This window comes from Salegentibacter sp. T436, assembly GCF_001932675.1.
GTDB lineage: Bacteria > Bacteroidota > Bacteroidia > Flavobacteriales > Flavobacteriaceae > Salegentibacter > Salegentibacter agarivorans.
The window spans coordinates 2,823,088-2,880,758 of the sequence record NZ_CP012872.1 but is presented as its reverse complement, the minus strand read 5'-3'; the positions used below and the strand labels follow the sequence as shown (position 1 = coordinate 2,880,758).

The 57,671-nt window shown below is 36.2% G+C and carries 53 protein-coding genes (2 of these 53 only partly in view); 34 read left to right on the top strand and 19 right to left on the bottom strand.

Going from position 1 to position 57,671, the window contains the following annotated elements; all coding sequences use genetic code 11:
* The 4 genes in view from AO058_RS12625 to AO058_RS12610 are tightly spaced (each overlapping or abutting the next) and all read left to right on the top strand, a layout consistent with a single transcriptional unit that may run on beyond the window.
* Positions 1-201, top strand: partial view of a DUF2062 domain-containing protein gene (locus tag AO058_RS12625; protein WP_075326906.1) — the 3' portion only. The gene continues 999 nt to the left of window position 1, outside the view; the window shows 201 of its 1,200 coding nt (coding positions 1,000-1,200); its start codon lies beyond the left edge, outside the window; its stop codon occupies positions 199-201.
* A complete protein-coding gene (locus tag AO058_RS18390; protein ID WP_075326905.1) occupies positions 202-3,177 on the top strand; it encodes an MMPL family transporter in 2,976 nt (991 codons plus the stop codon).
* The gene (locus tag AO058_RS18385; RefSeq protein WP_075326904.1) at positions 3,178-4,848 is read left to right on the top strand and encodes a C45 family autoproteolytic acyltransferase/hydolase; all 1,671 of its coding nucleotides are present in this window, start codon (positions 3,178-3,180) and stop codon (positions 4,846-4,848) included.
* The gene (locus tag AO058_RS12610; RefSeq protein WP_075326903.1) at positions 4,849-6,105 is read left to right on the top strand and encodes a phenylacetate--CoA ligase family protein; all 1,257 of its coding nucleotides are present in this window, start codon (positions 4,849-4,851) and stop codon (positions 6,103-6,105) included.
* Between the two features lie 3 nt (positions 6,106-6,108).
* On the opposite strand, the gene AO058_RS12605 is transcribed toward AO058_RS12610, so the two are convergent.
* Both AO058_RS12605 and AO058_RS12600 read right to left on the bottom strand, forming a co-directional pair.
* A complete protein-coding gene (locus AO058_RS12605) occupies positions 6,109-6,858 on the bottom strand; it encodes a C40 family peptidase (protein ID WP_075326902.1) in 750 nt (249 codons plus the stop codon).
* 18 nt (positions 6,859-6,876) lie between these two features.
* On the bottom strand, positions 6,877-8,058 hold the full coding sequence (locus AO058_RS12600; RefSeq protein WP_075326901.1) for an acetyl-CoA C-acyltransferase: 1,182 nt from the start codon (positions 8,056-8,058) through the stop codon (positions 6,877-6,879).
* A gap of 115 nt (positions 8,059-8,173) precedes the next feature.
* On the opposite strand from AO058_RS12600, the gene AO058_RS12595 reads away from it, so the two are divergent.
* Positions 8,174-10,219 (top strand): HD family phosphohydrolase, encoded by a 2,046-nt coding sequence (locus tag AO058_RS12595; RefSeq protein WP_075326900.1) that lies wholly within the window; start codon positions 8,174-8,176, stop codon positions 10,217-10,219.
* A 4-nt stretch (positions 10,220-10,223) separates the two neighbouring features.
* On the opposite strand, the gene AO058_RS12590 is transcribed toward AO058_RS12595, so the two are convergent.
* On the bottom strand, positions 10,224-10,673 hold the full coding sequence (locus AO058_RS12590; RefSeq protein WP_075326899.1) for a transcription elongation factor: 450 nt from the start codon (positions 10,671-10,673) through the stop codon (positions 10,224-10,226).
* Between the two features lie 189 nt (positions 10,674-10,862).
* On the opposite strand from AO058_RS12590, the gene AO058_RS12585 reads away from it, so the two are divergent.
* A complete protein-coding gene (locus AO058_RS12585) occupies positions 10,863-11,516 on the top strand; it encodes a hypothetical protein (protein WP_075326898.1) in 654 nt (217 codons plus the stop codon).
* Positions 11,517-11,518: 2 nt separating this feature from the next.
* Positions 11,519-12,250: a DUF3307 domain-containing protein gene (locus AO058_RS12580; RefSeq protein ID WP_075326897.1), complete on the top strand. Its 732-nt coding sequence runs from the start codon at positions 11,519-11,521 to the stop codon at positions 12,248-12,250.
* On the opposite strand, the gene AO058_RS12575 is transcribed toward AO058_RS12580, so the two are convergent.
* Positions 12,227-12,634, bottom strand: a complete 408-nt coding sequence (locus tag AO058_RS12575; protein ID WP_057483138.1) for a hypothetical protein — start codon at positions 12,632-12,634, stop codon at positions 12,227-12,229. The two genes, AO058_RS12580 and AO058_RS12575, sit on opposite strands and share 24 nt — an antisense overlap.
* A 190-nt stretch (positions 12,635-12,824) precedes the next feature.
* Here AO058_RS12575 and AO058_RS12570 point away from each other — a divergent pair, with 190 nt between their 5' ends.
* From AO058_RS12570 to AO058_RS12555, 4 genes are all read left to right on the top strand, one after another.
* On the top strand, positions 12,825-14,183 hold the full coding sequence (locus AO058_RS12570; RefSeq protein WP_075326896.1) for an NAD-dependent succinate-semialdehyde dehydrogenase: 1,359 nt from the start codon (positions 12,825-12,827) through the stop codon (positions 14,181-14,183).
* A 6-nt stretch (positions 14,184-14,189) separates the two neighbouring features.
* Positions 14,190-15,065: a DUF72 domain-containing protein gene (locus tag AO058_RS12565; protein WP_075326895.1), complete on the top strand. Its 876-nt coding sequence runs from the start codon at positions 14,190-14,192 to the stop codon at positions 15,063-15,065.
* 7 nt (positions 15,066-15,072) lie between these two features.
* Positions 15,073-15,486, top strand: coding sequence for an NUDIX domain-containing protein (locus tag AO058_RS12560; RefSeq protein WP_075326894.1), 414 nt, complete (start codon positions 15,073-15,075; stop codon positions 15,484-15,486).
* 125 nt (positions 15,487-15,611) lie between these two features.
* Positions 15,612-16,007, top strand: coding sequence for an acyl-CoA thioesterase (locus tag AO058_RS12555; RefSeq protein ID WP_075326893.1), 396 nt, complete (start codon positions 15,612-15,614; stop codon positions 16,005-16,007).
* Here AO058_RS12555 and AO058_RS12550 read toward each other — a convergent pair.
* From AO058_RS12550 to tsaD, 6 genes are all read right to left on the bottom strand, one after another.
* A complete protein-coding gene (locus AO058_RS12550) occupies positions 16,004-17,182 on the bottom strand; it encodes a THUMP-like domain-containing protein (RefSeq protein ID WP_075326892.1) in 1,179 nt (392 codons plus the stop codon). The two genes, AO058_RS12555 and AO058_RS12550, sit on opposite strands and share 4 nt — an antisense overlap.
* A 10-nt stretch (positions 17,183-17,192) precedes the next feature.
* Entirely contained in the window at positions 17,193-18,233 is a 1,041-nt protein-coding gene (locus tag AO058_RS12545) for an AI-2E family transporter (protein ID WP_243870488.1), read from the bottom strand.
* 60 nt (positions 18,234-18,293) lie between these two features.
* Positions 18,294-18,815, bottom strand: a complete 522-nt coding sequence (locus tag AO058_RS12540) for a TrmH family RNA methyltransferase (RefSeq protein WP_075326890.1) — start codon at positions 18,813-18,815, stop codon at positions 18,294-18,296.
* Positions 18,815-19,468, bottom strand: a complete 654-nt coding sequence (locus AO058_RS12535; RefSeq protein WP_075326889.1) for a DUF4159 domain-containing protein — start codon at positions 19,466-19,468, stop codon at positions 18,815-18,817. Before AO058_RS12535 ends, AO058_RS12540 begins: the two co-directional genes overlap by 1 nt.
* Before the next feature lie 89 nt (positions 19,469-19,557).
* The gene (locus AO058_RS12530) at positions 19,558-20,268 is read right to left on the bottom strand and encodes a 16S rRNA (uracil(1498)-N(3))-methyltransferase (protein WP_075326888.1); all 711 of its coding nucleotides are present in this window, start codon (positions 20,266-20,268) and stop codon (positions 19,558-19,560) included.
* 3 nt (positions 20,269-20,271) lie between these two features.
* Positions 20,272-21,294, bottom strand: coding sequence for a tRNA (adenosine(37)-N6)-threonylcarbamoyltransferase complex transferase subunit TsaD (gene tsaD, locus AO058_RS12525; RefSeq protein WP_075326887.1), 1,023 nt, complete (start codon positions 21,292-21,294; stop codon positions 20,272-20,274).
* A 126-nt stretch (positions 21,295-21,420) separates the two neighbouring features.
* On the opposite strand from tsaD, the gene AO058_RS12520 reads away from it, so the two are divergent.
* The 4 genes from AO058_RS12520 (at position 21,421) to AO058_RS12505 (ending at position 28,175) form a co-directional block, all read left to right on the top strand.
* Positions 21,421-25,791, top strand: coding sequence for a translocation/assembly module TamB domain-containing protein (locus AO058_RS12520; RefSeq protein ID WP_232228832.1), 4,371 nt, complete (start codon positions 21,421-21,423; stop codon positions 25,789-25,791).
* Positions 25,792-25,912: 121 nt separating this feature from the next.
* The gene (gene pfkA, locus AO058_RS12515; RefSeq protein ID WP_075326885.1) at positions 25,913-26,899 is read left to right on the top strand and encodes a 6-phosphofructokinase; all 987 of its coding nucleotides are present in this window, start codon (positions 25,913-25,915) and stop codon (positions 26,897-26,899) included.
* Between the two features lie 3 nt (positions 26,900-26,902).
* Positions 26,903-27,268 carry a methylglyoxal synthase gene (locus AO058_RS12510; protein ID WP_075326884.1) on the top strand — a complete coding sequence of 122 codons (366 nt, stop codon included), beginning with the start codon at positions 26,903-26,905 and terminating at the stop codon, positions 27,266-27,268.
* A 61-nt stretch (positions 27,269-27,329) separates the two neighbouring features.
* The gene (locus AO058_RS12505; protein WP_083634178.1) at positions 27,330-28,175 is read left to right on the top strand and encodes a hypothetical protein; all 846 of its coding nucleotides are present in this window, start codon (positions 27,330-27,332) and stop codon (positions 28,173-28,175) included.
* Here the strand turns inward: AO058_RS12505 and AO058_RS12500 are convergent.
* Together AO058_RS12500 and AO058_RS12495 are read right to left on the bottom strand one after the other, a co-directional pair.
* Positions 28,172-28,555, bottom strand: coding sequence for a RidA family protein (locus tag AO058_RS12500; RefSeq protein WP_075326882.1), 384 nt, complete (start codon positions 28,553-28,555; stop codon positions 28,172-28,174). The two genes, AO058_RS12505 and AO058_RS12500, sit on opposite strands and share 4 nt — an antisense overlap.
* Positions 28,556-28,575: 20 nt before the next feature.
* The gene (locus AO058_RS12495) at positions 28,576-31,305 is read right to left on the bottom strand and encodes a putative LPS assembly protein LptD (protein ID WP_075326881.1); all 2,730 of its coding nucleotides are present in this window, start codon (positions 31,303-31,305) and stop codon (positions 28,576-28,578) included.
* A 136-nt stretch (positions 31,306-31,441) separates the two neighbouring features.
* On the opposite strand from AO058_RS12495, the gene AO058_RS12490 reads away from it, so the two are divergent.
* The 7 genes from AO058_RS12490 (at position 31,442) to bshA (ending at position 40,593) form a co-directional block, all read left to right on the top strand.
* Entirely contained in the window at positions 31,442-32,548 is a 1,107-nt protein-coding gene (locus tag AO058_RS12490; RefSeq protein WP_075326880.1) for an N-acetylmuramoyl-L-alanine amidase family protein, read from the top strand.
* A gap of 55 nt (positions 32,549-32,603) precedes the next feature.
* Entirely contained in the window at positions 32,604-33,560 is a 957-nt protein-coding gene (locus tag AO058_RS12485; RefSeq protein WP_075326879.1) for an MlaD family protein, read from the top strand.
* Positions 33,561-33,566: 6 nt separating this feature from the next.
* Positions 33,567-34,907 (top strand): (Fe-S)-binding protein, encoded by a 1,341-nt coding sequence (locus AO058_RS12480; RefSeq protein ID WP_075326878.1) that lies wholly within the window; start codon positions 33,567-33,569, stop codon positions 34,905-34,907.
* Positions 34,908-34,984: 77 nt separating this feature from the next.
* Positions 34,985-35,776, top strand: coding sequence for a (Fe-S)-binding protein (locus AO058_RS12475; protein ID WP_075326877.1), 792 nt, complete (start codon positions 34,985-34,987; stop codon positions 35,774-35,776).
* Positions 35,777-35,950: 174 nt separating this feature from the next.
* Positions 35,951-36,436, top strand: coding sequence for an ABC transporter ATPase (locus AO058_RS12470; protein ID WP_075326876.1), 486 nt, complete (start codon positions 35,951-35,953; stop codon positions 36,434-36,436).
* On the top strand, positions 36,436-39,363 hold the full coding sequence (locus AO058_RS12465; RefSeq protein ID WP_075326875.1) for a glycoside hydrolase family 3 N-terminal domain-containing protein: 2,928 nt from the start codon (positions 36,436-36,438) through the stop codon (positions 39,361-39,363). Before AO058_RS12470 ends, AO058_RS12465 begins: the two co-directional genes overlap by 1 nt.
* 96 nt (positions 39,364-39,459) lie before the next feature.
* Entirely contained in the window at positions 39,460-40,593 is a 1,134-nt protein-coding gene (gene bshA, locus AO058_RS12460) for an N-acetyl-alpha-D-glucosaminyl L-malate synthase BshA (protein ID WP_075326874.1), read from the top strand.
* Positions 40,594-40,648: 55 nt separating this feature from the next.
* On the opposite strand, the gene AO058_RS12455 is transcribed toward bshA, so the two are convergent.
* Positions 40,649-41,149 carry a hypothetical protein gene (locus AO058_RS12455; protein ID WP_075326873.1) on the bottom strand — a complete coding sequence of 167 codons (501 nt, stop codon included), beginning with the start codon at positions 41,147-41,149 and terminating at the stop codon, positions 40,649-40,651.
* Positions 41,150-41,288: 139 nt separating this feature from the next.
* Here AO058_RS12455 and AO058_RS12450 point away from each other — a divergent pair, with 139 nt between their 5' ends.
* Positions 41,289-44,207: an FAD-binding and (Fe-S)-binding domain-containing protein gene (locus AO058_RS12450; RefSeq protein WP_075326872.1), complete on the top strand. Its 2,919-nt coding sequence runs from the start codon at positions 41,289-41,291 to the stop codon at positions 44,205-44,207.
* Here AO058_RS12450 and AO058_RS12445 read toward each other — a convergent pair whose 3' ends face one another.
* Entirely contained in the window at positions 44,208-45,194 is a 987-nt protein-coding gene (locus AO058_RS12445) for a GlxA family transcriptional regulator (RefSeq protein ID WP_075326871.1), read from the bottom strand.
* A 177-nt stretch (positions 45,195-45,371) separates the two neighbouring features.
* Between AO058_RS12445 and AO058_RS12440 the strand changes: the two genes are divergently transcribed.
* From AO058_RS12440 to AO058_RS12400, 8 genes are all read left to right on the top strand, one after another.
* On the top strand, positions 45,372-45,752 hold the full coding sequence (locus tag AO058_RS12440; protein WP_075326870.1) for a VOC family protein: 381 nt from the start codon (positions 45,372-45,374) through the stop codon (positions 45,750-45,752).
* A 40-nt stretch (positions 45,753-45,792) separates the two neighbouring features.
* The gene (locus AO058_RS12435; protein ID WP_075326869.1) at positions 45,793-46,155 is read left to right on the top strand and encodes a nuclear transport factor 2 family protein; all 363 of its coding nucleotides are present in this window, start codon (positions 45,793-45,795) and stop codon (positions 46,153-46,155) included.
* Positions 46,156-46,216: 61 nt separating this feature from the next.
* A complete protein-coding gene (locus AO058_RS12430; RefSeq protein WP_075327967.1) occupies positions 46,217-47,140 on the top strand; it encodes a VOC family protein in 924 nt (307 codons plus the stop codon).
* Positions 47,141-47,199: 59 nt separating this feature from the next.
* Entirely contained in the window at positions 47,200-47,586 is a 387-nt protein-coding gene (locus AO058_RS12425) for a VOC family protein (RefSeq protein WP_075326868.1), read from the top strand.
* Positions 47,587-47,672: 86 nt separating this feature from the next.
* Positions 47,673-48,536, top strand: a complete 864-nt coding sequence (locus AO058_RS18875) for an SRPBCC domain-containing protein (RefSeq protein ID WP_083634177.1) — start codon at positions 47,673-47,675, stop codon at positions 48,534-48,536.
* A gap of 98 nt (positions 48,537-48,634) precedes the next feature.
* A complete protein-coding gene (locus AO058_RS12410; RefSeq protein WP_075326867.1) occupies positions 48,635-49,069 on the top strand; it encodes a VOC family protein in 435 nt (144 codons plus the stop codon).
* 39 nt (positions 49,070-49,108) lie between these two features.
* The gene (locus AO058_RS12405; protein WP_075326866.1) at positions 49,109-49,708 is read left to right on the top strand and encodes a DinB family protein; all 600 of its coding nucleotides are present in this window, start codon (positions 49,109-49,111) and stop codon (positions 49,706-49,708) included.
* A 122-nt stretch (positions 49,709-49,830) separates the two neighbouring features.
* Positions 49,831-50,049: a hypothetical protein gene (locus AO058_RS12400; RefSeq protein ID WP_075326865.1), complete on the top strand. Its 219-nt coding sequence runs from the start codon at positions 49,831-49,833 to the stop codon at positions 50,047-50,049.
* Between the two features lie 3 nt (positions 50,050-50,052).
* Here the strand turns inward: AO058_RS12400 and AO058_RS12395 are convergent, their stop codons facing one another.
* Positions 50,053-50,847: a UDP-2,3-diacylglucosamine diphosphatase gene (locus tag AO058_RS12395; RefSeq protein ID WP_075327965.1), complete on the bottom strand. Its 795-nt coding sequence runs from the start codon at positions 50,845-50,847 to the stop codon at positions 50,053-50,055.
* A 177-nt stretch (positions 50,848-51,024) separates the two neighbouring features.
* Between AO058_RS12395 and aroC the strand changes: the two genes are divergently transcribed.
* Both aroC and AO058_RS12385 read left to right on the top strand, forming a co-directional pair.
* Positions 51,025-52,089, top strand: coding sequence for a chorismate synthase (aroC, locus tag AO058_RS12390; protein ID WP_075326864.1), 1,065 nt, complete (start codon positions 51,025-51,027; stop codon positions 52,087-52,089).
* A gap of 28 nt (positions 52,090-52,117) precedes the next feature.
* Complete coding sequence (locus AO058_RS12385) at positions 52,118-53,464, top strand: dicarboxylate/amino acid:cation symporter (RefSeq protein WP_075326863.1); 1,347 nt, start codon at positions 52,118-52,120, stop codon at positions 53,462-53,464.
* On the opposite strand, the gene AO058_RS12380 is transcribed toward AO058_RS12385, so the two are convergent.
* Together AO058_RS12380 and AO058_RS12375 are read right to left on the bottom strand one after the other, a co-directional pair.
* A complete protein-coding gene (locus AO058_RS12380; RefSeq protein WP_075326862.1) occupies positions 53,461-53,874 on the bottom strand; it encodes a thiol-disulfide oxidoreductase DCC family protein in 414 nt (137 codons plus the stop codon). The two genes, AO058_RS12385 and AO058_RS12380, sit on opposite strands and share 4 nt — an antisense overlap.
* Before the next feature lies 1 nt (position 53,875).
* Positions 53,876-56,062 (bottom strand): endonuclease MutS2, encoded by a 2,187-nt coding sequence (locus tag AO058_RS12375; RefSeq protein WP_075326861.1) that lies wholly within the window; start codon positions 56,060-56,062, stop codon positions 53,876-53,878.
* 47 nt (positions 56,063-56,109) lie between these two features.
* Between AO058_RS12375 and AO058_RS12370 the strand changes: the two genes are divergently transcribed.
* The gene (locus AO058_RS12370; protein ID WP_075326860.1) at positions 56,110-56,775 is read left to right on the top strand and encodes a uracil-DNA glycosylase; all 666 of its coding nucleotides are present in this window, start codon (positions 56,110-56,112) and stop codon (positions 56,773-56,775) included.
* 2 nt (positions 56,776-56,777) lie between these two features.
* On the opposite strand, the gene AO058_RS12365 is transcribed toward AO058_RS12370, so the two are convergent.
* Both AO058_RS12365 and AO058_RS12360 read right to left on the bottom strand, forming a co-directional pair.
* Positions 56,778-57,353 carry a hypothetical protein gene (locus AO058_RS12365; protein ID WP_075326859.1) on the bottom strand — a complete coding sequence of 192 codons (576 nt, stop codon included), beginning with the start codon at positions 57,351-57,353 and terminating at the stop codon, positions 56,778-56,780.
* A gap of 40 nt (positions 57,354-57,393) precedes the next feature.
* Positions 57,394-57,671 carry the end of a substrate-binding domain-containing protein gene (locus tag AO058_RS12360; RefSeq protein WP_075326858.1) on the bottom strand. 574 nt of this gene lie beyond the right edge of the window, so 278 of the gene's 852 nt are visible here — the last part of the coding sequence; its start codon lies beyond the right edge, outside the window — the gene reads right to left on this strand; its stop codon occupies positions 57,394-57,396.

The window sequence follows — 57,671 nt, the reverse complement described above, 5'->3', positions numbered from 1 at the left end:
GCAGGATCTTTATTAACTGGCCGCGGATTTGCCTGGGAATTAAGACCGGAAGATTTTGATTCTACTGCCGATATTTTCCTTGGATTATGGCAGTATATAATTGGTAGTTTTGCACTGGCAGGAATTGCCGCTGTACTGCTTTGGATTGTGTTTTATTTCTTATTTTCGGTAAGAAACCAAAAACAGGTGGTAAAACCTTAAATGCACAATTTTTTCCTAAAGCTTTATTATTTTTTTAGAAGACAAAAGGCTGTTGGTTTTTTGTTACTGCTTCTCTTTGTGCTTGCCGGCGGATATTTCTCTTTTAAAATCCAACTGGAAGAAGATATCACCAAACTAATTCCTTCAGGGGAAAAGCAGGATGCTTTACGCAAGATTTTGGATAATACCGAGTTTTCAGATAAACTTATTATTACGATTTCTTCAGAAGATAAAAATCCGGAAGAACTTACTGCTTATGCCAATAAACTCACAGATTCTTTAGATAAAAAACTCCCGGAATATATTACCAAAATACAGGGAAAAATCCCGGAAGAAGGGATTTTGGAAGTTTATGATTTTGTTTATCAAAATCTACCATTATTTCTTAATTCAGAGGATTATGAAGAAATAAATGCCCGACTACGGGAAGACAGCATTCAGGAAAGATTGAAAAGCTCTTACAGAGACTTAATTTCCCCAACCGGATTTATAACAAAGCAATTTCTCTTTAAAGATCCACTTTCTTTAACCCACCTGGGATTAGAGAAATTACAGGAACTACAGGTAGACGACAATTTTAAGATTTACAATAATTACCTGGTGACCAAAGATGAAAAGCATTTGTTACTCTTTATCACACCTACATATCCGGCTTCTGAAACTAAAAATAATCAGGTTTTTATTGAGAGATTAGACAAAATTATTTCTGAATTAAATGGGAATTCAGAAGTAAAAGCTGAATATTTTGGAGGAGTTCTGTACGCCATTGCTAATGCAAAACAAATAAAAAGCGATATTCAGCTTACGCTTAGTATTGCTTTTTCTATTTTACTAATCCTCCTAATCCTATTTTACCGAAGATTTTACGTACCATTATTGCTTTTTCTTCCCAGTCTATTGGGCGCTTTTTCGGCAATTACTTTGCTATATTTTGTCAAAGGAAGTGTTTCAGCAATTTCTTTAGGAATAGGTGCGATTTTATTGGGAATAAGCCTCGATTATGCGTTGCATATACTCACCCATTTTAGAAATAATGCCGATGTAAGAATTCTATATAAAGAAGTGAGCAAACCTATTTTAATGAGCAGCTTTACTACTGCTATCGCATTTTTGTGTTTGCTTTTCCTGGAAAGTGAAGCTTTGAATGATTTGGGGATCTTTGCTGCTGTGAGTGTAATCACGGCTTCAGTATTTTCTTTAATTCTTATTCCGCAGTTTTATAAGCCGCCTAAAAACAAGCAGAAAGTTAAAAACAACTGGATAGATAAGCTCGCATCTCAGCGATTCTATAAAAATAAATTTTTAGTCGGATTTGTACTCTTGCTATTTCTCTGCGGATTATTTTTCTTCAGCAAAGTTGAGTTTAATGAAGATATTTCCCAACTTAATTTTGAGCCGGAAGACATACAGCAAACTGAAGAAAAAATTAAGCAGATTGCAGATGAAGCTGCTAATACCACTTATTTGGTTTCCTATGGGAACGATATAGAGGAGGCTCTTTCCAGAAATAACGAGCTTTACCGGGAACTTAAAAACCTGGAAAAAACAGGTGATATTAAGAGTTTTAGCAGTATTGGCGGGGTAGTCCTTTCTACCGATAAACAAACAGAAAGAATAGAGTACTGGGAAGAGTTTTGGACAGATTCTAAAAAGGAAAACCTAAAAAATACTCTTTTAAATGAATCTGCTGAACTTGGTTTTAAAGCAGAAAGTTTTAACCGATTTTACGAGCAATTGAATAAAGACTTTGACGGTATATTCCTGGACGATTACCGTGATGTTTCTACTCTTTATTTAGATGATTTTATAAATAATAATCCGGGTTTTTCCACGGTGACCAGTACGCTAAGTTTTGAAGAAAATAATCCTGAAATATTACAGGAACTGGAAGAAAAAGAGGGCATTATTGCTATAGACCGAAAGCAAATGAACGAGGATTTCCTTGGGGATTTAAAGAGCGAATTTAACCAACTTATTTTATTCTCTCTAATTGCTGTTTTTATTGTTTTACTCGTTTTTTACAGGAATTTGTTGCTTAGTTTACTTACTTTATTGCCCATTGCTATAACTTGGATCATCGCTTTAGGGATAATGGCCGTTTTAGGCATAGAATTCAACATCCTAAATATTATAATTTCAACATTTATTTTCGGGCTAGGGCTGGATTACAGTATTTTTATCACCAACGCCTGCTTAAAGGAATACGAGACAGGGAAACCTGCTTTAAAAACTTACCAGGCTTCCATTTTGCTTTCGGTAATTACTACTTTACTGGGCATAGGTGCTCTGGTTTTAGCCAAACATCCTGCTCTCCAATCGGTTTCTGTGGTTTCTGTAATTGGAGTTCTAACCGCGGTTTTGGTGGCTTTTGTAATTCAAACAAAATTATTCGATCTTTTATTTTTCCGAAGAAAATTGGTGCAGAAAGCTCCTTTTAGCTTCTATGCTCTGTTTAAAAAATCAGGGAATAAAGAGCAACTTTACTTAAAAAATGCTGTTTTGGGAAATTACAGGTATAAATCTGTGTATCCATTTGCTAAAAAGGAATTTACCCAAAATCGCGAACGATTTTTAAAAGTTTCCGAATTTATAGATTCGAAGGAGAAAATTTTTATGTTGAATTCCTCTTACGGGATTCTCCCTGTATTTTTAAGTCTGAAAAATCCTGAAAATAAATTCTTTGTTTTAGATATAAATAAAGAAAATAGAAAAATTTCCAAAAACACTGCTCAAAGTAATGCTGAGAATATTACTTTTCGCAAATCCTGGCCAGAAGATTTAAAGGAATATCCAGTTTATCTAATTAGTGAAAAACCTTCAGAAGAAATCGCTTCGGTATTAAAAGAAAATATTTCCCGGAACGCTAAACAAGTGATTATTTTAACTTCAGAATACGAGAACCGGTGGCTTATCGATTTAAATTTTGAGATTATTTATCGACAAAATAATATCCTGGTTTTAAAAAGAATGGATTAAATGAAGTTACTTTTTATTAAAATATCTATTGTTTTTGGGATTTTGTTCCTCTTAAATTCCTGCGGAGTAAAACGTTCCATGGAGGACCGGCCAGATATTACCGGAATAGAAAAAATAGATACTTCCAGAACCAAGATAAGCGACAATCATTATCGTTTAGGGAAGAATTCCCTTTATAAAAATAAACACGGAATTTGGGAGCTTTATATTGAAGGCAACGCGCTGGAACGTGGCGTAACTAGCGGAAGCCTAACCCGGGAGTTGATGCATAAACAAGAAACTGCCTTTATGGAGAATATCTATGAGTTGGTTCCTGAAACCGGTTACCGAAATTTCTTAAAGAAAACAGTCGCCTGGTTTAACCGAAAAATGTACCTGCACGTCCCCGAAGAATATAAACAGGAAATTTACGGCACCTCTCTTTTTGGATTGGAAAAGTACAATGATTTTGCCCCGGCTTATGTGCGTATGCTCTATTTCCATGGAGCACACGATATAGGTCACGCGTTGCAGGATTTGATGTTGGTAGGCTGTACTTCTTTTGCCGCCTGGGACGATAAAACTGAAGACGGACAATTACTACTTGGGCGGAACTTCGATTTCTATGCGGGAGATGAGTTTGCGGAAGAAAAGATTGCAGCCTTTGTTAATCCCGATAAAGGGCATAAGTTTATGATGTACACCTGGGCCGGGATGATTGGTTCTGTGAGTGGTTTGAATGAAAAGGGAATAAGTGTAACCATAAATGCTGGAAAAAGTAAAATTCCGTTGCAGGCCAAAACTCCAATTAGTTTGGTTGCCCGTGAAATTCTTCAATATGCAACTTCAACTACCGAAGCCATAGAGATCGCTAAAAAGCGTGAAGTTTTTGTTTCGGAATCTATTATGGTGGGGAGCGCAAAAGAAGGTAGGGCGATCTTAATTGAAGTAGCTCCGGGAAATTTTGGAGTTTTTGAAGTTGAAAATTCTAATAAATTAATTTGCAGCAATCATTTTCAAAGTGAAGCTTATGCGGAAGATAACCGAAACTTAAAAACCATTGAGGAAAGCCATACTCAGTATAGATTTGATAGAATGCAGGAGTTACTTTCTGAAAAAGAGAAATTAAACCCTCAAAAAGCTGCTGAAATATTAAGGAACAAAGAAGGTTTAGAAGGTGTTAAGCTGGGAACGGGAAATGAAATGGCTATTAATCAATTGCTTGCCCACCACGGCATTATTTTTAAACCTGAAGAAAATAAGGTTTGGATATCTGCGAATCCTTATCAATTGGGTGCTTTTGTGGCTTACGACCTTGATACTGCATTTAAAAAGTTTGAAGCTGGAAATGTTTCTGGCAGTGTTATGCTTGCTGAAGAAAACATTGCAGAAGATCTTTTTGTAAATACTGAAGCTTATAAAGATTACGAGAAATACAGAAAATTAAATGGGAAAATCATTGAAGCCATTTCTAAAGAACAAGAAGTTTCAGAAGATAAAATTAAGCGTTTAAAGTATTTAAATCCTCATTTCTGGGAAGTTTATAAAATTGCCGGAGATTATTATTTTCAGCAAAAAGAATTTAAAAAAGCGGTGATCAATTATAAGCAGGCAAAAAGGAGGCAAGTAACCACTTTACCAGATGAAGAATACTTAGATAAAATGATAAAAAAATCTTACCGCAAAATCTAAATGACTAATTTCTACGATATAAATAAGAATGAGGAATTGCTAAAAATACAGCTAAGTTACGTTGTGGCAAATTCTCCATTTTATAAAAAGCGTTTTACAGATTGTAAAATTGATATTGAAGGAATTCCATCTTATGAGGAATTCAGAAAGATCCCGATTACTACTAAAGAAGATTTACAGCATTATAATCAAGAATTTATTGCGGTTCCTAAAGATGAAATTATAGATTATGTTACCACTTCAGGAACTTTAGGCAATCCCGTTAGTTTTGCCTTAAATGACGCCGATTTAGATCGGCTGGCAGAAAATGAACGTCAGTCTTTTGAAATGGTAGGAGTCAAGAAATCTAGCGTGGTGCAACTTACTACGACTTTAGATCGCAGATTTATGGCCGGGATGGCTTACTTTTTAGGATTACGAAAACTGGGAGCCGGGATTATAAGAACCGGCAGCGGTCTGCCCGGATTGCAGTGGGAATCTATAGAACGATTTCAACCTGGTTTTCTCGTCGCAGTTCCATCATTTTTGTTGAAAATGATCGATTTTGCCAGGCAAAATGGAATTGATTATAAAAGCTCTTCGATTAAAGCTACTGTTTGTATTGGCGAACCTTTGCGAAACCCAGATTTCAGTCTGAATTCTTTAGGACAAAAATTAAAGGATTTATGGGATATAGAATTATTTTCTACCTACGCCAGTACAGAAATGGGTACGGCTTTTACCGAGTGTGAATTCCACACCGGAAATCATAGCTTGCCCGATTTGATTTTTACTGAAGTTTTAGATGAAAATGCTGATGCTGTGAATCCTGGTGAAATTGGAGAATTAGTAGTCACTCCTTTGCAAACCCAAACAATGCCATTGGTGAGATTTGCCACCGGGGATATGGTGAAATTCTATGGTGAAAATTGTGAATGCGGTAGAAAGTCAATGAGAATTAGCACTCCTGTTGGGCGTAAAAAGCAAATGATAAAATTAAAAGGAACTACACTTTATCCGCAGCAAATCATCAATTTACTTACGGCTTTTCATTCCCTGAAAATCTTTGTTATTGAAGCAAGTTCAAATGAAAATCAAACGGATGAAATCCTGATAAGGATTCCGAATGATTTTACTGAAACTAGTAAGCTTCAGGAGCATTTACAATCTGGATTAAAAGTGAAGGTCACATTAGAAAAAACTTCCGTAGAAAAAATAGAAAAACTAAAATTTCCCAGAGAAAGTAGAAAACCAAAACTTTTCCACGATTTTCGATAAATCTTAAATGATCTTTTTTATTACCCGCAATTGGTGGGTATGTCTTTTTAATTCGGCATTAAAAATTCCTGAATGATCAATGCGATCAATTCTAACCTTTCCATCTACGTGAATAATGTAGTTATCGTTCATCATAATACCTACGTGATCTATTATTCCTTCTTTATCATCAAAAAAGGCAAGATCTCCGGCTTCACTTTCTTCAATAAAACTAAGTGGTTCACCTTGTTTAGCCTGATCGGCTGAATTTCTATTTAATTGGTAGCCGTTTAGCTTATAAACCATTTGTGTAAGTCCGCTGCAATCAATTCCCAGCGGCGATTTTCCGCCCCAGGCATACGGACTGTTTAAATAGAGTAGTGCAGTTTTTACAATTTCCATTTTAGGTTTCTCTCCCGAAACCGAATGTCCCTCAAAGTGATGGTTTAATAAACCGATAGCATTAAGCGAAGCGCCAATAGGAATAGTTATAAGATGCCCGTTATGATCGGTCACAAAATCAAAAAGATCTGCAGAATATTTTGGAGTAGCCTGGTCTAACTGGAAGTAAGTTTCTTCCGAAATTTTAAGTAATTGTTTATTTGAGATCCAGGCCTCAAAATTATCGAATGCAACACGAATCCTGCTCCATTGAGCACGTTCTTCAAGTATTTTAAAATGTTCTCCATAAAGAACCTGAGAGACCATTTCGCTATTATTAGATGTGGTTTCGCGAAGTGGCACAATGCTTAGGGGGCAAATTCCGTATTGCATTCAATAAAAAATATAAAATTAAGAGTTTCGCTCTATTACCATTGCAGATGCACCGCCACCGCCATTACAAATTGCGGCTGCACCTAATTTAGCATTATTTTGCTGCAATACATTTAGTAAAGTAATAAGAATTCTTACTCCGCTACAGCCCAGTGGGTGACCTAGAGAAACAGCACCACCGTGAACATTGGTGATCTCGTCGCTAATTCCTAAAATCTTCATATTGGCCAGTCCAACTACAGAGAAAGCTTCGTTAAATTCAAAGAAATCTATATCATCTTGAGCAACACCTGCGTTTTTAAGCGCTAAAGGCAAAGCTTTGGCTGGAGCAGTTGTAAACCATTTTGGCTCCTGTGCGGCATCAGCAAAACCTTTAATGCTGGCCAGGATCTCTACGCCCAATTCTTCTGCTTTTGCACGGCTCATTAAAACCACGGCACCTGCACCATCGTTAATGGTAGAAGCATTTGCAGCAGTTACCGTTCCGTCTTTACTAAACGCTGGACGAAGTGAGGTTATTTTATCCATTCTCACATTCTTGAATTCTTCGTCTTCTTTTACCACTAAAGGATCTCCTTTTCGCTGCGGAACTTCAACCGGCACAACTTCATTATCAAATTTTCCATCGGCCCAGGCCTCAGCAGAACGTTCGTAAGATTTAATGGCAAATGCATCCTGATCTTCTCTGGAGAAATTATGCTCCGTAGCACATAGATCGGCGCAAACACCCATCGCATTATGGTCGTAAGCATCTACCAAACCATCTTTTTGCATCCCGTCTTCCATTTTTGCAGGCCCAAATTTCTGACCTTTTCTATGGTATAAATAATGCGGAATTAAACTCATATTTTCCATTCCACCGGCAACAACTATAGAATTTTGTCCTAGCATAATAGATTGTGCGCCTTGCATCACGGCTTTCATCCCGCTGGCACATACTTTATTTACAGTTGTACAAGGAACAGTATCTGGAATTCCGGCTTTCAAAGCCGCCTGTCTTGCAGGTGCCTGGCCAACACCGGCCTGCACTACATTTCCCATTAAAACTTCCTGTACAAGTTCAGGTTTTAAATTAATTTTATTTAGAGCTCCTTTGATGGCAACAGCACCAAGATCTGTAGCTTCTACGGTAGATAAGCTACCTAAAAAACTTCCAATTGGAGTCCTTGCGGCGCTTACAATTACTACTTCGTTATTCATCATTTATGTTTTAGTTATTTCTTCTTTTGCGAATTTAGTGATTTTATAAGGAACTTAACAAGAGTGCTCCTTTGGGCGCTATTTTTTAGTACATTTGAGCAATAGCACGATTTATATGAAGAAATTCGTAAATAACCTGTATAAGAATCAGGCATTATTTTACAAGGTATTTTTATTTGCGCTTACCGCAGTGCTAATTGTTTACCTGCTTCCTAAAGGTGGAAATTTTAAATATGAAATTCCTAAGGGGAAGCCGTGGCAATATGAAAATTTATATGCGCCTTTTGATTTTGCTATATTAAAATCTGAAGAAGAAATCCAGGATGAGCGCCAGCAAATAATAAACAACCATACTCCATATTTTCAGTTTAACCAGGAAATTCCCAATCAGGTAAAATCTGAAGTGCCCGAGGTAGTAACGGAAGTTTTTCCCGACTCTATTTTAAAAAACAGGGAAATTCAAATTATTGGTTTTGTAAATGAAACCCTGGAAGGTGTCTATGAATATGGTTTATTACAGGACAACAACAGGTTAGAAGATAATCAGTTGGTTTATTTACGAAAGGGAAATGAAGCCTTTGAAATTTCTTATAAAAATATTTTAAAACAAGACCAGGTAAGGGATTTTTTAAATTCTGAAATTGAAGAATCTAATCTTTCAGAAGTTGAAAATGAATTATTAGAAGTATTTTTCAACCTCATAGAACCTAACGTAAGTTTTGATAGCGAATTTACCCAGAAAGAGCTACAAAGTAAACTGGATAACATCTCTTATACCCGCGGTAATATAGAACAGGGCAGTAGGGTAATAGCCCGGGGGGAAGTGGTAGAAGGCAATAAATATAATATTCTTAGATCGCTTAAAAATGAATATGAATCCCAGGTTTGGAGTGAAAGCAATTATAAGTGGATTATAGTTGGATATAGTGTACTAGTGGCGCTGGCGCTTTTAATGTTACTGCTATTTATTAGGAAATACCGGCAGGAAATTTTTGAGAATAATGTGAAGGTAACATTTATTTTCTTCAATATTCTCTTTATGGTGTTGCTCACCACCCTGGTGGTTAATTTCAATATAGATTACGTATATGTAGTACCTTTGTGTATTTTACCACTTACTTTAAAAGCCTTTTTTGATGCTCGTTTAGGAATGTTCACTCACGTGATTACGGTGCTATTATTAGGTTTTATTGTACCTAACAGTTACGAGTATATGTTTCTGCAAATTATAGCAGGAATTGTTACTATTCTAACTGTTTCTGAACTTTATAAGAGGGCAAATCTTTTTATATCTGTAGGGCAAATTACCCTGGTTTACATTATTTCATACTTTGCTTTCACCGTTATTCAGGAAGGAAATATTGCCGATGTAGAAGGTGAAGTTTTACTAACCTTCCTACTTGGGGGATTGGCCACTCTATTTGTGCAGCCTTTGATTTATATCTATGAAAAGATCTTCGGAATGGTTTCAGATATGTCTTTGTTGGAACTCTCAGATACCAATTCAAAATTACTGAAAGAGCTTTCAGAAAAAGCACCTGGAACATTTCACCACTCTCTCAATGTTGCTAACCTGGCTGAAGCTGCCGCCAATGAAATTAATGCAAATGCCATGTTGGTTAGGGTAGGAGCGCTTTATCACGATATTGGGAAAATGAAAAATCCGACTTATTTCTCTGAAAATCAAACTTCAGCGGTGAATTCACATGATGAACTGGCGCCCAAAGAAAGCGCACAAATTATTACCGATCACGTAATTAACGGAATTGAAATCGCTAAAAAACATAATCTTCCAGATAGGGTTATAGATTTTATTAGAACACATCACGGGACCACCACGGTTTACTTCTTTTATATGAAAGAGAAAGAGCAAAATGATAACGCGGTAGCAGATGATTTCAGGTATCCCGGCCCTATTCCTTTCAGTAAAGAAACAGCAATATTAATGATGTGTGATAGTGTAGAAGCCGCCAGTAAAAGTTTAAAGGAACCAACTGCTGGAGTAATAGATAATTTTGTAGAGAAGATTATTGATAAGCAAATGAAGGAAGAGCAATTTTTAAATGCTAATATTACTTTTAAAGAAATACAAGTGGTGAAAAAGATCCTTAAACGTAAGCTTAAGAATATTTTTCACCTCAGGGTAGAATATCCGGAATAGGTTTTTAACCTACTGCGGTAATTTTCACTTCCTCATCATTGAATTTAAAGGTATCTCCTTCTTCTTTTCCTTCCATTTCCTGGTAGATTGGAGCTTCAGTAGAAATTGCATACACGCTACTTCCATCTTCCATAGAAATTTCACCAATAGGGACTGAGATAAAATAATAGTTCCCGCTGGTTTCTACAACGCTACCAAAACTAATTTTCTCGCTATAATGATCTGGATCTATGCGGCTTAAACTTTCTTTCATCTCACGGGCATCGCTCAAACGACTCGCATTTTTTTCGAAATCGCTTAGTAACTCACCTTTATTATCTTCGTCATAATCTGTTTTTACATCGTTGGCCTCCATAGATTCTTTTATGAGGTCCATTTCTTTTTGATATCGTTCTATTTGCTTATTTACAGTATCTAAACAGTTTAAATAGAGTTCTTTTTTATTACTTACCATATTATTTTTTTGTTGATTTTTTTTAAAATTAAATAACCTAAACAGTCTACAAGAACATTTAGCAAAAGTTTAATAAGACCGGTTAATCTGTATATAAGTCTGTAAGCTTATAATGCTTAAATATAAGCCTATAAACTTATAAAGAGTTAATATAAGCTTACAGACTAATATTTTTATTATATTTGAAATATGATAGCCGTAATCACAGCCGATTTAGTGGATTCTTCCAATTATTCAGAATCGTTTTTAGATGAAATTTTAAAGAATCTAAATTCAGAATTTGAAAAATTGCAGCAGGATTATGCCGAAAATGAAATTGATTTTGAAATTTATCGCGGCGATAGTTTCCAGGGTATTATTTCAAAATATCAGGATTCATTAAAAATAGCTTTGCGAATAAAGAGCCTTATTAATAAAGTAAAATCCAAAGATCAAAAAACTTCAAGTAGTTTGGCCGATGTGAAAATTGCTATTGGAATTGGCACTTTCGACTATAAAGGAGATTCTATAGCCGAATCTAACGGACAGGCTTTTCAATTATCGGGAAGAACTTTAGACGAGATGAAAAACGATTCCAGGAAAATTCGTTTAAAGACACCGCTGGAAAGCTTAAATTCTGAATTTGAGGCAAGCTTATTTCTATTAAATGCGGTTATGGAAAAATGGAGCCAGGCTTCAGCAGAAGTGGTTTATTTTCTTTTAAAAGGAATGAAAGAAACCGAGATTGCCAAAATATTGAATATAAGTCAATCGGCGGTAAATCAGCGAAAAAAGGCATGTGGTTGGGAAGCAATTTCGGTCTTACTGAAACGTTTTGAAAATGTAACCGCCCAGAGCTTTTAATTATGGAAGAAATTACCTTAATCTTGCTTCAACTTCTCCTGGCACATATTTTAACCGATTTTGTGCTGCAACCCACCAAACTGGTAAAACAAAAAAGAGAGAAAAAAGCGAAGTCCTGGTTTTTATATTTTCACTCATTTTTAGCGGGTTTCCTAACTTATCTCTTTCTTCAGCAATGGCATTTATGGTATATACCTATTGTAATTAGTGTAAGCCACTTTTTTATCGATCTATGGAAACTTCAGCATAAAAAAGATACTTTAAAACTGTTTTTATTAGATCAATTATGGCATATACTCATCATAATTTTGATTTGGCTTTATCTTATTGAAGGCTTTTCAGAATTGATTCCTTTTGTTGCTGAAATATTTTCTTCACAACAGATCCTTGCAATTTTGATGGGATATTTACTGGTTATTTTTCCAACCGGTTTTCTAATTGGGAAAGCTACCAGCCGCTGGCATAATGAACTTGAACCCAATGGCGAAAGCCATAGCCTGGAAGCTGCAGGAAGATATATAGGTATTTTTGAAAGGATTTTAGTACTAACCTTTATTCTCACTCAAAATTTTTCGGCCATAGGTTTTCTTATCGCTGCTAAATCTATTCTACGCTTCAGCGATAAAACCGATGCCAGCGCCAGAAAGCAAACCGAATACGTACTTATAGGAACATTAATGAGTTTTGCGATCACTATTTTAATCGGGCTTCTAGTACGCTACTTCCTCTTCTAAAAGCTGAATATTGCTTTGTAAACGCTCTTTTACAATATTCATCATACGTTTATTTAAGGCCGAAGAATTTTCAATATAGGTAGCATATTCTTCTAAAGTGAATTGTCCTATTATAATACCCTTTAAACTATTTCTGAATTTTATATCCTTTTGGATTGCGTTTTCAATATAAATAAAGCGTTTTTCCAGCTTAAGTTCATAGAATTTATTCTTGTGTTTTTTGGTGTAATTTCTAAAGACTTCCAGTAACAATTCATCCTGAAGTTTGGCGATTGGCCGTAAAGTTCTGTTCTGAAATTGTTCGTCTAAACTCATGTTTTCTGAAACTCGGGCCGAAGGAATTTCTGGCCTAAGTGCTACTAATTGAAGGTCACGTGGTATCATAAGAACTGTGTTTTTCTTAAATTTAATAAACTTTAAACCTCAAAAGTCGGGCCTCATTAAAGACTTGTAAACTAGTTATAAACATTTCTGCACGTTAAAATCGTCTTAATCGGCCTGCCTAAGCCTATTCTTCTTTTTATCTTTAAATGAAAGCCTGGATCAACCAAATTCTAAAAACATTAATTAACCAATGATAATTTCAAGGAATCCATATACAGGAGAGGAAATTTCTAACCATCACGAATTAAGTGATACCGAAGTTGAAAAATGTATACAAAAAGCTCATTCCAGGTTTAAATCCTGGAAGGAAACTTCATTTGCAGAGCGCAGTAATTTAATGATGAAAGCTGCAAAAGAGCTTAAAGATAATACCCAGGAATATGCAGAAGCTATTACAAAGGAAATGGGGAAACCTATTACCCAGGCTGTGGCAGAAATTGATAAATGTGCCTGGGTTTGTGAATATTACGCTGAAAATGCAGAATCTCAATTAGAAAATGAAAAGATAAAAACCGATGCTAAAAACTCTTACGTAGCTTATGAGCCTTTAGGAGTAGTCTTGGCAGTGATGCCGTGGAATTATCCTTTCTGGCAGGTATTTAGGTTTGCGGCGCCTGCACTTATGGCTGGGAATATTGGAATTCTAAAACACGCCAGTAATGTGATGCTTTCCGCCAATAATATTCAAAAAGTATTTGAAAGGGCAGGTTTTCCAAAAGATTGTTTTCAAAACCTGGAAATTGGCAGTAAAAAAGTTGAAAATATAATACGAAATACAAATGTAAAAGCCGTAACCTTGACCGGTAGCGGTCGTGCAGGAAGCAGTGTCGCTTCTATTGCCGGCGAAGAAATAATGAAATCGGTTTTAGAGCTTGGAGGAAGTAATGCGTTAGTGATATTTAAAGACGCTAATATTGCTGAAAGCGTTAAAACATGCGTACAAGCTCGGTTTCAAAATACAGGTCAAAGCTGTATTGCCGGGAAACGTTTACTATTACATAAAGATATCGCTGAAGAATTCCTGGATGAATTCACCAGGCAGGTTCGCGAATTAAAAAGTGGCGATCCTATGAATAAAGAAACCTTTATTGGGGTCATGGCCAAAGAAAGCCTGGCCGAAGATTTGGAAGACCAGATCAAAGATTCTGTAAAAAAAGGTGCAAAAATTATCCTGGGCGGAAAACGCGATGGAACTTATTTTGAACCTACTATCATCACAGGAGCCAAAGAAGGAATGCCTGTTTTTGATGAAGAAACTTTTGGACCTGCGATCTCTGTAACCGAATTTAAAGATGACCAGGAAGCGGTAGATCTCGTTAATTCTTCCAGTTTTGGTCTTGGCGTTTCTATTTTTACAGAAGATGAAAAATTCGCGCTTAAAATGGTTCCCAAATTTGAAGATGGAGCTGTGTTTGTGAACGAGCTTGTTAAGAGTGACCCCAGACTACCTTTTGGCGGTACTAAGATTTCGGGCTATGGGAGAGAATTATCGCATCACGGGATCAGGGAATTTACCAATAGAAAAACTGTTTACTTTAACAAATATTAGTTTAAAATGAATTTTGGAAAAGTAGACCATCCCGAAAATATGGATTTTACGCTGCCTGAGACTCATTCAGACACCATTAAAGTACTTAATAAGAGGGGAAATAAAAATGGGTTTAAAGATGTGCGTATTGGCTGTGCAAAATGGAACAAAAAAGACCTGAAGAACTTTTATCCGAAGGGTACAAAAGATGAGTTGAAATATTACTCTTCCCAATTTAATAGTATAGAATTCAACGGTTCTTTTTATAGAATGTATCCCGAAGAACAGTTTGAAAAGTGGTATGGAAAAGCCGATGATAATTTTAAGTTTTTCCCAAAAGTTCCAAGAATTATTAGTCATATAAAAAGGCTTAATGGGACCGAGGGGCTAACTGATGATTTTGTAAAAAACCTGCTTCAATTAAAAGAGAAATTGGGAATGGTTTTTCTTCAAATGCGTGACGATTTTGCTCCAAAGTTTATAGATAGGTTAGATGATTTCCTTGCACATTGGCCAAAGGAAATTCCGCTCTCATTAGAATTAAGGCACCCGGATTGGTATGCTGATGAAAACACAGCTAATGAACTATACGATGTTCTGATAACAAGAGATGTGGCACATATAATTACCGATACCGCCGGAAGACGCGATCTAATTCATATGCGGTTAAGTAATACCACCGTTTTTATTAGATACAACGGCGCTAATCACAGTTCAGATTATACAAGGTTAGACGATTGGTTAGATAAGCTTGAAGAATGGCATAAAGAAGGTTTGGAGAATGTATACTTTTTTATACATCAAAATGTAAAAGAGGCTTCGCCATTGCTTTCAGCATATTTTATAGAACGCTTCAATAAAAGATTTAAAACAGATATAAAAATACCTAAAACTTTAAATTAGAATAATAATGAAACAGCAAGAAGTAGCAGTAACCGTAGATAGTGTAGTTTTTTGTAATGCAAATAATGAATTCAAGGTTTTACTTATAAAAAGAAAAAATGATCCTTACGGAGGCCAGTGGGCATTGCCTGGTGGCTATATTAATGAGGCCGAAGATTTAGAAACAGCCGCCAAAAGAGAACTCGAAGAAGAAACAGGAGTTGCGGTAAAAACAATGGAACAGGTGAGAGCCTTTGGAGCTCCGGGTCGGGATCCAAGAGGAAGAACTATTTCTATAGCCTTTGTAAGCCGAATATTCTGTGAAGAGGAACTTAAGGCTGGGGACGATGCAGGTGAAGCCTCATGGGTAAATGTTAATGATTTACCGGAATTAGCTTTTGATCACGCCCAAATAATTGATGCTGCAAAAAATTATTTATAGAATTTAAAAATTCTTATGCTCTTAATTATTAAAATCTGAAATAATCCATTTGATTTTAAGGAGCCGGTAAAAATTTTAAAAGCTTTTATCAGCCTGTATTTTATGGTTATTTTTAAAACAAAAATATGAGATTTCATACCAGAAAATGGATTAAACCAGAAGACCTAAACCCCAATGGTACTTTGTTTGGCGGGAATTTACTGGCCTGGATAGACGAAGAATGTGCTTTGTACAGTATTATTCAGCTGGAAAATTCAAAGTGTGTCACTAAATATATGAGTGAGATAAATTTTCAGCATTCTGCGAGACAGGGAGATATTGTTGAAATAGGGATTGAAGTGCTTAAATTCGGTAATACCTCGCTAACCTTAAAATGCGAGGTTAGAAATAAAATGACACGCCATACTATTATTACTATAGATAAAGTGATTATGGTAACTTTAGATGAAGAGGGCAAGCCAACCCCGCACGGGAAAACCAAGGTTGAATTTGTAAAAGACAGGTTACAGAATCGCGCCTAAACCTTTTCGCAAACCAGCACTATTTTTTGATTATTGATATTGGTGGTAAAGAATAAATAGGTTTTTCCGCCGTCTTTTATTTTTAATTTTTTTCTCAAAATAACAACGCTTTCAGGAAAATTTCTGGTGGTAATATTAGCTTTAAGGTTTTTAAACTTCTTCTTTAATAAACCGGGTTTATATTTTTCAATTTCAAGTATTTTGAATTTTCTTCCCGGGAAATTAATTTCTTTTTCTGAAGTATACAAATGAGAATTGGTATGAAGTTTTGAAGTTTGCGTTTGTAAAGCAATTTCCTTGAAAAGTCCGCTTTTCATAATGGCGGCATTAGGCTCATATAGAAAATTTTTAGGTAAAGAATATGCTACTTCGCCAGTGAGTTTGTCTAAAATACCTTCAAATTTTTCTACACCTTTTTTCGTAAAGTTTAGCGTTGTGATTTTCATTTCCTGATTATCGCCTTTCTTCAAAAACCAGAGTAATTCTTTAACTTCATTATTTACCGCTATTATATGTATTTCAGTAACAAACTGTAATTCTGAAATTCCGGATTGTAAATCGAGTAGTGGAGAGGTTTTTATAAGAATTATATCGGTTTTCTTGAAAAGCAAGTCACGATTTGCAGGAACATTTGGTAAACAATCGGCCAGTCTAAAGACTTTACCACCTGCATTATCACGCCGCGCGGGATCTACATAAATACAATCGAAATTTTGATCTGTATTTTTTAAATATTCAATACTATCTTCATTTTTAAAGGAAATATTTTCCCACCCTAATTGTTTTAAATTATGTGCTGCGATTTCAGATAATTCAGCATTTAATTCGCAATGAATTACTTCTTTAAAATTCTGAGCAAAATAAAAATCATCTATTCCTAGTCCGCCGGTTAGATCTATTAAAGTTTTACCTTTTACAAGTGAAGCCTTGTATTTTGCGGTAGTTTCAGAAGAAGTTTGCTCTAAATTTAATTTTTGTGGATAATAAATCTGGGAGTTTTTAAACCAGGTTGGCAACTTTTTTTCAGCCTTTTGTAATCCTGTTAATTGCTGCGCTAATTCTGAAGAAGAAATTCCGCTAAAAGAGCTTCCGCGTAGCGCTAACTCAGCAGCAGTGGTTTTCAGGTTATTTCTAAGAAATTCCTGAACCTCTTCATTTAAAATCGCTTTATTCAAAATTAAGGATTTAAAGGTCTCGGGTAAGTCGTTTTACGATCTTATATTCACTTAAAGATTCTTTTGCAATTACTTTAAGCGCCGTATAGAAGGGAACTGCGACCACCATCCCGGTAATTCCAAAAATAATACCTGCAATTAAGATTATTAGAAAAATTTCTAATGGATGTGATCTTACGCTGGCACCAAAAATCATAGGTTGGGAGATCATATTATCTATAAGCTGACAAATAGCATAGCCCAACATTATATACCCTAATTTTGGGAGTATAATTAGTTGAAAATCGGCACCAAGATTACTGGAAATAACAAATAATGCCATTAAAATCCCGGCAAAAAGAGGACCTAGATAAGGTACCAGGTTTAAAAATGCACAAATAAAAGCAATGGCTATAGGATTATTAATTTCGAAAACACTTAATAAAACCGCGTAAAGAACAAATAGTACGGTTATTTGTAAGGTAAGCCCAACAAAATAGCGCGATAGTAAAATTTTAATCTTATTAAAAACACGCTGAAATTTCTTTTCGTCACCACGGTTTGCAAAAACCAGGATACTATTCAGCATTAACTTACTGTCTTTAAGCAGAAAAAAGGAAATAAATAGTATAGAAAAAATAGCAATAATAGTAGCTCCCAAAATGCTAAAAACATTGTTTAAAAGCCTGGGAACCGCACTTATATCAAAGTTTCTAATAAATTCACTTTGTTTTAAGCCTTCAATTAAATTAATCTCCTGAACTCCCAGATAATTATTTATTTGATCGTTAAGTTCATTTAGATCGCTCCTAAAAGCTTCCATATCTATTCGGCTTAAATACTGACTTTGCTCTACCACGATGGGGACAAAGACGAAAATAATTCCCGCAAATATGGAAAGGACAAGAATGAGCACAAGAATTACCGAAAGTTGGTTTGGAATCTTTAATCTTTGTCTAAAAAAGATAACTACAGGCCGGCCAATAAGCGAAATTACTGCTGCAATAGCGATATAAACCAATACCGATTGGATTTCCCATAAAAAATACAGCAAAAGAACAATGCCAATCATTATTCCTGCCGCTCTTAATATCCCTAAAGTAATCGATTTTGAGTTCACGAGGTAAATATATTATTTCTTAGTGAAAGCGAATATTGTTTTTGATATTTCATATAATGCAATTCCTGCGGCCTGGGCAACATTCATACTACTATTTTGCCCAAACATATTGATATGCAAATGTTTATCTGAAATTTCTAATAATTCTTTATTTATTCCTGAAACTTCATTTCCCAGGATTAGAATAACGTTCTTTTTTTCTTCAGAATATTTAAAATCTTCAACAGGAATACTGGCTGAAGTAATTTCAAGCGCATAAACGTTACTATTGTCTTTTAAATCTCTTATAAAACCCTGTGCATCCTGCGTAAATTCATACACTACGGTTTTATGAGTATTTCTGGCCGTTTTTTGCAGTCTTCTGCTATCAAGATTAGGTTCAGTGCCCGAGAATACAATCTTTTCTACATTAAAAGCATCGGCGGTTCTAAAGATGCTACCAATATTCGCTTCCCCGGTAATATTGTCTAATAGAAGAATAACCGGAGATTTTTCTTTATTGAATTTTTCGTCAAAATGGGTGAGTTGTTTCATTAATTCTCAAATACGTATTTTAAAATATTTGCTCCCATTTGCAGTGCTTTTAATCTTACTTCTTCGGGATCCTTGTGAACTTCGGGGCTTTCCCAGCCATCACCTAAATCACTTTCTACAGTAAATAAGAGAACAAGCCTGTTTTTATCAAAAATCCCTAAAGCCTGTGGCGGTTTATTATCATGTTCGTGAATTTTAGGCAAGCCACGCGGAAAATTAAATGCTGAATTAAAAATAGGATGATTGGCCGGCAATTCTTCAAGTGTTTCTTCGGGAAAAATTTTCTTTAGCTCTTTTTCTAAATATTGCTGCATTCCGTAATTATCGTCTATATGGAGGAAACCACCGCTTAATAAATAATTTCTAAGATTTTCGGCTTCTTTATCATTGAAAACTATATTTCCATGGCCCGTCATATGCACAAAAGGATATTGAAAAATATCTGAATTCTCTGGGGTAACCGTAACCGGTTTGGCGTTTAAATGTGTACCGATATTATTGTTGGCAAAATTTATAAGATTGGGTAAGGAAGTAGGATTTGCATACCAATCGCCACCGCCATTATATTTTAATAGCGCTATCTCCTGAGCTGCTAAGAACTGGCAGCAACCAAGAAAAATAATTAAGAATAAATATTTTTTTAAATTCAACATTTGGGTAAAAATATCAATAAAAAAGGGAGTTTACTAACCCGGAATAAATTTCAAAATATTTTGAAAAAATTTAGGTTAATTCTATAGGCTTAATCCTGGTTTATAAGTGCTAAGGTATGGCAGGCAACTACGGCTGCAGTTTCTGTTCTTAAGCGGCTTTCACCCAAACTCACAGGTTTCCAGTTATTTTTAAGTGCTAATTTTATTTCTTCAGGAGAAAAATCACCTTCGGGACCAATTAAAATAGTTATATTTTCTTGTGGTTTAGCTTGATTTTTTAATAAAAAACGTTCCATTCCATCTTCACAATGAGCAATAAATTTTTGCCCTTCGGTTTCAGTTGTTATAAATCCTGAAAAACTAATCGCTTCATTAAGAATAGGTAAATTATAATGTAAAGATTGCTTCATCGCACTTTGCAAAACCCTTTCGTAACGATTCAATTTTATGGTTTTTCTTTCGCTGTGATCACAAATTATAGGGGTGATCTCATCAATCCCAATTTCGGTAGCTTTTTCCAGGAACCACTCGTACCTGTCATTCATTTTGGTAGGCGCTACTACAAGATGCAAACGATAAGGTTTAGAAGCTTCTTCTTCAACCTTAATAACCTTAGCTAAACACTGCTTAGGGTTAGCTTCAATTATTTCTGCCGTAAATAAAAATCCTTTTCCGTTGGTTACTTTTAAAGTATCACCAGCACTTTTTCGCAAAACCTTCGCAATATGCCGACTTTCATCTTTTGGAAAGACAATTTGTTTATCGGTTTTTTCAATATTTGGCGTGTAAAAAAGTTGCATTGATTAAAAGTTATAACGTGCCTGGGCAGTAATAGAATAGTCTGAAAAATCTTTTTCCAAATATTTGTAATGGCCCGCGATAGCAATCATCGCTGCATTATCTGTAGTATATTCAAATTTTGGAATAAAACAGTTCCAGCCGTATTTTTTTTCAGCATCCATAAGCGCATTTCTAATCCCGCTGTTTGCTGAAACCCCACCGGCTATGGCAATTTGATTAATTCCGGTTTGTTTTACTGCTTTCTTCAGTTTATCCATTAAAATTCTAACTATTGAAAACTGAATGGAAGCGCAGATATCTTTCAAATTTTCAGCAACAAAATCAGGATTTTCTTTGGTTTGTTTCTGCACAAAATAGAGCACTGAAGTTTTAAATCCGCTAAAGCTAAAATTCAAATCAGATACTTTAGGATTGGGAAACGGAAAAGCTTTATGATTCCCTTCTTTAGAATATTTATCTATTAAAGGCCCGCCGGGATAGGGTAGACCTAGAATTTTAGCGCTTTTGTCAAAAGCTTCCCCCACGGCATCATCGGTAGTTTCACCAATTACTTCCATTTCAAAATAACTAGAAACTTTTACGATTTGGGTGTGGCCACCGCTTATGGTTAAAGCCAAAAAAGGAAACTCTGGTTTTTTAAAACCATTTTCTTCAATAAAGTGCGCTAAAATATGCGCTTGCATATGATTCACTTCAATAAGTGGAATTCCTAAACCAAGCGATAAAGACTTGGCAAAAGAAGTGCCCACAAGCAAAGAACCCATAAGGCCGGGACCACGTGTAAAAGCAATTGCAGATACATCTTTTTTACCGATATTTGCGCTGGCCAATGCCTGGTGAATTACAGGAACTATGTTTTGTTGGTGAGCCCTGGAAGCGAGTTCTGGTACTACACCGCCGTATTGTTTATGAACTTCCTGGGTTGCTACAATGTTAGATAGTATTTTACCGTTATGCAGTACAGCTGCAGCAGTATCGTCGCAGGAAGATTCGATCCCTAATATGTAAATATTTTGTGAAGCCATTAAGAAATAAGGGGCATAGAAATTGTTAATATTGTGTACAAAGTTAAAATATAAAAGCGTATCAAAAAATTCTGGAAAATATTAACTAGAACAGTGGTTGCGCTGGTTTTACTTTTTGTCATAATTTTGATCGTATTCTCCATTCCTGCCGTCCAAACCGGTATTGCAAACCGCATTACTACTTCAATTAACGAAAATAACCAGGTAAATATTTCTGTAGACCGTGTTAGTCTCACGTATTTTGGCCGGGTGAAAATTAATGGAGTTTACATTGAAGATCATCATAAAGATACCTTAATTTTTTCTAAAGAATTACGTACTTCACTATTAGGAATTTCAAACCTCTTTAGCAATAACCCACATTTAGGAAAAACCTATTTAGAAGGTTTAGAACTAAATATGAAAAAATATAAAGGCGAAGACAGGGATAATCTTGCTTATTTTATTCAGCAATTAAGCACTAAACCCTCTGGCAATTCTACACAATTTGAACTTCTGGTAGATAGGGTAGAGATTAATAACGGTTCTTACAGTTTTATAAATGAAGATAGTGAAAACCCGGAATTCGTAGTTCTGGACGATTTAAATATTTATGCCACAGATTTAAAAATTAAGGGGCCAGAAATTAATGTTGATATTGAAGGACTTAAGGGTTACGAAAAGCGTGGCTTAAGGGTAGATAACCTAAGCACGAATTTTTTCTATAGTCCGCAAAAAATGGTTTTTGATAATCTCAGGATTCAAACTCCCCAGTCTTTTGTAAAAGCAAACCTGGAATTTAATTATGAAACCGAGTATTTCTCTGATTTTGTTAATAAAGTTGAAGTAACAGGAACTTTTACTGAAAGTATTATTTCCAGTACCGATCTTCAGGCTTTTTATTCAAGTTTTGGAGATGACCAAATAATGCAATTAACTACCGATATTGATGGAACGTTAAACGATTTTGTTCTTCCCAATTTGCAATTAACCGGGATGGATCGTAGCAGGATTGAGGGAGAAGTTAATGTTGAAGGAGCATTTTCTCGCGGAGGTGAAAATTTTAAATTAACAGGAGATTTTAGTGATTTTACTACTAATTATTACGACCTGGTGAATTTATTGCCGGGTGATCTTCAGGGAAAACTTCCCGAAAATCTTCGGGATTTTGGTAATTTAAGAATGCGTGGTGATGCTATTGTTACCGGTTCAAATTTAGATGCAGATGTAATTATAAATACGCAATTAGGCTCGGCTGAAGCAGATCTAATTTTACGTGGTTTTGATAACCCGAGAGAAGTAACCTACCAGGGTAAACTAATTTTTGAAGATGTAAACATTGGTAAACTCGCTAATAATTCAAGCCTGGGAAAAACCAGCTTTAACCTGGATATAGATGGTAGCGGATTTGATGCTGAATCGCTGGATGCCGAATTAAAAGGACAAATTTCTAAATTGCAATTTAACGGGTATACCTACCAGGGCATACGGGTTATTGGGAATCTTAGAAATCCGGTTTTTAATGGTTTATTAATGGCCAGCGATCCTAATTTAAAAATGGAATTTAATGGTTTGGCCGACCTTTCTGAAGATATAAATAACTACGATTTTGAAGCTTCTGTTGGTTATGCCGATCTTAATGCCCTAAATTTTGTGTCTCGCGATACCCTTTCTATTTTTAAAGGAGACGTGATTATGAATATGAAAGGCACCAGTATAGACGATGCTTTTGGTGAAATTTTGCTGCTTAACACTTCCTACCAAAATCAAAATGATCTTTACTTTTTTGATGATTTCAGCATAACTTCCAGTTTTGAAGGCAGGGAAAGAACTTTAAGTATAAACTCTCCCGATGTGATAAGCGGTGAAATTATTGGAGATTTCAATCTTTCAGAAATAAGACCTTTAATTGAGAATTCGCTGGGAAGTATTTATACCAATTATCAACCCAGAACCATTACCAATAATCAATACCTTGAATTCGATTTTGATATTTATAATAAGATTATAGAAGTTTTTTACCCCGAAATTAATCTTGCACCAAATACATTTATTCGTGGTCACTTAGCTTCAGATGAATCTGAATTTAAAGTGAATTTCCGTTCTCCCAGAATAGATATTTTCGGGAATATGATGGAGACCGTAAATCTAAACGTAGATAATACCAACCCTATTTATAATACCTATTTTGAAGCCGATAGCGTTTCTACAAATTTTTATAATTTTTCTGAATTCAGCTTTATTAACGTAACTCAGCGCGATACGCTTTTTATAAGATCTGAATTTCAGGGTGGCAAAAACAATGAAGATTTTTTTAACCTTAACCTTTTTCATACTATTAACGAAGAAAATAAATCGGTTGTTGGGATACAGCGGTCAGATCTTACTTTTAAAAATAATACGTGGTATATAAATGAGGAAAGCAATAAAAGCAATAAAATAGTTTTTGACCTAGATTTTAAAGATTTTGCGATAGATTCTTTGGTGATGAATCATAAAAATGAAGAAATAAGGCTTAGCGGCGTTATGAGAGATTCTACGTATAAAGATTTTAAAATGGAATTTGATAATGTAGATATTGGCAAAATCACTCCCCATATAGATAGCCTGGACCTTGCCGGAACGCTAAATGGAAAATTCGATTTACTTCAGGAAAACGGGGCTTATTATCCCAATACAAATCTTAAGGTAGATTCTTTAAATATTAACGACAATTTACTGGGTAATTTGGTACTGGATGTAGAAGGAAATGAAAATCTCACCAATTATAATATAAATGCCAATTTACGTAAAAATGGCAATGAATCTTTAAATGCCATAGGAAGTATAAATGTGAGTGGGAGTGAACCCACCATAGAAATGGATGTAGATTTAGACGAATTAAATCTTGCTGCATTTAGTCCTTTGGGAGGTGAAGTACTTAGTAATATTAGGGGTGGTGCCTCAGGAAATGCCCAGGTTTCGGGAAATTACAAAAATCCCGATTTTTCAGGAGAAATAAGTCTTGAAAATGCAGGTTTACGGGTTCCATATCTTAATATAGATCTGGATTTTAAAGATGAAGCAATAGTTAATTTAACCCAGCAGGAGTTTGTATTTGATGATGTTGAAATTGAAGATACTAAATACAAAACCACCGGAACCCTTAATGGAAGTATTGGGCATAAAAATTTCAAGGAATGGGATTTAGATCTAAATATTGATACAGACAGGCTTTTGGTTTTAGATACCGAAGGTGATGAGGACGCCCTGTATTACGGAACAGCTTTTATAAGTGGAGACGCAAGTATAGCCGGCCCTACAGATCAATTGGTTATAGATGTTACCGCCACAACCGAGCGCGGAACGGTTTTTAAAATTCCGTTAAGTGATACAGAATCAGTAGGAGATAACTCGTACATTCATTTTTTAAGTCCAGAAGAAAAAGCTGCCCGTGAAGCCGGTGAATCTATTGAGCTGCCTGAAGTCACTGGCCTGGAACTTATATTTGATCTTGATGTTACCAATGATGCTGAAGTAGAAGTAGTAGTAGACCAAACCAGTGGAAGTACATTGAAAGGCCGTGGTTCAGGAAACTTACTTTTGGAGATAAATACTAACGGAAAATTTAATATGTGGGGTGATTTCGTAGTATATGAAGGAGTTTATAATTTTAAGTATGCGGGGCTGGTTCAAAAAGTTTTTAATGTAGAATCTGGCGGAAGTATCAATTGGAATGGAGATCCTACCGATGCTCAACTTGATGTGAGTGCAATTTATTCCTTAAACGCAAACCCAGCAGTTTTACTTGAAAATCCTTCAATTAACAGAAAAATTCCGGTGGAAGTAGTTATAAATTTGCAGGGAGAAATAGAACAACCCGATATTACTTTTGATATTGCTTTTCCAAACGCCAGCTCTGTGGTTAGATCTGAGTTAGAATATAGAATGGACGACCGTTTCAGTAAAGAGCTACAAGCGTTATTCCTGGTAACCCAGGGAGCTTTCTATAGTGAATTCGGATTAAGGCAAAATGCAATTACAGGAACTTTGGCTGAAAGGGCTTCGAGTATAGTGAACGATATTTTTGCGGGAGATGATGGTAAATTTCAGGTTGGCGTTAATTATGTACAGGGAGATCGCACGCCAGACCAACAAACCGTAGACCGGTTTGGATTAACACTTTCTACCCAAATTAACGACCGGGTAATTATTAATGGCCAGGTAGGTGTGCCCATTGGAGGGGTTACCGAATCTATTATTGTAGGCGATCTGGAGATAGATTTTCTTTTAAACGAAGACGGAAGCTTAAGAGCAAAGGTTTTTAATCGGGAAAATAATATTCAGTTTATAGGGGAAGAAATAGGCTTCACACAGGGAATTGGGTTGTCTTATTCGGTAGATTTTGACACCTTCAAAGAATTGATTAGAAAAATTGCAAATACCGAAATTCAATCTTTAAATAGCGAAACCGAGCAAGAAGAGCCTGCAACGCGTCCCCAGTCTCCTGATTATATTCGTTTTCCAGATGAAAATTAAAAATCAGGAATATTAAGCAAGTCAATTAAGAATATTCAAATCTCGAATATTGGGTAAAACTTATTCTTTTTTCTTTTCAGGTAGCTTCTGAGTTTGTAATTTTAGGCAAGAATTTTAAAGTATGACAAAAAGAATTAAACGAATAGGAGTAATGACCTCCGGCGGAGATTCCCCCGGAATGAACGCTGCAATAAGAGCTGTGGCAAGGGCAAGTTCTTATTATCGTGTTGAATGTCTCGGGTTTATGAGAGGCTTCCAGGGAATGATAGAAAACGATTATATAGAGCTTAATGCACGTAGCGTTAGAAATATTATCAATTTAGGCGGAACTATCCTAAAATCGGCCCGGTCTAAAGAATTTCTTACTGAAGAAGGTAGGGTGAAAGCCGCGGCCAATCTTAAAAAAGCTAATATAGATGCAATGATTCTTATTGGTGGTGACGGGACCTTTAGAGGTGGAAAAGTTTTTAGTGAAGAACATAATATCCCTGTAATTGGCGTGCCGGGAACTATAGATAACGATATTTTTGGAACCCATTATACCATAGGTTACGATACGGCTTTAAATACAGTTATAGATGCTGTAGATAAAATTCGCGATACTGCCAGTTCCCATAATAGATTATTCTTTGTAGAAGTAATGGGTAGAGACGCGGGATTTATTGCGCTAAACAGTGGAATTGGAGCAGGAGCAGAAGAAATTTTAATTCCAGAAGAAGATCTTGGTTTAGATCGTTTGCTAAACTCCCTGGAGCGCAGCCGTAGATCTGGAAAAACATCAAGTATAGTTATTGTTTCTGAAGGTGACAAAATTGGTAAAAATGTATTTGAGCTGGCAGCTTACGTAAAAGACAATTTACCTTATTACGATGCAAAAGTTACCGTTTTAGGGCATATTCAACGAGGTGGAAGTCCAACTTGTTTTGATCGTGTTTTGGCCAGTAGATTATGCGTGAAAGCAGTAGAACTTGCCCTGGACGGTCAGCAGGATATTATGGTTGGAATGATGAATAATGAAATAAAATCTATAGAACTGGTAAATGCATTAAAATCAAAACCTACAATTAATAAGGAATTACTTCGCATTTCTGATATTTTATCTGTCTAATTTATGAAAACAGTTGCAATCATTGCCCACAACGGGAAAAAGGCTGAGATGGTTCAGTTTTTAAATAACCATAGAGAAGCCCTTCAGGCTAAAAATATTACCTTAATTGCTACGGGAACTACGGGCGCAAAAACAGAATCTGCCGGTTTTGAGGTTGAAAAACTACTATCAGGCCCCTTAGGTGGAGATGCGCAAATAGCCTCCCGTATTGCCGAAGGTAAAGTAGATATGGTAATCTTCTTTAGAGACCCGCTGGACAAGCACCCACATGAACCCGATATTTTTATGTTAATGCGTTTGTGCGATGTACACGATATTCCCCTGGCTACAAATCCCGCCAGTGCCCGTTTATTAATGCAGGCTTTCTAAAATCTAATTTATTTAATTGAAATTTTCACCCCGCTTTCTTCTATTTTTAATTATTGTTTTATTGATCTCAACCTCCCAGGCACGGTCACAGAGCAACCAAACTGAAGCGGCTATTTTTAATATAGGAATAGGGACGGTTTTTAGTGGAATTGGTGCTGTAATTAATAAAGAACCGCAGGAAAAGTTCGGAAAAGTACTGGTTAAAGGAATGGCACAGGGTGCACTCGGCGGCTACCTGGTTTATGAAAGTAAAGTTATTGCCGGAAGAATTTCTAACCAAAAAAACCTTACTTATGGCTGGCCGGCAAAGTTTATGAACTCTGCAGGAACTTCAATAATAGAGAATGCCGCTTCTAATAGAAATTTCTGGGAACAATGGAACCTGAATATTGGCTTTAACCGAATTGAATTTCACACTAAAGACCGTTTTCATCTTAAATACAGGATACAACCGGTTTCTTTTCTTCTTACTGCTTATACCGCGGTTCAGAATAAATTTGAAGCTGAATTAAGCCTAAGAGTTGGAGAATTTGTTTTCTCAGGCAATAATACTTTTGGCTATGAAGATAATAACGATTATTACCTTGGCAGAGCCATAAGCACGGCAATATTACTAAATCCTGAAGCCGGCGGATTCAATTATAATACCGTTGCCCACGAATTAATTCACGTGTTCCAGTATCACGATTTTAATGTACTAAACGCTTATGCAAATAAACCATTGAAAGAATTCAAAAAAGGCTCTGGCTTCTTCCGGAAAATGGATAAAATCTTTCATTACGATTTTAATATTTTCGTTTTTGCCGGTTTATATAAAATGGAGCATTTTGGAAAAGACCAAAAATCGTTTGAAGGCTATTATTCCAATTATTTTGAGCGTGAAGCTTATCTTTTTAGCAATTATTAATCTTTTACCGCAATTGCGCTAATCTCTACATTTACAAATTTAGGGAGGTTTGCAACTTCTACCGTTTCTCTTGCAGGAGCAGTTTCTGCATTAAAATAAGATCCATAAACCTCGTTGATTTTAGCGAAATTATTCATATCGCTTATAAAAATTGAAGTTTTTATTACATTTTCAAAATTCATCCCGGCTTCAGCTAAAATTGCCTTTAAGTTTTGCATTACCCTGGTAGTTTCTTTTTTAAGTTCGCCTGTTTCCAGTTCGTTAGTTTCTGGATTAAGCGCTATTTGACCAGAAATATAAAGCATATTTCCGGTTAAAACTGCCTGGTTATAAGGCCCAATTGGAGCCGGAGCTTTGTCGGTTTTAATTATTTTTTTCATCATTTTTAAACTTTTAAATTTTATAAACTTCGGTCTGGTTCGTTTCGTTTATCGTATTTAATATCACTTAAGATAGACGATTTTATCCCGATAAAGAAATACCAGGATCTACGCTCACTAAAAGGCACCCAGTTAAAACTTAATCGCCAGGTATTTAAATCACGCTGAAATCTTAATTGGGTATAAGTAAAGCCTAACTCTTTTAAATCGTAACCCGAGGAAGCTCCAACTACCCATTTTGGCGAAAGTTCCACATCTCCCGAAAACATTATAGAGTGGGAGGTAATTTCATTTTGACGAGCCGTATTATTGTACGTCATGGTATAAGAGAGCCGTAAATCCCATGGGATTTTATAATTATACCAGTTATCGGTTCTTTCTTCACGATCTTCATCTGCAAATGGGTCTTCTTCTTCATCGTAGAACTTTCCTTCTAAATCAGATCCTTTTCCAAAAAGGTCATCACGTCTTCCGCCACCGCGATAAGTATCGTTATCTATTTCATCTTCACTTTCGTCTTCGCCCTCGTCTTCAAAATCTTTACTGGAGAAAGCATAGCCAAAGCTTACATTGGCGTTGGTAAACCTAAATAAACTACCACCGTTATTTATATTTAGTTTATCGGTTCTTCGGTTATTATTATCTAAAGCATAAATATCCATATTACCGGCAACATTAATATCCAATTTATCGCGAACTATGGGAATACTACCTCTAAGAGCAATGGGAGACAGCTTTGGTTGGCCATCTTCCCCGGCAAGGTTATATGCCGTACTCATACTAAAATTATTAAGTAGTGTGATCTTCTCGGGTTCGGTAGCGGTACTGTCTTTAGAACGCACTTTGGCTTCCAGGGTATTGCTTAAACTAAGCCCCAGCGAACTTGAAAACCTGTTTCCCGGTGCTCCATATAATGTCCCATTAAACCGGGAATAATCTACCATATTGGTTTCAATAGGGTTTGCAGGATCAATACGCTCATATGTATCGTAATACTGGTCAAAAGCGGGGTTTACATTATAACTAATCGAGGGTCGCATCACATGCCTAATAGCCTGGATTTTTTTGTCCTTTCCAAAATTCTTTAATCCATATAAGGTGGTACCAATACTGGCTCCAAAATTATAGGTTCTGTAAGAATCAAACCCGTTTATAGTATCAATTACCACCTCGTTATTAAACTCATCGTAAGATTGTTCGAAGGTTTTGAAAACCCAACTTTCTTCGTAATTAGCATTAGCACTAACACTTAGATAATTGAAAAGCTTAAAGTTTGTGGTAACCGGAATAGAATGCTGTGCGCCATAATTGGCATCCTGGAACATTTCGGGTTTAAAAAACAAAGAATCTGTTGTTCTAATTTGATTCTCGGCCCTTACGTTATACTGAAAATTTATATTTTCTATCAATCCTTTTTTTGCGCCGGTTTTTGGAGCAAAAGGATAAATACGCGTCATACTCGCCTGTAAAGTTGGCAAACTCATATTTATAGTTTGCGTCCTTGTATTTTGTTGATGCCTTGCTGCAAGGCTTAAATTAATCTGAGGTTCACCGGGAAAGGTTTTACTATACGAAACCGAAGAACTTAAAGTGTTTGTTAAGAAGTTTCCTGTATTCATTTGATTTACAGAATTCTGATAATAAGTACTACTCCCTAAGTTTACCGAGGCACTAAACCTGGAATTAGGATTTGCCTTGGCATCCTGGTTATGGGACCATTGAATATTATAGACAGATTGCTCAGCAAAATCTGGGAATCCTCGTTCACTTTGAAATAGGTTTTCGTACCGTATTCTTACGTTACCGCGGTAATTATAACGCTTGGCATAATTACTTTCCAGGCGTACAGCATAACTTCCATTGGTATAATAATCGCCTAAAGTTAGTAAATCTACATAATCGCTAATCGCAAAATAATAACCTCCGTTTTGCAGAAAATAACCACGACGGCTATCCCCAAAACTGGGGATAATGAATCCTGAAGTTTCTTCTTCGGTTAAAGGAAAATATCCAAAGGGAAGCCCCAACGGTGTAGGTACATCTGCCAGGTACATATTAACAAAACCTGCCACGATCTTTTTATCTGGAACAAATTTTATTTTTCTCGCATAGAAATAATAATCGGGATTATCTAAATCGTCATCTGTGGTAAAGCGCACATTTTGCATAAAATACACCGAATCGTTTTCACGTTTGGTAACTTCACCTCTTACATTAAAATTGGCTTGTTGTGTCCTGGAATTATAAACCAGTGCTCTTTCAGTATCAAAATTAAACCGAATAGAATCTGGCTCTACGGTTTGATTTCCCTGTACAAAAACCGGTTTTTGAGAATATGCACCGGTAGAATCGGGAATTCCGTAGGCATAGACTTCATTTTTTTCATTGTCCATTATTATAAGCCCGGCATTTATCTGCATATCTCCATAAATAATTTGTGCTTCATTATAGAGATACATGCGATTCTCTTTCTGGCTAATACGCATATAATCTTTAGCCTGGTACTTTACCGCATCAGTAATTAATTGGTTGCCCCGTTGCGGAGTTTGCAACGAATCTCCCACAATACTATCGGTTAGCCTTATGGTTTCGGTAAGTGGTAAGGAATCGCCCACAGTAACCAGCGAATCTCGTTCCCGGGCTTCAATATCTATTTCCTGATTATTCCCTATTTCCTGTGCGTTTAGACAAACGATAGGAAGCAGTATAAAAATACAGCGAAAAAGTATATTAGGTATGTTTGTTTGCAATGCTCTAAGTGCTATTTTTGTAAAGAATGGCTTGCTTTTTGCAAAATCAAAATTACATATATTTTTTCAGCTTAGATTTGAGATTTCCTGAAAAAAGTAATTAAAATAATTAGCCTAAACTTAGCGTTACCTTTTTATGAGAACGAACCTACTTAAACTTTTCGTATTTTTCTTCATTTTTATTGCAAGCTTGCAAAGCTTATTTGCAAATAATGATAAACCGAGAGATAGATTTGTGGTGGTTTTAGATGCCGGGCACGGTGGGAAAGATCCCGGAAATATGGGAAATGGTTTTAAAGAGAAAGATATTGCGCTTAATATTATTCTAAAAATTGGAAAGGCATTAGAAAAACAGGAAGGAATAGAAGTGATCTATACCCGCGATTCTGATATATTTATTCCTTTAGATAAACGAGCACAAATTGCCAATGAGGCCGATGCTGATCTTTTTGTTTCGGTACATTGTAATTCTCATAATTCCCAGGCTTACGGTACCGAAACCTTTGTATTGGGACTTCATAAAACCGAAGAAAATTTTGAAGTAGCCAAGAAAGAAAACTCGGTAATATTTTTAGAGGAAGATTACGAAGTAACTTATGGTGGTTTTAATCCCAATTCCCCTGAATCTTATATAGGAATGGCGCTAATGCAAGAGGAATATTTAAATCAAAGTATTCTTTTAGCCGATTTTGTTCAGAAAAATTTCACCCACGAATTAAAAAGAAAAAATCGTGGAGTTAAACAAGCCGGTTTCGTGGTATTAAAAATGGCGGTAATGCCAAGTGTGCTTATTGAAACTGGATTTTTAACCAATAACCACGAAGGCCCATATTTAAACAGTGCGGGCGGCCAAAACAAAATGGCTGCGGCTATTGTAGAAGCAATAAATAAATATGCTAACACCATAAACCTGTCTAACCTTGAGAGTATTGGGAGTACTTCCTCTTCAAACATCCCACCTCAAAGCCAAATTTATGAGGGAATTACCTTTAAAATTCAACTTGCGGCCGGTTCTAAACGTTTAGAAACCAAAGCCTACAATTTTAAAGGATTGCAAAATGTAGAGCGAGCAAAGGAAGAGGGAATGTATAAATACTATTATGGAGCTACTTCAGATTATATAAAAATAAATAAGCTTCATAACGAGGCAAAACAAAATGGATATCCTTCAAGTTATATTGTTGCATTTAAGGAAGGCAGCAAGATTACAGTTAATGAGGCGTTAAAATCTAAGGTGAATTAACGGTTCTTTTCTATTTTTATTTCTAAATTTGTCCATATTCCTAAAAAAATAGCTTTTGAAATTTACACGTGAAGTAAAAACTGCATTCCTAGCAATAATTGCTATCCTCTTATTAATATTTGGTTATAGTTTCTTAAAGGGTAAAAACCTGTTGGATTCCAGCAGAACTTTTCATGCAGTTTATAACGATGTAGAAGGGCTATCACCTTCCTCGGCAGTAACCATAAACGGTCTTAAAGTAGGGCAGGTAACCCAAATTAATTTTCTTGATGCCCAGGGAACCCTAGTAGTTAGCTTTACTGTAGAAAATGATTTCGAATTCTCAAAAAATAGTACTGCGCAAATTTATGGTGGGAATATAATTGGCGGAAAATCTCTTGCTATTCTTCCAGATTACGAAATTAATCAAATGGCAAAATCTGGAGATACCTTAAACAGTGATATTGAAGAAGGTATTATGGAGTTGGTAAACGATAGGTTGACCCCGCTTCAGGATAAAGTTGAAAATACCATAGTTAGCGCAGATTCTTTAGTTACAGCAATTAATAAAATTCTAAACGATAGTACCAGGTATAATATTCAAAACACTTTTAAAGATCTTAATGCAACTGTTGCTTCGTTTAAAGTAACCGCTAATGCACTAGAAGGAATTGTAGGTAGAAATTCAGGAAAAATAGATAATACTTTTACTAATCTTGATGAAATGACTACCAATTTCAATTCATTTTCAGATACTTTAACCAAAATGGATATTGGTAAAATCACTGCTGATCTTGAAAAAGTGGTAGCCGATTTTGAAAGTGTTTCAGACAAACTAAATAATAAAGAAGGTACTGCAGGGAAGTTAATTAATGATGATGCCGTTTATAATAATCTGGATAATGCTACCAAACAGTTGGAACAATTACTACAAGACGTAAAACTGAATCCTAAAAGATACGTACATTTCTCTGTCTTCGGTAAAAACCCGAAACCATATCAGGAACCCAAAGAAAAGGATTCTATTAAATAACCAACTATGCAAATTATTTCCCAGGTCTTATTTCTAATTGCCTTAGTGGTAGGTATAGGTTTTTTTATTCGAAACATCCGTAGGTTATTAAGAAATATAAAATTAGGAAAAGAAGTAGATCGTAGCGATAATAAAGGAGAGCGTTTCGCTAAAATGGCCAGGATTGCGCTTGGGCAAAGCAAAATGGTGAAAAAACCAGTTTCAGGCTTTCTTCACGTAATTGTTTATGTAGGCTTTATTATAATAAATATTGAAGTTCTTGAAATTATAATAGATGGTTTATTCGGAACTCACCGGGTACTCTCTTTTATGGGCGGCTTCTACAATGTTCTTATCGCTTCTTTTGAAGTTCTAGCGCTATTAGTTTTAATTGGAGTTATTGTATTTTGGATTAGAAGAAATATCTTAAACATTTATCGGTTTTTAAGTCGTGAATTAAAAGGCTGGCCTAAAAATGACGCCAATTACATTCTTTATTTTGAAATGGTGCTTATGGTGCTTTTCCTAGTAATGAATGCTACAGATTATCAACTTCAGCTTAATGGAGCTCCTCATTATGCAAGTGAAGCAGGCATAACCGGAAGTTTTCCTATTAGCCAATTCTTACTTCCTATTTTTGAAGGAATGAGCAATGCAACGCTCATCATAATAGAAAGAGCAGCCTGGTGGTTACATATTTTAGGAATTCTTTTCTTCTTAAATTACCTGTATTACTCCAAGCACTTACACATTCTCCTGGCTTTCCCAAATGTTTATTTATCTAAACTTCAGCCACAGGGAGAAATGAACAATCTGCAAGCGGTTACCGATGAAGTTAAATTAATGATGGATCCGGATGCCGATCCTTTTGCTGCCCCGGCAGAGGAAGAGGAAGGTGCAGAACCCGATAAGTTTGGAGCATCAGATGTTTTTGACCTTAACCAGGTGCAATTATTAAACTCATACACCTGTACCGAATGCGGAAGATGTACGGCAGAATGTCCCGCAAATCAAACCGGTAAAAAACTTTCTCCCAGGAAGATTATGATGGATACCAGAGACAGGCTGGAAGAAGTAGGGGAGATTATTAATACAAAAGGGAAATACGAAGATAACGGCAAGCAATTACTGGACGACTTTATTTTACGCGAAGAACTTTGGGCCTGTACCACCTGTAATGCTTGTGTAGAAGCCTGCCCGGTTGGGATAGACCCGCTTTCCATAATTTTAGATATGCGTCGTTATTTAGTGATGGAAGAAAGTGCTGCTCCAAATGAGCTGGCTATTGCAATGACCAATATTGAAAACAATGGCGCACCCTGGCCTTACAACCAGCAAGATAGATTAAACTGGGCTAAAGAAAATTAATTTTCTTAATAGCTCAAAAATATATTGAATACCAGACTTATTAGAAGTCTTCGGAATAAAATTAAAAGAAATTAGATATGGCAGAAGCGTTAAAAGTACCAACAATGGCCGAGTATATGGCAGAAGGCAAAAAACCCGAAGTTTTATTTTGGGTTGGTTGCGCCGGTAGTTTTGATGATAGGGCAAAGAAAATCACCAAGGCCTTTGTAAAATTATTGCACGAAGCCGGAGTTGATTTTGCTGTTTTAGGAACCGAAGAAAGCTGTACGGGAGATCCTGCGAAACGCGCCGGGAACGAGTTTCTTTTTCAAATGCAGGCTGCTACAAATATTGAAGTTCTTAATGGCTATGAAATAGAAAAAGTGGTTACTGCCTGTCCGCACTGTTTTAATACCATAAAAAACGAATATCCTGCCCTTGGTGGAAATTACGAAGTAATGCACCATACACAATTTTTAAAATCCCTTCTTACTGAAGGAAAGTTAAAGGTTGAAGGAGGAAAATTTAAAGGAAAACGAATTACTTTTCACGATCCCTGTTATTTAGGCCGTGCTAACGGAGAATACGAAGCGCCTCGAGACTTACTAAGAAAACTTGAAGTAGAACTCGTAGAAATGCGCAAATGCAAGTCTAACGGACTTTGTTGCGGTGCAGGTGGCGGCCAAATGTTTAAAGAACCGGAGCCAGGAAATAAAGACGTGAATATTGAACGTACCGAACAAGCTATGGAGGTTAAACCTGAAGTTATTGCCGCGGGTTGTCCCTTTTGCAATACGATGATGACCGATGGTGTAAAAGGAAAAAATAAAGAAGATAGTGTAGAAGTAATGGATGTGGCAGAACTTATTGCCAATGCCCACGATCTCTAAAATATTTTAAGTATTCAATCAAAAAATTCAATTTAAAAAAGCTTGAGATTTTTTCTCGGGCTTTTTGATTTTTTAAGTATAATTTTTGATGAAATCCAAACGTTAAAAGGTAAAAGTAACCTTGAGACAATGTTTAAATCAATTAGTTTTGTAAAAATATAATTTCAGTAATTTATGTTAGTACCATTCGAAAATCTACCCGATTCTTCAAGGGTTTGGATATACCAGGCAAACCGTTCTTTTACTACTGAAGAGTTAGAAGAAATAAAATCAAGATTGGACCAGTTTGTAACTCAATGGACGGCCCATGGAGCCGATTTACAGGCCGGTTATCTAATTAAATATAAAAGATTTATCGTTCTGGCTTTAGACCAGGAAATGAATGCAGCCACCGGTTGTTCTATTGATGCTTCAGTACATTTTATCCAGCAATTGGAAAAAGAATTTAATGTAGATCTATTAGATAAGATGAATGTCTCTTATAAACAGGGAGAGTTTATAGCCTATAAAACCCTTTCAGATTTTAGAAAAATGGCGAAAGAAAAAGCTGTTTCTTCTAAAACCATTGTATTTAATAATCTTGTAAATAATAAAGCTGAATTTCTTTCAGATTGGGAAGTTCCTGCTTCTGAAAGTTGGCATAAGCGTTTTGTTAGTTAATGAAATTCACTTTCACTCCGAAAATCTTTGTATTAACCTGTTTTCTTCTTGTTTGCTCTAATCTTTCTGCACAAAACAATCCTTTGCTGGCAGAAGATACCATTGCACAAAAAGAATGGGTAGATAGCACCTATAATGCAATGAGCCTTAAAGAAAAAATAGGGCAGTTGCTAATGATTAGTGTTTCTTCAGAAAGTGGTAAGGCTTATATTGAAAAGGCGAAAAAACAAATTTCAGAAGAATATATTGGAGGGGTTATTTTCTCTAAAGGCGGCCCACAAAGGCAGATAAAATTAACCAACGAATTCCAGGAACTTTCAAGAACTCCATTACTTATTGGTATGGATGCCGAGTGGGGCCTGGCCATGCGCCTTGATTCTACCTTTGCGCTACCCTGGAATATGACGCTGGGTGCTATTCAGGATAATAATTTAATTGAAGAGGCCGGGGCGGCAATTTCCAGGCATTCCAAAAGACTTGGCGTACATATTAATTTTGCTCCAGTAGTAGATATTAATACCAATTCCAATAATCCCATTATTGGAAATAGAAGTTTTGGCGAGAATAAAATTAATGTAGCCGAAAAATCGCTTGCGTTTATGCGTGGTATGCACCGGGTAGGTACATTATCCAGTGCAAAACATTTTCCGGGTCACGGTGATACAGATACCGATTCGCATAAAACCTTACCCACCATTCCTTTTTCTAAAGAAAGGTTGGATAGTTTAGAACTATATCCATATTACCCCTTAATTGCCCACGGACTTTCCAGCGTAATGGTTGCTCATTTAAATGTTCCTGCCCTTCAGGAAAATCCTAATACGCCATCTTCGCTTTCAAAAGCGCTAATCACAGACCTTTTAAAAGAAAGAATGAATTTTGAAGGGCTTATTTTTACCGATGCCCTTAATATGAAAGGTCTCACCAACAATGCAGAGCCCGGTGATGCCGAGTTAAGAGCATTTTTAGCAGGCAATGATGTATTATTAATGCCGGAAAAAGTTGAAGTTGCTTCTGAAGTTTTAATCAATGCTTATAAGAATAATATTATAAGTCCCGGTAGATTGGCACATTCAGTAAAAAAAATATTGAAGGCGAAATATAAAGTAGGCCTGCATCAGCAACAAAGCATCCAGGAAAATTTTATTTTTGAAGAACTTAATTCTGTTCGCGATAAAGTTCTCCTGGAAGAACTCTTTGAAAATGCAATTACCTTAATTAAAAATAACAGAGCCGTACTCCCGGTTAAAGATATTGCCGACACCAGGATTGCTTATGTGAATTTTGGAGATGATGACGGGAGTACCTTTTTAAATGAATTAAAACGATATGCCCATATAGATTGGATTTCAGCAACGCATTTAAACGATTTACAAAAGAAATTAAAAGAATACGATCTCGTAATTTTAGGTTACCATAAATCTAATAACAGTCCCTGGGCGTCCTATAAATTTTCTTCGGGAGAATTACACTGGATCAATCAAATTGCCATAGAAAATAAAACCGTTCTAAGTCTTTTTTCGAGTCCGTATGCGTTAAGGGAACTTCGGGGAATCAGTGAATTGGAAGGTATTTTAGTTAATTACCAAAACCATCCCGTAGCCCAAAAAAAAGCTGCACAATTAATTTTTGGTGCTGGTGAAGCCAGGGGAAAACTCCCGGTAAGCATACGAAATAATTTTCCCGAAGGTACCGGCTATCAAACCAGAAATATAGATAGGTTGGCATACGGGTTACCGGAAAGTGTAGGTCTAAATTCCTATAAATTAAACAGAATTGATAGTATTATTACTGAAGCTATTGACAAAGAAATGACACCCGGCGCTCAAATTTTAATAGCGAGAAAAGGGAAAATAGTTTACAACAAGAATTTTGGCTATCATACCTACGATAAACAAATTCCCGTTTCAGATACATCGGTTTACGATTTGGCATCATTAACCAAAATTCTGGCAACTTTACCGCTTATTATGGAGCAGGAAGAAGAAGGGATTGTAAGTTTTGATTCAAAGTTGGGAGAAATGATGCCGGTTTTTCAAAATTCGAATAAAGCGAATATTAGGTTACAGGATATGCTTATGCATTATGCCCGGTTAAAATCCTGGATTCCTTTTCATATTAATACTATAGACAGGAAAACAAGGTTACCTTCTAAAGATTATTTTCAAAAAACTCCTTCAGCTGAATTTAATACTAAAGTTGCCAATGAAATGTATCTTAGAAATGACATGAAAGATACAATTATCAGTATTATTAGGGATAGCGACTTAGAACGAAGATTAGATTATAAATACAGTGATCTACCTTTCTACATTTTAAAATATTACCTGGAAGGCTATTATGGCCAAACTTTGCATAATCTTACCCAGGAGAAAATTTATAAACCTTTGGGAGCAACCCATACAGGTTATATACCAGCTTCAAGATTCCCCTTAGCACAAGTTGTTCCTACCGAAATTGATAAACTTTGGCGTAGGCAACTTATTCACGGGGTGGTGCATGATCAGGGTGCCGCTTTGCAGGGAGGTATTGGAGGGCACGCCGGGCTTTTTAGCACCGCTAACGATGTTGCTAAAATAATGCATGTTTACCTTAATAATGGGGTTTACGGTGGTAAAAGGTATTTAAAAGAAGAAACCATTTCTAAATTTAATACCTGTTATTATTGCGAAAAAAATGTAAGACGTGGCGTTGGTTTCGACAAACCCCAACTAGGAAGTTCAGGACCAACCTGTAATTGCTTATCTATGGAAAGTTTTGGTCATAGCGGTTTTACGGGCACCTTTGCCTGGGCAGACCCCGAAGAAGAAATTGTTTATGTATTTTTGTCTAATAGAACTTTCCCCGATTCTACCAATAGGAAGTTAATTAGGGAAGATGTAAGATCTAGAATACAGGAAGTTATCTACGAATCTATAGATTTTTAGATAATTGGGGGAATGGCCCGCAGAACTTAATTTGAAAACAAAAAATCGGCCTTGGTCGTAATTTAAATTCTCGCTAAGGTGAGTAAATCGAGCCAAATGAAAATAGCCATTGTATGTTATCCTACCTTTGGGGGTAGTGGAGTGGTAGCCACAGAGCTGGGGCTGGCCCTTGCAAAACGTGGTCACGAAATACATTTTGTAACCTACAGCCAACCTGTACGTTTAGATCAACTTTCCAGCAATGTACGTTTTCACGAAGTACACGTTCCAGAATATCCGCTATTTCACTATCAACCATACGAGCTTGCGCTTAGTAGTAAATTGGTAAATGTTGTAAAACAGTTTGATATTGAAATGCTGCATGTTCATTATGCAATTCCGCACGCTTATGCCGGTTATATGGCTAAAAAAATGCTTGCTGAAGAAGGAATTAACCTACCCATGGTAACCACACTTCACGGTACCGATATTACTTTGGTTGGCAATCATCCTTTTTACAAACCGGCGGTAACTTTTAGTATTAATAATAGCGATATAGTGACTTCGGTATCTAAAAGTTTAAAAGAAGATACCTTAAAATTCTTCAAAATCAGGAATGAAATTGAAGTAATACCCAATTTTATAGATTGCAGCAAATACGATAATAAAGCCTTTACCGACTGCCAACGCGAAATGATGGCCGAAAATAAAGAGAGAATTATTACGCATATTAGTAACTTCAGAAAAGTAAAACGCATAGATGATGTGATTAAAATCTTTTATGAAATTCAGAAAAAAATAGATGCAAAATTAATGATGGTTGGAGAAGGCCCTGAAAAAGAAATGGCAGAAGATTTAGTAGATGAACTCAATATTGCCGATAAAGTAATGTTTCTGGGGCAAAGTCACGAAATAGATAAGATTCTTTGCTTCTCTGATTTATTCTTACTGCCTTCAGAAAAAGAGAGTTTTGGTCTTTCAGCACTGGAAGCAATGGTTAATGGAGTTGCAATAATTTCTACAAATACCGGCGGACTTCCTGAAGTTAACCAAAATGGAATTTCTGGGTATTTAAGTAATGTGGGTGATGTTCAGGAAATGGCAGCTAATGCTTTAAAAATCCTGGAAAACGATGAAACCCTGGAGAAATTTAAAAACAACGCCAGGAGTGTTGCAGAAAAATTTGACATTAAAAATGTAATGCCCCTTTATGAAGATATTTATAAAAGAGCTTTACAAATTACCGTATAAAAAAAGAGGCTGATTTTGAATCAGCCTCTTTTTCTTTAACCTTATCTGTTATTATTTAGAATTGGTATCTTACTCCAAGAGCTATATCTGGAGAAAATTCATTCAGTACATTATTATCACTAAAGAATCCAAATTCTGGTCTAAAGTCTAAAGAAAGCAATAACGGGATATCGAAATTGTATTCTATACCTATATCACCTGCAAGGAATAAATAAGTACCGTCATCCTCATCACGAAACTCCCGGTTAGCATCTACCCCTAAGATTCCGGCTCCTGCACCTGCATACCAGTTAAATCCGCCTTCAATGTTCCAAACCCATTGGTACAGTCCGGTAAGTTTAAATGCATCATAATCGCTATTATCACGCCATCCAAGGTCAAATTCTAAACGATTATTATTGGTTCCTACTGCTCTTTGATAAGAAACTTCAGCACCAACACCATCTCCACCACCAAATCTTAGTCCAATGGCATTGTCTGAAATAGTCTGAGCTTCAGCCTGGTTATAAAACGTAGCGCCGATTGTAAAAACGGCAAGTAAAACTAATTTCTTCATAGTTAGCATTTTTAGATTTGTTGGCAAATTTAAATGTTAAAACCGCTCCGAAAACTTCTGGTAAGCCAATCTATTGTTAATATTGTTTAAAAATCTGTTAAGCGCTTTAGGGGAAATTTTCTATTTTTAACCCATAATTATGAAAGAAAAACTTAACCAACTATCCCAGCAAATTGACGGCCAGTTATATGACGATAAATTATGGCGATCAATCTTTGCTACAGATGCTTCCGTTTATCGCGAAATGCCTTTGGCAGTCTGTTATCCAAAAAGTAAAAATGACTTAAAGAAACTTATAAAATTTGCAAAAACAAATAAAACTTCTTTAATCCCAAGAACGGCAGGAACCTCTCTCGCCGGCCAGTGTGTGGGAGATGGCATCGTGGTAGATGTATCAAAGCATTTTACAAAAATCTTAAAAATAGATCCGGAAGCAAAAACCGTAACCTTGCAGCCCGGTGTAATTCGTGACGACCTTAACCGGGTTTTAAATGAATTTGGTTTATTTTTCGGCCCCAATACTTCAACTTCCAATAGGTGTATGGTTGGTGGAATGGTTGGAAATAATTCCAGCGGAACCACTTCTATTAAATACGGTACAACCCGGGAGAAACTGGTTTCTTTAAAAACCATTCTTAGCGATGGGAGTGAAGCCGAATTTAAAGATATTTCTGCAGAAGAATTTCAGGAAAAATTAAAGCTGGAAAACCTGGAAGGTGAGATTTATCGAAATATCCATAAGCACTTATCTTCTGAAGAAAACAAAAAAGAGCTAATTGAGAAATATCCACCTAAAAGTTTACACCGAAGAAATACCGGTTACGCAATAGATGAATTGCTCTATGCTGAAGTTTTTTCGGAAGGTTCTACCGAGCCATTAAACCTGTGTAAATTACTTTGCGGAAGTGAAGGTACTTTGGCTTTTACTACAGAAATAACGCTGAAACTGGACGATTTACAACCTCCGGAAGCCGCTATGATCGCCGCTCATTTTGATAGTATAGAAAGTTGCATGCAAGCCGTGGTACCGGTGATGAAGCATTCGCTGTATACCTGTGAAATGATGGATAAAACCATCCTGGATTGCACCAAACAAAACCTAAAATATAAAGAAAATCGCTTCTTTATTGAAGGCGATCCCAAGGCGATTTTAATGCTGGAAATAAGGGCAAATACCGCTGAAGAAGTCCAGGAACAAAGCCAGCAGGTATTAGAAACCTTAAAAGCATCAAATTTAAGTTATGCTTTTCCGGTTTTAATGGGCGATCAAATAGAGCTGGCAATGGAGCTGAGAAAGGCTGGACTCGGACTTTTAGGAAATATTATCGGCGATAAAAAAGCCGTAGCCTGTATAGAAGATACTGCGGTAGCGATTCCATATTTAGCCGATTATATTGCTGAATTTGCCGAAATAATGAAAAATTACGGCCAGGATGCGGTGTATTACGCGCACGCCGGTGCCGGTGAGATTCATTTACGTCCAATCCTGGATTTAAAGAAATCTGAAGATGTAAAACTCTTTAGAAGTATAACAACCGATGTTGCTAAACTCGTAAAAAAATACAATGGTTCTTTAAGTGGTGAGCACGGTGACGGTAGGGTAAGGGCTGAATTTATTGAAATGATGATTGGCCCTAAAAACTACCAAATTATCAGGGATATTAAATTCACTTTTGATCCCGATAATATTTTTAATCCCGGTAAGATTACCGATACCGCTCCAATGGATACTTCCCTTCGTTATGAAGTAGACAGAAAAGAGCCTGAGATTTCCACTTTAATGGATTTTTCAGAGTCTGAAGGAATTCTAAAACTTGCGGAAAAATGTAACGGGAGTGGAGATTGTAGAAAATCGGCTGAAGCCGGTGGCACAATGTGCCCAAGTTATCGGGCCACAAAAGACGAAAAAGATACTACTCGCGCCCGGGCAAATACTTTACGGGAGTTTTTAACAAATTCAGATAAAAGTAACCGATTTAACCACGAAGAAATAAAGGAGGCCTTTGATCTTTGTATTAGTTGTAAAGGTTGTAAAAGCGAATGCCCTTCCAGTGTTGATGTAGCTGCTTTAAAAGCCGAATTCCAGTACCAATATCAAAAAGAAAACGGGAAAAGCTTAAGAAGTAAGGCATTTGCGAACAATGGCAGAATGAACGGCCTGGCTTCTAAAGCTCACGGAATCTCCAATTTTTTCTTTAAAAATTCTTTCACTTCCAGCATTGCCAAAAAGATGATGGGCGTAGCACCGGAAAGGAATTTACCAATTTTAGCAAAGCGAACTCTGGCTAATTATTATAAGAAAAATAAGATGCGTTTTCAACTTGAAAATCCTATCAAAACAGTATATTTCTTTAATGATGAATTCACCAATTTTCTCGATTCAGAAATAGGAATTGATGCGCTGGAATTATTACATAAACTCAACTATCGGGTAGAATTTGTAAAACACGAAGAAAGTGGCCGTAGCCATATTTCCAAAGGTTTCCTGGAAGAAGCTAAAGAGTTCGCCAATAAAAACATTAGTATATTTAAAGATATCGTTTCTGAAAAAACCCCTTTAATAGGTTTGGAGCCATCGGCTATTTTGACTTTTAGAGATGAATATTTGCGTTTAGCCGATAATAAACCAGAAGCTGAAAAACTGGCAAAAAACTCATTCATCATAGAAGAATTCCTGAAAAAGGAAATCGCACTTGGTAATATAAACCCGGAACAATTTACTTCAGAAGAAAAAAATATTAAAATTCACGGGCATTGCCATCAGAAAGCACTTTCTAATACGGTGGTGACTTTTGATATCCTCAATCTTCCGAAGAACTTTAAAGTGAGTATAATTCCATCAGGTTGCTGTGGCATGGCTGGCTCTTTTGGTTACGAAAAAGAACATTACGAAGTGAGTATGAATATTGGTGAACAAACTTTGTTCCCCGCAGTTAGAAAAGCGTCTAAGGAGACAGTGATTTCAGCAAATGGTACAAGTTGTCGCCACCAGATTTTTGATGGAACAAAACGTAACGCACTGCATCCTGTGAGTATTTTAAGGGAAGCTTTGGTTTAATTAAGTGCTCGCCCTTGCGCGATTGTATTTATTTCGGTACTGAACCGGGGAAATCCCGGTTATTTTTTTGAAAGTGTTCCGGAATGCTTTTTCATCAGAATAACCGACTTCAAACATTACTTCTCCCACATTTTCACGGGAAGTTTCCAGGCTACGCTTGGCGGCTTCAACTTTTACGCGTTGTGTGTACTGGCTTATAGTATTATCTGTTGCCTTCTTAAATCGGCGTTCCAGGCTGCGACGGCTAAGAGCGAATTTATTAGCCAGATTATCTACAGTAATTTTTTCCGGAAAATGAGCTTCAATATATTCCTGAACCTTTTTTACGGTTTGATCTTCATGACTTTTTTGACCTTCAAATATTCTAAATGCGGATTGCTCCGCTTTATCCATATCTATCATAAAAGCTTTAGAAGTGAGAATAGCCATTTCACGACCCGCATATTTTTCAACTAAATACAGAAGTAAATTTAAATAAGAATAAGCCCCGCCACTGGTATAAATACCCGAATCTTCAGTCAAAATTTTATCGGCTACCAAATTGGCTTCAGGGTAACGAGATTTAAAATTATCAGCGTGAATCCAATGGGTGGAACATTGTTTTCCGTTTAAAAGCCCCGTTTCTGCCAGGAAGAATGCTGCCACGCATAAACTGGCAATTTCGGTTCCTTCATCATAGCGTTTCTTTAACCAGGGTATAAAATCTTTATTTTTTTCTAAAGCAACTGCCGGTTCATCGTGAATGGCGGGAATAATTATAAGATCGGTTTTAGTGATCTCCCCAATCATTTTTTCGGGTTTAACTGAAAAAAGTCCGTTGGTTTGCTCAGTAGGATTAGAAACGCCTACAAGTTCCACTTCAAAGAGCGGTTTCTTAGCGCGCTGTTCTAAAAAGCCGTTCACCTGATTAAAAATTTGGTGAGAACCAACAATATTTACCAAACTGGTATGGCCCCTGGGAATTAGTATGGAAATATGTTTTTTCATCTGTCTTACTCTTGTATCTAAAACGAATTTATTATTGATTTATTCTGAAAATCAAGGAACTAATTTAATAACTCTAAAACTTTTTTGACGCAAACTCCCCTAAAATTTGGCGTATTTCCCCCAGCTGTTTTTACTAAAAACCCTGTAATTTTATGATAACCAATAAATTAATGTGAAATGTTTAAGTATTCAGCAGTATTTAGCGGCTTTTCGGTAAACGATATAGAGAAAGCAGAAAAGTTTTATAGCAATATCCTGGAGTTTTCAGTGAAGAGTAATGCTATGGGACATATTGAATTAGATATTCCTGATAATAATAACATTATTATCTATCCAAAACCAGATCACCAACCGGCTGTTTTTACCGTATTAAATATACCGGTAGAAAATATTGATGAAGCTGTAAACCACCTGGTTAGAAAAGGAGTTCAGTTTGAACAATATGAAGGAGAAATCGCCACCGATGAAAAAGGAATATGTAGAAGTGATGGAAAAGGTCCAGATATAGCCTGGTTTAAAGACCCAGCTGGAAATATTATCTCGATTTTGAAGGAATGAATTAAAACATAACCTCACAGGTTTTACTAAAAACGAAATTATGACAGAAAAAGAAAAGTTTATCCGGGAGCTTAACGATGCATTTGCGAAAGGAGATGTTCCATATATTCTAAATTGTATGGCTGAAGATATTGTATGGGAAATGATTGGAGGAAACACCAGCCGCGGTAAAGCAGAAATTGAAAAAGAAATGGCTACAATGGAAGATATTGAAATGCTGGAAATGAAGGTTGATAAAATCATTACCCACGGAAAATCTGCTGCCTCAAATGGTACTTTCAGGTTGAAGAAAAACGGTAAAGAAAAGGCATATGGGTTTTGTGACCTCTATGAATTCAACGGATTTAAAAATGCGAAAGTGAAGAAAATGACTTCGTATGTAATTCCGCTGAAGGAAGAATAGTTTTAAAGAAATAGTCTCTGAACTGTTTTAAAATGACCTATAAATTCAAATGATTAGAAAAATGAAAACACAAAAAATTATATCCCATCTGTGGTTCGATAACGAAAAAAATTCGGTAGAGAAAGTGGTGGAGTTCTATAAAACAGTTTTTAAAAACGTTGAAATTAAAAATATTTCCCGCTATGGGAAAGCAGGTCAGGAAATTCATAGGCAAAAACCAGGTAGTGTAATGACTGTGAATTTCTCTATTGAAAATTATGAATTCGTAGGCTTAAATGGCGGAGATTATTTTCAATTAAATCCTTCAGTCTCATTTTTCGTGCTTTGTAATACAGAAAAAGAAATTGAAGATTTTTGGTCTAAATTGAAGGAAAATGGAAAAGTCTTAATGCCCTTAGATAACTATGAATGGAGTCCAAAATATGGATGGGTTGAGGATAAGTTTGGAGTTAACTGGCAATTAATGTTGGAAGAATCTCGAAGCACAAAAGAAAAAATTGTGCCCTCGTTCTTTTTTACCGGTAAAAGCCACGGAAGGGCAGAAGAGGCGATAAATTTCTATACTTCGGTTTTTAAAAATTCCCAGATTGAAGGCATCTTAAAATATACCAAAGATGATAAAAACGATTACGCTTTTGGTACGGTTAAACACGCCCAGTTTCAGCTGGAAGGGCAAACTTTTATGGCAATGGATAGCGGGATAGAGAACGATTTTCCATTTAATGAAGCCATTTCATTCATTATTGATTGCCAAACACAGGAAGAAATAGATTATTACTGGAACATGCTTTCTACAATACCCGAAGCAGAGCAATGTGGGTGGCTAAAAGATAAGTTTGGAATTTCCTGGCAGGTGGTACCATCCACATTACTTAATAAAATGCTGCAGGATCCTGATAATGAAAAAAGAGAACGTGCCGTCGCTTCCTTTATGCAAATGAAGAAATTCAATATTCAGCAATTAAAGAAGGATTTTGAAGGCTAGTAAACTACCTCAAAGTATTTAAATCTCCATTATCGAGTCAAAACTTAAATCTAAAGCTTATGAAGACAAAGCAAATATGGGCAAATTTAGCTGTAAAAGATTTAGAGCGAACAACAAGTTTTTATACCAAATTAGGTTTTAAATCCAATAATTCCCGCCCCTCAAAAGAGCTTACGAGTTTCATGGTGGGAGATAATAATTTTGTGATTCACTTTTTTATAAAAAGTAAACTTAAGACCGCATTAAATGGTGAATTAGCTAATTTAAAGAAGGGAAATGAAATTTTATTCACCCTGGCAGCTTCAAGCACTGAGGAAGTAAACCCGTGGGAAATAGAAGTTAAAAATGCAGGGGGCACCATTGTTTCCAAACCTCATGAATTTGGGGAAGGATATTACGGTTTTGTGTTTTCTGATCCAGACGGTCATAAGTTCAATGTATTTTAAATGGAAGACTTTTAATGATTTAAAAGCTTAAAAAACTAATTCTATAATTCAACGGAACTATTAGCTTAATAATAAAAAATAAAATTATGGAACGAAAAGAATTTACAAGCACAATTAATGCTTCTAGAGAAAAGGTTTGGGAGGCATTATGGAGCGATGAAACCTACTCAAAGTGGACCGCGCCGTTTAGCGAAGGCTCCCGGGCAAAATCTGACTGGGAGGAAGGCAGTAAAGTATATTTCTTAAATGCCGATGGAGAAGGTATGGTGGCATTAATCTATAAACGTAAAGATCCCGAAATTATGAATTTTAAGCATATTGGGATGGTTGATAAAAACGGCAACGAAGATTATGAAAGTGAAAAAGTAAAATCCTGGGCCGGGCTGATGGAAAATTACCGGTTAGAAGATAAAAACGGAAAGACCATTCTCACCGTAACTATGGATTTAAAAGCTGAATACAAGGATTATTTTTTAAAAACCTGGCCCAAAGCATTGGAGAAATTAAAAGAAATAGCTGAAAACGATAGCCAGATGAAAAACCCGATAACAATTTCTGCTATAGTTAATGCTCCTGTTGAAAAGGTTTGGGAGGTATGGAACACACCGGAACATATTGAAAACTGGAATGCGGCTTCAGATGACTGGCATACAACTTCAGCTAAAAATAATTTAAAAAAAGGCGGCAAAATATCTTACCGTATGGAAGCAAAAGACGGTAGTACTGGCTTTGATTTTGAAGGTATTTATAGCGAAGTAAAACCTAACAAATCTCTTAGCTTTAAACTTTCTGATGGGAGGAAAGTCAGTGTAAATTTTAATGAAAAAGATAACAATACTCTTATAGAGGAAAGCTTTGAAGCCGAAAACCAAAACAGTCGCCAAATGCAGCAAGAAGGCTGGCAGGCCATTTTGAATAATTTTAAAAAGTATGCGGAAAATTTAAAATGAAATTACCAGGCTTAGAAATCTTTGTCACCCTGAACTTGTTTCAGGGTCTCATTTGAATTATTATAAAAATAAACTACAATCATTTAAACTACAAAACAATGGCAACACTAAATCCTTATTTGAATTTTAACGGCAATACCGAAGAAGCTTTTAACTTCTATAAATCGGTGTTTAAAAGTGATTTCTCACAGTTGATGCGTTTTACGGATATGCCTCCGGGAGAAGAAGGTGCAGATAAAATTCCGAAGGAATACGAAAATCAAATTCTGCATGTTTCTTTACCATTTGGTGACAGCGTTTTAATGGGATCTGATTGTATTGAAGCATTTGGGCAGAAAGCTGTTTTTGGTAGCAATAATTATATTTCGGTAACTCCCGAAAGTGAAGAAGAAACCCGCCGACTTTTCAAAGAACTTACGGCTGGCGGAGATATAGAAATGCCGCTGGAAGAAATGTTCTGGGGTGATCTTTTTGCGAGTTTTACAGATAAATTCGGAATCAAATGGAATCTGAATTATCCAATAGAAAAATAAAATTTATACCATCAAAAACAATCAATATAAAATTCAATTATGAAAAATTCAATTTTAGGCATCTTGTTTTTAATAGCAGCTTTGCCAATTACAGCACAGCAAAATACAAACAACAATGAGTTTCTTTTAAATTATTTTGAAGAAACTACAGTGAACCTGCAAGACGAAATCTCCGGACTTTCAGAAGAGCAAATGCATTTTAAACCTTCTGAAAATGAATGGTCAATTAGTCAATGTATAGAACACATTATTTTAACTGAAAAAATGCTGTTTGAAATGGCTAAAAGCGAGCTAAAAAAAGCCGAAAATCCGGAACTAAAAGGAGAAGTGAAATTTAAAGACGAAGATTTAATTAAAGGAATAAAAGACAGAAGTAAAAAAGCCCAGGCCACCGATGAACTAACGGGCGATGGGCAGTACAACAATCCTGAAACAGCTATGGCAGCTTTTAATGAACAGCGGCAAATAATCCTGGATTTTATAGAGAAAACGCCGGTAGAAACTTTCAGAAATCATATTAGTGATTCCCCTTTTGGCGCAGTAGATGCCTATCAATCTATGCTATTTATCGCCGGCCATACCGGTAGGCATACGTTACAGATTGAAGAGATAAAATCTTCAGAGGATTTTCCAGAATAGAACTACTTAATTTGTTAACTATAAATTAACCTTAGGTTCTGTAACTTATTAAGGAGACTGCTACTAACTGGAAACTTAAAATAAATTTGTTAAAAAAATCCTTAACCAAAAAATGAACAAAAATGGTTAGAGTATTTAAAACCAATATTACAGATACAGCCCTGGCAGAAGAATTTGTGGATTCTATTCACTTAAATTTCAGCAATTATATAGCGAATTTTGATTTAGAAGATTGTGATAATATCCTGAGAATTGAATCTTTTAATAATGAAATTTGTAGGGAGGCTATTATTAATCTAATTGCTGAAAAAGGTTTTTATGCTGAAGAATTGCCAGACTAATCTTTATTTTATTACGGTTATTGCTGCGAGCAGGCCTTTTTCAGGTTGTTTTTGAAGTTGATGGTAATAAGTGATGTTCCACTTTTTATCTTCATACTCCAGTGCGCTCAGGTTTTCTACCCAATCTCCAGAATTTAAATATAAACACGTACCTTTTTTATTGGTTTTTCTTACGATTTTGGGCTGGTGAATATGGCCGCAAATCACATATTTATAGCCATTTTCTATGGCAAGATCTGAAACGGTTTTTTCAAATGCCGAGATAAATTTCCCGGCATTTTTTACACTGTTTTTTATCTTTTTAGAAAGCGAATATTTGTTTCTTCTCATTTTAACAAGTATTTGGTTGAGTAGACGATTAATGAGAATCAGCACATCGTAACCCCAACCGCCCAATTTAGCGATCCACTTCGCTTTGTGAATTCCAACATCAAATACATCTCCGTGAAAGAACCAGGCTTTTTTGCCATCCAGCTCTAGCACTAATTTATTGGTAATTGTTAAATCACCAAGTTGAGTATCGCTAAATTTTCTAAGGAATTCATCGTGGTTTCCGGTAATATAAATTACCTCGGTTCCAGTGGTACTAAGATCAATGATCTTTTTAATAACTTCAAGATGAGATTTTGGGAAATAACTTTTTCTAAACTGCCAAATATCAATAATATCTCCATTTAACACCAGTTTTTTGGGCTGAATACTCTCCAAATATTCAAGAAGTTCTTTAGCGTGAGCGCCAAATGTGCCTAAATGAATATCTGAAATAACAACTATTTCCGGCTTTCTCTTACTTGTCAAATGCTTGAAATTCTTTTCATTACAAATAACAGAAATTGACAAAATTTAAACCATTAATCTGCCTTATTGAATATTTATCAAATCATTAAATTCATTTCCATTTGTTAACGGAATATTAAATCAACTTACATTTTCAAATATTGACTGAAAAAATTACATTTGTTCAAAATCAATAAAATGGCAGGAAATTCCTTCGGAAAACTTTTTAAACTAACCACTTTTGGAGAATCCCACGGGCAGGCCATTGGAGGAATTATAGACGGTTGCCCGGCCGGAATAAAGTTGGATCTTGAAAAAATTCAAACTGAACTCAACCGTAGAAAACCCGGTCAATCGGCGATTGTTACTCAACGAAAGGAACCTGATACCGTAGAATTTTATTCGGGAACTTTTGAAGGAGAAACTACTGGAACTCCTATTGGGTTTGTAATTAAAAATGCCAACCAGAAATCTAAAGATTATTCACATATAAAAGACACGTATCGTCCCAGCCACGCCGATTATACGTACGATGAAAAATATGGCGTGCGCGATTATCGCGGCGGCGGAAGATCTTCTGCCCGTGAAACTGCCTGTAGGGTAGTAGCCGGTGCGGTCGCAAAGCAGTTTTTAAAGGATATTCAGTTTAATGCCTATACAGCTTCGGTTGGAAAAATTGAACTGGATAAAAATATCAAAGAACTTGACTTTAGTTTAATTGAAACTAACGCTGTACGTTGTCCAGATCCAGCTTCCGCAGAAAAAATGGAAGATTACATCAAGCAAATTAGAAAAGAAGGGGATACCGTGGGTGGAACCGTGCAATGTGTAATTAGAAATATGCCAAAAGGCCTTGGAGAACCGGTTTTTGATAAACTTCACGCCGAATTGGGAAAAGCTATGCTTTCTATAAATGCCGTAAAAGGTTTTGAATACGGTAGTGGGTTTGAAGGAACTAAAATGAAAGGTAGCGAACATAATGACCTTTTTAATGAAGACGGCTCCACTAAAACCAATTTAAGCGGTGGCATACAGGGTGGTATTTCTAACGGAATGGATATTTATTTTAATGTAGCTTTTAAACCTGTGGCTACAATTATGCAAAAACAGGAAACCATAAATAAACAGGGCGAAAATGTTGAAATGCAGGGAAAGGGAAGACACGATCCTTGTGTAGTACCTCGTGCTGTCCCAATAGTTGAGGCAATGGCCGCCCTGGTAATCGCCGATTATTTACTTCAGAATAAAAGTTCAAAAATTTAATTGATTTAAATCCTGAAATTTACTTAGCATGAAAAAACTTGCACTGCACTGGCAGATTTTACTTGGAATGGCTGCCGGGGTTATTTTTGCCTTAATTCTTACAAATTTTAGCTGGGGATCAGAATTTATTGCAGATTGGATAAAACCTTTTGGGAACATTTTTATCAATGCCTTGAAACTTATTGCAGTGCCGCTTATTTTGGCATCTTTGGTAAAAGGAATTTCCGACCTTAAAGATATTTCGAAGCTTTCAAAAATGGGAGCGCGCACCATAGGGATCTATATTTTCACCACTATTGTAGCGGTAAGCATAGGGCTAGGAATGGTTAACCTTATAAAACCTGGGAACGCAATTACCGCAGAAACCCAGCAAGATCTTATTGCAAGTTATGAGGGAGACGCATCTGGGATTAAAGCCAATGCGGATAAACAAAGGGAATCTGGGCCTTTACAGGCTTTAGAAGATATAGTTCCAGAAAATATTTTTGCAGCTGCAGGAGATAATGCCAATATGCTTCAGGTAATTTTCTTCGCCATTTTCTTTGGAATTGGACTCATTCTTATTCCCGAAAAAACGGCAAAACCGGTAAAAGATTTCTTTGACGGATTCAATGAAGTGATCCTAAAAATGATCGATTTAATTATGCTTACGGCGCCATATGGTGTATTTGCACTTCTTGCCGCCCTGGTGGTAGAATCTCCCAGCACCGATCTTTTTGCAGCACTTGCCATGTACGGAGTAACCGTTTTAATTGGTCTTGCCTTAATGATAGGATTTTATATTCTTTTGGTTTGGGGTGTAACTAAAAATAAACCTTCTTTTTTTGTAAACGGAATTGCTCCGGCACAATTACTGGCATTTTCAACAAGTTCCAGCGCTGCTACTTTACCCGTTACTATGGAGAGGGTAGAGGAACATATGGGCGTGAGCCGGGAGGTTTCCAGTTTTGTACTGCCAATTGGAGCCACTATTAATATGGATGGGACCAGCCTTTACCAGGCCGTCGCTGCAGTTTTTATTGCCCAGGCCTTTGGAATGGACCTTAGTATTGGTACCCAACTGGGAATTATCGCCACTGCTACTTTAGCCTCTATTGGCTCTGCTGCTGTGCCAGGTGCGGGAATGGTGATGCTCGTTATTGTACTGGCCCAGGCCGGTATTCCAGAAGCCGGTTTAGCCCTTATTTTTGCGGTAGACAGACCTTTAGATATGTGTAGAACTATGGTAAATGTTACCGGTGACGCCGCAGTTTCACTAATGGTTGCAAAATCTGTAGACAAGATGGGGCCACCCAATGTAAAAGAATGGAATGATGATTACCACCCTGACAGTGATGTTGATGAAACCGAACTGGAGAAAAAAGAGAAAGCTTAGTCCAGGAATTTAGATTTTAATTCTGGTGTAGGGATCATACAACTTTCTTTTTTACCGTACCATTTATAACGGTTGTTAGCCACAAAATTATAAATGCCATCCCGCAGACTTTCGGGAATAAATAGGAAGTTTTTCAGCAAAGAATAACCGCCGGAAAGTTCTCTGGAAATTTCCAGTGCAGCGGTAGATTTTCGATAATAAGCAACTCCTGGATCAATTAAAACAATAGAATCCAATTCTTCTGGATCCATACCGCGTTCTTCAACCAGTTTTCGACCCATTTCGCTTTGTAAAGAGGCAAATCGAAATACATCTTTTTTATCGTGTTCAATTATAAAAGTAACAGCGCTATTACAGAGGTTGCAAACGCCATCAAAAAGAACAATTTTTTTATCTTTTGGAATTTCCATATTATTTCTTTTTCATTGCCTGCACCAGTTCCAGTTTTTCCACATCAACCTGTGTGGTGAACATTCCGTAGTTTACTGTTGCTTTTCCTTTTTCAATTTTATCTAAAGTTCCTACCGAGCGACTGTCTTCTAATCTCACCCTGTCTCCAATTTTAGGCGGAATCTTAGGCTTATTCGCTTCCTGGCGTTCTTTCTCGGTAGTTTTATCCTTTTCTTCTTTCTTCTTTTTTCTAATTACTTCAACCTTCTTTTTAACTTCCTGCTGAACTTTTTTCTCCTTTTCTTTCTGAATTTTTCGCTGTTTAGCCGACTCTTTTTTACGCTTGGAATTTTCAATTTCTACAAACTTGAGGAATTCGCCAATAAGCTCCTTTTTCTTTTTATTCTGAAAATATTTTTCACTCAGCTCATTTACCTTTTGTCCCATATAAATGAGGCGCTGGTTGCTGTCGTACAACTCCTGGTAGCTTTCCAGCTTTTGCTGGATCCTGGTATTGGTTTCCTCCAGTTTATCTTTTTCAAGAGCTGCCTTTTGTTCCTTAGTTTTTAGAGAATTGGTAGTTTTTTCAAGTTTAGAGCGTTCTTGCTGAAGTTTTGCAATACTCCTGTCAAACCTAATTTTTCCTTTTTCAACTTTTTTTCGGGATCTATTTATCAAACTATAAGGAATACCATTTTTTTGGGCAACTTCAAAAGTAAATGAGCTACCGGCTTCCCCAACCTGAAGCTTATAAATTGGTTCCAGGCTTTTAGAATCAAAAAGCATATTGGCATTGCTCATATTAGGCATTTCGTTGGCCAGCTTTTTTAAATTCGCATAATGCGTGGTTAAAATACCAAAAGATTCTTTTTCGTAAAAAACTTCGAGAAAAGTTTCAGCTAAAGCACCACCGAGTTCTGGATCACTTCCGGTTCCAAATTCATCGATAAGGAAGAGGGTTTTATCGTCACATTTCCGCAGAAAATAATTCATATTCTTGAGGCGGTAGCTATAGGTACTCAAGTGATTTTCTATAGATTGATTATCACCAATATCGGTTAGAATTTTTTCAAACAAGCACATCCTGCTATACTCATGAACAGGTACTAAAATTCCACTTTGTAGCATTAACTGTAATAATCCTACGGTCTTTAAGGTAATACTTTTTCCGCCGGCATTAGGCCCGGAGATTACAATAATTCTGTTGTCTTTTGCTAGTTCAATACTTTGCGGATAGGTTTTATCGCCTTTTTTCTTATTGCTTAAATAGAGTAGTGGGTGGTAAGCATCTTTAAGCTGAAGTTCGCGCTCTTTTGTGATTTTTGGCAGCAACCCATTGGTCATTTCGGCATATTTCGCTTTTGCCGCAATAACATCTATTTCACAAAGCAAATTCTGATAATCTATTAAAAGTGGTTTAAACGGCCTTATTCTATTGGTCAGCTCCTTTAAAATACGTTTAATTTCCTCTTTTTCTTCATACTCAAGATTATTAAGCTCACGAGTATACTGGTAAGTCGCTTCCGGCTGAATATAAACAATACTTCCGGTTTTCGAATTTCCTAAAATTCCGCCTTTAACCTTTCGGCGATGCATTGCCGTAACGGCTAAAACCCTGACGTTTTCAACCACACTTTCTCTAATTTCATCTAAATAACCATAAGAATGATAAGTGGTAAGCGCTTTTGCGAAACTGGAGTTAATTTGACCTTTTACCTGGTTAATTGATCGTCTAATTTGTTGTAAATGCGGCGTGGCATCATCTTTTAACTCGCCAAATTTGTTGATCACCCCGCCAATGCTATCTACAATTTCAGTAGTATATTCTACTTCAGAAGTTGTTTCAAACAAACTCGGGTAATACTCCTCGAATTTTCTAAAAAATTTGATGTGTGTATTTACAGTTTCTGAAAGGCTTGCGATTTTTCTGAAACTTCCAATTTCCAGGATAGAATCTTCAATTTCCAGAGTACGCAATTCATTTTTAATAGCATCAAAGCCGTGATTTGGAATGCGGCTTTCCCGGGTTTTTGAACTTACATACTCATTTGTTTGATGAAGTCCGAAGAGTGTCTTTTTTCCAGTTTTATATGGCTGAAGTTTTAAAGCTTTTTCTTTTCCCGGTCCTGTAATGCATAAATCTGAAATTTGCTGGCAAACAACAGTAAATTCGAGGTCTATAAGGCTTTTTGGTGCAATTTTAATCATAAATAAATTTCCCTACTTTTGAGGTTCTGCAAATTTACTTAATTAAAATGAAGGTAGATATACACCCCAGCTGGAAAAAAGAACTGGCAGAAGAATTTGAAAAAGGTTATTTTAGAAGCCTGACAGAATTTGTAAAAACCGAATATACCGAACATACTTGTTTTCCAAAAGGGAAAGATATTTTCTCGGCTTTTGAACACGCCACTTTTCCCAATACCAAGGTGGTTATTTTAGGTCAGGATCCTTACCACGGGCCGGGACAGGCTAATGGGCTCTGTTTTTCTGTTAACGATGGAATTCAATCTCCGCCATCGCTTCAAAATATTTTTAGGGAGATTAAAGATGATTTGGGTAAACCGGTACCAGATTCCGGAAATTTAGAACGCTGGGCAGATCAGGGTGTCTTATTGCTGAATGCCACATTAACGGTTAGAGCGCACCAGGCAGGTTCTCACCAAAAGAAAGGCTGGGAACAATTTACCGATAGGATTATAGAAATAATTTCTAAGGAAAAAGAAAATGTAGTTTTCTTACTCTGGGGCGGTTATGCAAAAAAGAAAGGAGCCATAATTGACTCCTCTAAACATCTTATATTACCCAGTGGGCATCCATCTCCTTTAAGCGCAAATCGTGGTTACTGGTTTGGTAATAAGCATTTCAGCAAAGCAAATGCTTATCTAAAAGAAAACGGGAAACAGCCAATAGACTGGTAAGCTTAAAATCTAAATCCAAGATTTACGTTAAACTGGCCCACGATAGTTGGAGAGTTTTCGCTAAGTAGATTTCTACCAATTCCTGCACCTAGGTCTAGAAAGAATCCTCCCGTAGAAACGAATTTGCCGCCAACGCCAAAGCCAAGCGCAAAATCTGTGTAATTTTCATATTCGTAATAACCATAGCCGTCTGGTCCCACTACATAATTATCGTCATATTCTCCACTGGAAAGCATTCCGAAACCGTGAACGTAGAAACCACGAGCGTAACGGTCGCCAAAGAAATATTTGTATTTCCCGGTTAGCGAAAAATCTTTATAAAATGCATCGTCTATATTCTCGTTGTCGCGATCTAAAGCTTTTATAAAGCCTTCAATTGCCCAACTGGAATTCTTGTCGATAATGCGTTCGTATGTGAGATCTAAAGCGCCAAAGGCAACGAGGTTAAGCGCACCAATACTTAATTCATTTTGAGTAATATCCCTTTTATCGGGTTCGGTAGTTTGGGTATTTTGCGAGTCTTGCGCGAAAGTAACTGATGAAATAAGTACTAAAAATAGTAGTAATAGTTTTTTCATTAAAGTAAAATTGATGAGTTATGATTGATGATTAATTAGGCTACAAATTATGAATAAATTCGGATGAACGCTGTTTTTTTGAAATTAAGTTTAGTTCCAATAATTTCTCCTGCACTTTTTCTACCTCAGCTTCAGCAATTTGCTCTGCACTCCAATGTGTAATATCAAGCCATTTTTCAATATCTTCAAGGCGCTGATCGTATCTTTCGGCTAATTTTTCGGCGATTTTTGGTAGTTTTTTAAAGCGTTGAGTCTCCCTGTTTAAAATTTCTAACATCGTCTTAAGGCGTTCCGGTTCATTTTTTAAACTCTCATTTC

Coding starts and splice junctions, on each gene's coding strand:
- AO058_RS18390 (WP_075326905.1), top strand. CDS start 202: ATGCACAATTTTTTCCTAAAGCTTTATTATTTTTTTAGAAGACAAAAG.
- AO058_RS18385 (WP_075326904.1), top strand. CDS start 3,178: ATGAAGTTACTTTTTATTAAAATATCTATTGTTTTTGGGATTTTGTTC.
- AO058_RS12610 (WP_075326903.1), top strand. CDS start 4,849: ATGACTAATTTCTACGATATAAATAAGAATGAGGAATTGCTAAAAATA.
- AO058_RS12605 (WP_075326902.1), bottom strand. CDS start 6,858: ATGCAATACGGAATTTGCCCCCTAAGCATTGTGCCACTTCGCGAAACC.
- AO058_RS12600 (WP_075326901.1), bottom strand. CDS start 8,058: ATGAATAACGAAGTAGTAATTGTAAGCGCCGCAAGGACTCCAATTGGA.
- AO058_RS12595 (WP_075326900.1), top strand. CDS start 8,174: ATGAAGAAATTCGTAAATAACCTGTATAAGAATCAGGCATTATTTTAC.
- AO058_RS12590 (WP_075326899.1), bottom strand. CDS start 10,673: ATGGTAAGTAATAAAAAAGAACTCTATTTAAACTGTTTAGATACTGTA.
- AO058_RS12585 (WP_075326898.1), top strand. CDS start 10,863: ATGATAGCCGTAATCACAGCCGATTTAGTGGATTCTTCCAATTATTCA.
- AO058_RS12580 (WP_075326897.1), top strand. CDS start 11,519: ATGGAAGAAATTACCTTAATCTTGCTTCAACTTCTCCTGGCACATATT.
- AO058_RS12575 (WP_057483138.1), bottom strand. CDS start 12,634: ATGATACCACGTGACCTTCAATTAGTAGCACTTAGGCCAGAAATTCCT.
- AO058_RS12570 (WP_075326896.1), top strand. CDS start 12,825: ATGATAATTTCAAGGAATCCATATACAGGAGAGGAAATTTCTAACCAT.
- AO058_RS12565 (WP_075326895.1), top strand. CDS start 14,190: ATGAATTTTGGAAAAGTAGACCATCCCGAAAATATGGATTTTACGCTG.
- AO058_RS12560 (WP_075326894.1), top strand. CDS start 15,073: ATGAAACAGCAAGAAGTAGCAGTAACCGTAGATAGTGTAGTTTTTTGT.
- AO058_RS12555 (WP_075326893.1), top strand. CDS start 15,612: ATGAGATTTCATACCAGAAAATGGATTAAACCAGAAGACCTAAACCCC.
- AO058_RS12545 (WP_243870488.1), bottom strand. CDS start 18,233: ATGATTGGCATTGTTCTTTTGCTGTATTTTTTATGGGAAATCCAATCG.
- AO058_RS12540 (WP_075326890.1), bottom strand. CDS start 18,815: ATGAAACAACTCACCCATTTTGACGAAAAATTCAATAAAGAAAAATCT.
- AO058_RS12535 (WP_075326889.1), bottom strand. CDS start 19,468: ATGTTGAATTTAAAAAAATATTTATTCTTAATTATTTTTCTTGGTTGC.
- AO058_RS12530 (WP_075326888.1), bottom strand. CDS start 20,268: ATGCAACTTTTTTACACGCCAAATATTGAAAAAACCGATAAACAAATT.
- tsaD (WP_075326887.1), bottom strand. CDS start 21,294: ATGGCTTCACAAAATATTTACATATTAGGGATCGAATCTTCCTGCGAC.
- pfkA (WP_075326885.1), top strand. CDS start 25,913: ATGACAAAAAGAATTAAACGAATAGGAGTAATGACCTCCGGCGGAGAT.
- AO058_RS12510 (WP_075326884.1), top strand. CDS start 26,903: ATGAAAACAGTTGCAATCATTGCCCACAACGGGAAAAAGGCTGAGATG.
- AO058_RS12500 (WP_075326882.1), bottom strand. CDS start 28,555: ATGAAAAAAATAATTAAAACCGACAAAGCTCCGGCTCCAATTGGGCCT.
- AO058_RS12490 (WP_075326880.1), top strand. CDS start 31,442: ATGAGAACGAACCTACTTAAACTTTTCGTATTTTTCTTCATTTTTATT.
- AO058_RS12480 (WP_075326878.1), top strand. CDS start 33,567: ATGCAAATTATTTCCCAGGTCTTATTTCTAATTGCCTTAGTGGTAGGT.
- AO058_RS12475 (WP_075326877.1), top strand. CDS start 34,985: ATGGCAGAAGCGTTAAAAGTACCAACAATGGCCGAGTATATGGCAGAA.
- AO058_RS12470 (WP_075326876.1), top strand. CDS start 35,951: ATGTTAGTACCATTCGAAAATCTACCCGATTCTTCAAGGGTTTGGATA.
- AO058_RS12465 (WP_075326875.1), top strand. CDS start 36,436: ATGAAATTCACTTTCACTCCGAAAATCTTTGTATTAACCTGTTTTCTT.
- bshA (WP_075326874.1), top strand. CDS start 39,460: ATGAAAATAGCCATTGTATGTTATCCTACCTTTGGGGGTAGTGGAGTG.
- AO058_RS12455 (WP_075326873.1), bottom strand. CDS start 41,149: ATGAAGAAATTAGTTTTACTTGCCGTTTTTACAATCGGCGCTACGTTT.
- AO058_RS12450 (WP_075326872.1), top strand. CDS start 41,289: ATGAAAGAAAAACTTAACCAACTATCCCAGCAAATTGACGGCCAGTTA.
- AO058_RS12445 (WP_075326871.1), bottom strand. CDS start 45,194: ATGAAAAAACATATTTCCATACTAATTCCCAGGGGCCATACCAGTTTG.
- AO058_RS12440 (WP_075326870.1), top strand. CDS start 45,372: ATGTTTAAGTATTCAGCAGTATTTAGCGGCTTTTCGGTAAACGATATA.
- AO058_RS12435 (WP_075326869.1), top strand. CDS start 45,793: ATGACAGAAAAAGAAAAGTTTATCCGGGAGCTTAACGATGCATTTGCG.
- AO058_RS12430 (WP_075327967.1), top strand. CDS start 46,217: ATGAAAACACAAAAAATTATATCCCATCTGTGGTTCGATAACGAAAAA.
- AO058_RS12425 (WP_075326868.1), top strand. CDS start 47,200: ATGAAGACAAAGCAAATATGGGCAAATTTAGCTGTAAAAGATTTAGAG.
- AO058_RS18875 (WP_083634177.1), top strand. CDS start 47,673: ATGGAACGAAAAGAATTTACAAGCACAATTAATGCTTCTAGAGAAAAG.
- AO058_RS12410 (WP_075326867.1), top strand. CDS start 48,635: ATGGCAACACTAAATCCTTATTTGAATTTTAACGGCAATACCGAAGAA.
- AO058_RS12405 (WP_075326866.1), top strand. CDS start 49,109: ATGAAAAATTCAATTTTAGGCATCTTGTTTTTAATAGCAGCTTTGCCA.
- AO058_RS12400 (WP_075326865.1), top strand. CDS start 49,831: ATGGTTAGAGTATTTAAAACCAATATTACAGATACAGCCCTGGCAGAA.
- aroC (WP_075326864.1), top strand. CDS start 51,025: ATGGCAGGAAATTCCTTCGGAAAACTTTTTAAACTAACCACTTTTGGA.
- AO058_RS12385 (WP_075326863.1), top strand. CDS start 52,118: ATGAAAAAACTTGCACTGCACTGGCAGATTTTACTTGGAATGGCTGCC.
- AO058_RS12380 (WP_075326862.1), bottom strand. CDS start 53,874: ATGGAAATTCCAAAAGATAAAAAAATTGTTCTTTTTGATGGCGTTTGC.
- AO058_RS12375 (WP_075326861.1), bottom strand. CDS start 56,062: ATGATTAAAATTGCACCAAAAAGCCTTATAGACCTCGAATTTACTGTT.
- AO058_RS12370 (WP_075326860.1), top strand. CDS start 56,110: ATGAAGGTAGATATACACCCCAGCTGGAAAAAAGAACTGGCAGAAGAA.
- AO058_RS12365 (WP_075326859.1), bottom strand. CDS start 57,353: ATGAAAAAACTATTACTACTATTTTTAGTACTTATTTCATCAGTTACT.